The sequence below is a fragment of the Paraburkholderia sp. J67 genome (genome assembly GCF_905220265.1).
Classification (GTDB): Bacteria; Pseudomonadota; Gammaproteobacteria; order Burkholderiales; family Burkholderiaceae; genus Paraburkholderia.
On record NZ_CAJMZK010000033.1, the window covers coordinates 1 to 57,419 of the forward strand.

The 57,419-nt window shown below is 64.0% G+C and carries 49 protein-coding genes, 1 tRNA gene and 1 pseudogene (1 of these 51 running past the window's edge); 15 read left to right on the forward strand and 36 right to left on the reverse strand.

Annotated elements, in window-relative coordinates:
• From U5782_RS35565 to U5782_RS35575, 3 genes and pseudogenes are all read right to left on the reverse strand, one after another.
• A pseudogene (locus U5782_RS35565) lies at window positions 1-132 on the reverse strand (2-keto-4-pentenoate hydratase); the annotation flags it as partial.
• A gap of 22 nt (window positions 133-154) precedes the next feature.
• On the reverse strand, window positions 155-1,108 hold the full coding sequence (locus U5782_RS35570; protein WP_322048617.1) for a 3-carboxyethylcatechol 2,3-dioxygenase: 954 nt from the start codon (window positions 1,106-1,108) through the stop codon (window positions 155-157).
• A 26-nt stretch (window positions 1,109-1,134) separates the two neighbouring features.
• The gene (locus U5782_RS35575) at window positions 1,135-2,988 is read right to left on the reverse strand and encodes a bifunctional 3-(3-hydroxy-phenyl)propionate/3-hydroxycinnamic acid hydroxylase (protein WP_322048538.1); all 1,854 of its coding nucleotides are present in this window, start codon (window positions 2,986-2,988) and stop codon (window positions 1,135-1,137) included.
• Window positions 2,989-3,128: 140 nt separating this feature from the next.
• Here U5782_RS35575 and U5782_RS35580 point away from each other — a divergent pair, with 140 nt between their 5' ends.
• Window positions 3,129-3,941: a DNA-binding transcriptional regulator gene (locus U5782_RS35580; RefSeq protein WP_322048539.1), complete on the forward strand. Its 813-nt coding sequence runs from the start codon at window positions 3,129-3,131 to the stop codon at window positions 3,939-3,941.
• Window positions 3,942-4,031: 90 nt separating this feature from the next.
• A tRNA-Val gene (locus U5782_RS35585) sits at window positions 4,032-4,108 on the forward strand.
• A 127-nt stretch (window positions 4,109-4,235) separates the two neighbouring features.
• Here the strand turns inward: U5782_RS35585 and U5782_RS35590 are convergent.
• The 3 genes from U5782_RS35590 to U5782_RS35600 all read right to left on the reverse strand — a co-directional run bounded on the left by U5782_RS35590 (window position 4,236) and on the right by U5782_RS35600 (window position 8,146).
• Window positions 4,236-5,138 carry a glutamate/aspartate ABC transporter substrate-binding protein gene (locus U5782_RS35590; protein WP_322048540.1) on the reverse strand — a complete coding sequence of 301 codons (903 nt, stop codon included), beginning with the start codon at window positions 5,136-5,138 and terminating at the stop codon, window positions 4,236-4,238.
• A gap of 37 nt (window positions 5,139-5,175) precedes the next feature.
• Window positions 5,176-6,423 carry a D-amino acid dehydrogenase gene (locus U5782_RS35595; protein WP_322048541.1) on the reverse strand — a complete coding sequence of 416 codons (1,248 nt, stop codon included), beginning with the start codon at window positions 6,421-6,423 and terminating at the stop codon, window positions 5,176-5,178.
• A gap of 142 nt (window positions 6,424-6,565) precedes the next feature.
• Entirely contained in the window at window positions 6,566-8,146 is a 1,581-nt protein-coding gene (locus U5782_RS35600) for a methyl-accepting chemotaxis protein (protein WP_322048542.1), read from the reverse strand.
• Window positions 8,147-8,501: 355 nt separating this feature from the next.
• On the opposite strand from U5782_RS35600, the gene U5782_RS35605 reads away from it, so the two are divergent.
• Window positions 8,502-9,728: a YeeE/YedE family protein gene (locus tag U5782_RS35605; protein ID WP_322048543.1), complete on the forward strand. Its 1,227-nt coding sequence runs from the start codon at window positions 8,502-8,504 to the stop codon at window positions 9,726-9,728.
• 122 nt (window positions 9,729-9,850) lie between these two features.
• On the opposite strand, the gene U5782_RS35610 is transcribed toward U5782_RS35605, so the two are convergent.
• The 7 genes from U5782_RS35610 to U5782_RS35640 form a co-directional block, all read right to left on the reverse strand.
• Window positions 9,851-10,435, reverse strand: a complete 585-nt coding sequence (locus U5782_RS35610) for a YSC84-related protein (RefSeq protein ID WP_322048544.1) — start codon at window positions 10,433-10,435, stop codon at window positions 9,851-9,853.
• 260 nt (window positions 10,436-10,695) lie between these two features.
• Entirely contained in the window at window positions 10,696-11,655 is a 960-nt protein-coding gene (locus tag U5782_RS35615) for a DUF2950 domain-containing protein (protein WP_322048545.1), read from the reverse strand.
• Window positions 11,656-11,675: 20 nt separating this feature from the next.
• Window positions 11,676-13,073, reverse strand: coding sequence for a DUF3300 domain-containing protein (locus tag U5782_RS35620; RefSeq protein ID WP_415914464.1), 1,398 nt, complete (start codon window positions 13,071-13,073; stop codon window positions 11,676-11,678).
• Window positions 13,074-13,349: 276 nt separating this feature from the next.
• Window positions 13,350-14,708, reverse strand: a complete 1,359-nt coding sequence (locus U5782_RS35625) for a TAXI family TRAP transporter solute-binding subunit (protein WP_322048546.1) — start codon at window positions 14,706-14,708, stop codon at window positions 13,350-13,352.
• A 166-nt stretch (window positions 14,709-14,874) separates the two neighbouring features.
• Window positions 14,875-15,306 (reverse strand): MarR family winged helix-turn-helix transcriptional regulator, encoded by a 432-nt coding sequence (locus U5782_RS35630; protein WP_322048547.1) that lies wholly within the window; start codon window positions 15,304-15,306, stop codon window positions 14,875-14,877.
• 64 nt (window positions 15,307-15,370) lie between these two features.
• Window positions 15,371-16,558: a thiolase family protein gene (locus U5782_RS35635; protein ID WP_322048548.1), complete on the reverse strand. Its 1,188-nt coding sequence runs from the start codon at window positions 16,556-16,558 to the stop codon at window positions 15,371-15,373.
• Between the two features lie 182 nt (window positions 16,559-16,740).
• Window positions 16,741-17,277, reverse strand: coding sequence for a carboxymuconolactone decarboxylase family protein (locus tag U5782_RS35640; protein ID WP_322048549.1), 537 nt, complete (start codon window positions 17,275-17,277; stop codon window positions 16,741-16,743).
• A 145-nt stretch (window positions 17,278-17,422) separates the two neighbouring features.
• On the opposite strand from U5782_RS35640, the gene U5782_RS35645 reads away from it, so the two are divergent.
• The gene (locus tag U5782_RS35645) at window positions 17,423-18,376 is read left to right on the forward strand and encodes an AraC family transcriptional regulator (protein WP_322048550.1); all 954 of its coding nucleotides are present in this window, start codon (window positions 17,423-17,425) and stop codon (window positions 18,374-18,376) included.
• A 29-nt stretch (window positions 18,377-18,405) separates the two neighbouring features.
• Here U5782_RS35645 and U5782_RS35650 read toward each other — a convergent pair whose 3' ends face one another.
• From U5782_RS35650 to U5782_RS35680, 7 genes are all read right to left on the reverse strand, one after another.
• Entirely contained in the window at window positions 18,406-19,872 is a 1,467-nt protein-coding gene (locus U5782_RS35650; RefSeq protein WP_322048551.1) for an efflux transporter outer membrane subunit, read from the reverse strand.
• A gap of 16 nt (window positions 19,873-19,888) precedes the next feature.
• Entirely contained in the window at window positions 19,889-21,523 is a 1,635-nt protein-coding gene (locus U5782_RS35655) for a DHA2 family efflux MFS transporter permease subunit (RefSeq protein ID WP_322048552.1), read from the reverse strand.
• 17 nt (window positions 21,524-21,540) lie between these two features.
• Window positions 21,541-22,647, reverse strand: coding sequence for an HlyD family secretion protein (locus tag U5782_RS35660; protein WP_322048553.1), 1,107 nt, complete (start codon window positions 22,645-22,647; stop codon window positions 21,541-21,543).
• Window positions 22,648-22,754: 107 nt separating this feature from the next.
• Complete coding sequence (locus U5782_RS35665) at window positions 22,755-23,243, reverse strand: MarR family winged helix-turn-helix transcriptional regulator (protein WP_415914467.1); 489 nt, start codon at window positions 23,241-23,243, stop codon at window positions 22,755-22,757.
• A gap of 123 nt (window positions 23,244-23,366) precedes the next feature.
• Entirely contained in the window at window positions 23,367-24,266 is a 900-nt protein-coding gene (locus tag U5782_RS35670) for a LysR family transcriptional regulator (protein ID WP_322048555.1), read from the reverse strand.
• Window positions 24,267-24,333: 67 nt separating this feature from the next.
• Window positions 24,334-24,642, reverse strand: a complete 309-nt coding sequence (locus U5782_RS35675) for a helix-turn-helix domain-containing protein (RefSeq protein WP_322048556.1) — start codon at window positions 24,640-24,642, stop codon at window positions 24,334-24,336.
• Window positions 24,643-24,653: 11 nt separating this feature from the next.
• On the reverse strand, window positions 24,654-26,117 hold the full coding sequence (locus tag U5782_RS35680) for a PLP-dependent aminotransferase family protein (RefSeq protein ID WP_322048619.1): 1,464 nt from the start codon (window positions 26,115-26,117) through the stop codon (window positions 24,654-24,656).
• Window positions 26,118-26,316: 199 nt separating this feature from the next.
• Between U5782_RS35680 and U5782_RS35685 the strand changes: the two genes are divergently transcribed.
• Window positions 26,317-28,632: an FdhF/YdeP family oxidoreductase gene (locus tag U5782_RS35685; protein ID WP_322048557.1), complete on the forward strand. Its 2,316-nt coding sequence runs from the start codon at window positions 26,317-26,319 to the stop codon at window positions 28,630-28,632.
• 598 nt (window positions 28,633-29,230) lie between these two features.
• Here the strand turns inward: U5782_RS35685 and U5782_RS35690 are convergent.
• The 7 genes from U5782_RS35690 to U5782_RS35720 all read right to left on the reverse strand — a co-directional run bounded on the left by U5782_RS35690 (window position 29,231) and on the right by U5782_RS35720 (window position 36,967).
• Window positions 29,231-30,769: an amino acid permease gene (locus tag U5782_RS35690; RefSeq protein ID WP_322048558.1), complete on the reverse strand. Its 1,539-nt coding sequence runs from the start codon at window positions 30,767-30,769 to the stop codon at window positions 29,231-29,233.
• A gap of 402 nt (window positions 30,770-31,171) precedes the next feature.
• Entirely contained in the window at window positions 31,172-31,537 is a 366-nt protein-coding gene (locus tag U5782_RS35695; protein ID WP_322048559.1) for a response regulator, read from the reverse strand.
• A gap of 51 nt (window positions 31,538-31,588) precedes the next feature.
• A complete protein-coding gene (locus U5782_RS35700; RefSeq protein ID WP_322048560.1) occupies window positions 31,589-32,578 on the reverse strand; it encodes a chemotaxis protein CheX in 990 nt (329 codons plus the stop codon).
• A gap of 58 nt (window positions 32,579-32,636) precedes the next feature.
• Window positions 32,637-33,167 (reverse strand): hypothetical protein, encoded by a 531-nt coding sequence (locus tag U5782_RS35705; protein ID WP_322048561.1) that lies wholly within the window; start codon window positions 33,165-33,167, stop codon window positions 32,637-32,639.
• Window positions 33,164-33,910 (reverse strand): methyl-accepting chemotaxis protein, encoded by a 747-nt coding sequence (locus tag U5782_RS35710; RefSeq protein WP_415914468.1) that lies wholly within the window; start codon window positions 33,908-33,910, stop codon window positions 33,164-33,166. The genes U5782_RS35705 and U5782_RS35710 overlap by 4 nt, the downstream gene beginning before the upstream one ends.
• Before the next feature lie 18 nt (window positions 33,911-33,928).
• Window positions 33,929-36,280 (reverse strand): ATP-binding protein, encoded by a 2,352-nt coding sequence (locus U5782_RS35715; protein WP_322048563.1) that lies wholly within the window; start codon window positions 36,278-36,280, stop codon window positions 33,929-33,931.
• A 171-nt stretch (window positions 36,281-36,451) separates the two neighbouring features.
• Entirely contained in the window at window positions 36,452-36,967 is a 516-nt protein-coding gene (locus U5782_RS35720; protein ID WP_322048564.1) for a GNAT family N-acetyltransferase, read from the reverse strand.
• A 147-nt stretch (window positions 36,968-37,114) separates the two neighbouring features.
• On the opposite strand from U5782_RS35720, the gene U5782_RS35725 reads away from it, so the two are divergent.
• Window positions 37,115-37,942: an AraC family transcriptional regulator gene (locus tag U5782_RS35725; RefSeq protein ID WP_322048565.1), complete on the forward strand. Its 828-nt coding sequence runs from the start codon at window positions 37,115-37,117 to the stop codon at window positions 37,940-37,942.
• 28 nt (window positions 37,943-37,970) lie between these two features.
• Here the strand turns inward: U5782_RS35725 and U5782_RS35730 are convergent, their stop codons facing one another.
• Entirely contained in the window at window positions 37,971-38,558 is a 588-nt protein-coding gene (locus U5782_RS35730; protein ID WP_322048566.1) for a LysE family translocator, read from the reverse strand.
• Between the two features lie 175 nt (window positions 38,559-38,733).
• Between U5782_RS35730 and cobF the strand changes: the two genes are divergently transcribed.
• Complete coding sequence (gene cobF, locus U5782_RS35735; RefSeq protein WP_322048567.1) at window positions 38,734-39,504, forward strand: precorrin-6A synthase (deacetylating); 771 nt, start codon at window positions 38,734-38,736, stop codon at window positions 39,502-39,504.
• A gap of 13 nt (window positions 39,505-39,517) precedes the next feature.
• Here cobF and U5782_RS35740 read toward each other — a convergent pair whose 3' ends face one another.
• Window positions 39,518-40,441 carry a DMT family transporter gene (locus U5782_RS35740; protein WP_322048568.1) on the reverse strand — a complete coding sequence of 308 codons (924 nt, stop codon included), beginning with the start codon at window positions 40,439-40,441 and terminating at the stop codon, window positions 39,518-39,520.
• 120 nt (window positions 40,442-40,561) lie between these two features.
• On the opposite strand from U5782_RS35740, the gene U5782_RS35745 reads away from it, so the two are divergent.
• On the forward strand, window positions 40,562-41,491 hold the full coding sequence (locus U5782_RS35745; protein WP_322048569.1) for a LysR family transcriptional regulator: 930 nt from the start codon (window positions 40,562-40,564) through the stop codon (window positions 41,489-41,491).
• A 22-nt stretch (window positions 41,492-41,513) separates the two neighbouring features.
• On the opposite strand, the gene U5782_RS35750 is transcribed toward U5782_RS35745, so the two are convergent.
• The 5 genes from U5782_RS35750 to U5782_RS35770 form a co-directional block, all read right to left on the reverse strand.
• Entirely contained in the window at window positions 41,514-42,197 is a 684-nt protein-coding gene (locus U5782_RS35750; RefSeq protein ID WP_322048570.1) for a PepSY-associated TM helix domain-containing protein, read from the reverse strand.
• Window positions 42,194-42,877, reverse strand: coding sequence for a Fe2+-dependent dioxygenase (locus U5782_RS35755; protein ID WP_322048571.1), 684 nt, complete (start codon window positions 42,875-42,877; stop codon window positions 42,194-42,196). Before U5782_RS35755 ends, U5782_RS35750 begins: the two co-directional genes overlap by 4 nt.
• Before the next feature lie 137 nt (window positions 42,878-43,014).
• A complete protein-coding gene (locus U5782_RS35760; RefSeq protein WP_322048572.1) occupies window positions 43,015-45,231 on the reverse strand; it encodes a TonB-dependent siderophore receptor in 2,217 nt (738 codons plus the stop codon).
• A gap of 564 nt (window positions 45,232-45,795) precedes the next feature.
• On the reverse strand, window positions 45,796-46,443 hold the full coding sequence (locus U5782_RS35765) for a hypothetical protein (RefSeq protein WP_322048573.1): 648 nt from the start codon (window positions 46,441-46,443) through the stop codon (window positions 45,796-45,798).
• 1 nt (window position 46,444) lies between these two features.
• The gene (locus U5782_RS35770; protein ID WP_322048574.1) at window positions 46,445-47,659 is read right to left on the reverse strand and encodes a hypothetical protein; all 1,215 of its coding nucleotides are present in this window, start codon (window positions 47,657-47,659) and stop codon (window positions 46,445-46,447) included.
• Window positions 47,660-48,269: 610 nt separating this feature from the next.
• On the opposite strand from U5782_RS35770, the gene U5782_RS35775 reads away from it, so the two are divergent.
• From U5782_RS35775 to U5782_RS35795, 5 genes are all read left to right on the forward strand, one after another.
• Window positions 48,270-49,922, forward strand: coding sequence for a methyl-accepting chemotaxis protein (locus U5782_RS35775; RefSeq protein ID WP_322048575.1), 1,653 nt, complete (start codon window positions 48,270-48,272; stop codon window positions 49,920-49,922).
• A gap of 523 nt (window positions 49,923-50,445) precedes the next feature.
• A complete protein-coding gene (locus U5782_RS35780) occupies window positions 50,446-50,691 on the forward strand; it encodes a hypothetical protein (protein WP_322048576.1) in 246 nt (81 codons plus the stop codon).
• A 368-nt stretch (window positions 50,692-51,059) separates the two neighbouring features.
• Window positions 51,060-52,049, forward strand: a complete 990-nt coding sequence (locus U5782_RS35785; RefSeq protein WP_322048577.1) for a DedA family protein/thiosulfate sulfurtransferase GlpE — start codon at window positions 51,060-51,062, stop codon at window positions 52,047-52,049.
• 57 nt (window positions 52,050-52,106) lie between these two features.
• On the forward strand, window positions 52,107-53,876 hold the full coding sequence (locus U5782_RS35790; RefSeq protein ID WP_322048578.1) for an FAD-dependent oxidoreductase: 1,770 nt from the start codon (window positions 52,107-52,109) through the stop codon (window positions 53,874-53,876).
• A complete protein-coding gene (locus tag U5782_RS35795; RefSeq protein WP_415914465.1) occupies window positions 53,869-55,155 on the forward strand; it encodes a winged helix-turn-helix domain-containing protein in 1,287 nt (428 codons plus the stop codon). Before U5782_RS35790 ends, U5782_RS35795 begins: the two co-directional genes overlap by 8 nt.
• Before the next feature lie 28 nt (window positions 55,156-55,183).
• Here the strand turns inward: U5782_RS35795 and U5782_RS35800 are convergent, their stop codons facing one another.
• A complete protein-coding gene (locus U5782_RS35800; RefSeq protein ID WP_322048579.1) occupies window positions 55,184-55,459 on the reverse strand; it encodes a hypothetical protein in 276 nt (91 codons plus the stop codon).
• A gap of 612 nt (window positions 55,460-56,071) precedes the next feature.
• On the opposite strand from U5782_RS35800, the gene U5782_RS35805 reads away from it, so the two are divergent.
• Both U5782_RS35805 and U5782_RS35810 read left to right on the forward strand, forming a co-directional pair.
• Window positions 56,072-56,872, forward strand: coding sequence for a class I SAM-dependent methyltransferase (locus U5782_RS35805; protein WP_322048580.1), 801 nt, complete (start codon window positions 56,072-56,074; stop codon window positions 56,870-56,872).
• An 83-nt stretch (window positions 56,873-56,955) separates the two neighbouring features.
• A complete protein-coding gene (locus U5782_RS35810; protein WP_322048581.1) occupies window positions 56,956-57,267 on the forward strand; it encodes a thioredoxin family protein in 312 nt (103 codons plus the stop codon).
• A 69-nt stretch (window positions 57,268-57,336) separates the two neighbouring features.
• On the opposite strand, the gene hpaR is transcribed toward U5782_RS35810, so the two are convergent.
• Window positions 57,337-57,419: the end of a homoprotocatechuate degradation operon regulator HpaR gene (gene hpaR, locus U5782_RS35815; RefSeq protein ID WP_322048621.1), read on the reverse strand. It continues 313 nt past the right edge of the window; only the last 83 of its 396 coding nucleotides appear in the window; its start codon lies off the right edge, out of view; its stop codon occupies window positions 57,337-57,339.

Sequence of the window (57,419 nt, forward strand, 5' to 3'; positions counted from 1 at the left end):
CTGTTGCACGGCGTAGGCCGTCGCGATGTCGTCCATAGCGATAACGCCGCGCACCGGTTCGATCACGGCGCGCGAGGCTTCGGCTTCGCGCAGGCGGGCGGCCAGCGCCGCGACGTGTTGAGGATCGGTCATACCGTTCTCCTGGTTAAAGCGTTCAGACCGCCGCAGCGCGAGCGGGCGTGGCATGCATGGTGGCGAAGCCGGCGATCCATTCGGGAATCGCGCGGTAATAGTCGAGCGTTGCGCGATACGGGCCGTACGCCGCGAGCACGCCGAACGCGGCCACCCACGTGCGGATCTCGTGCGCCGACTTGCCCCCGTCGCGCGTGATAGCGGCATTGGTCATGCCGTCCACGGCGGTCAACTCGCCGGAGGCGAGGCGTTCGAGAAACGCGCGATCCCATTCGGGATTGAGCGGATGCAAATGGCTGTCGCCGTTCGCGAATGCTTTCGCGGCGGCCACGGTGCGCGCCTGACGCGCATCGCGCGATTCGGCCGAAGGGTTGCGGCCCGCGATCAGGCGTTCCGCCACTTCAGGCGTGGCGCCAAACAACTCGGGCACCGGCGGTTCGTGCGAGATGCCGCCCGAGCCCACCACCAGCACACGCTTGCCGGTACGCGCCATGAAGCGACCGATGGCCTCGCCAAGCAGGCGCGCACGGCGCAACGTCGCCATCGGCGGCGCCACGGAGTTGATGAAGACAGGGATCACCGGATAGCGATCGAGACCGCCCGTGAGCACTTCAAGCGCCTGCGCGCAACCGTGATCGACCTGCATGCGGTACGACAGCGCGACATCGATATCGGCGGCGAGTACGTCTTCGGCCAGCGCGTAAGCGAGGTCTTCAGGCACGGGCAGCGTGCCCGCCAGGCTCTTGAAATCGCCGATCGCCTGCGCCTTCGCGCCAATGCAGAACGGCGGCATCACATCGTAGAAGAAGCCATTGAAGTGATCGGGTGCGAACGCAACGATCAGATCGGGCTGGAACGCCTCGACGCGCTCGCGGGCCGCGCGGCCCACGCGCTCGACTTCGGCGACCACGTCCGGCATCGGATCGAAGTAGCCGTGCAGCGGCGTGTGCGAGAGACATTCAAGGTGGATCGGCATGCTGGGGTTCAAGGTGCGGCTCCTGTTCATGCTTGCGCGGTGCGGGCGACAGCAACGTTGCCGCGCGCCGGGCGCGATTGCGGGGTCGTGGCTGCGCTCGTCTCGCGCACCGCGCTATCGGTCGCGCCGAGCTTGCCCGCGAGTTCCACGATGGCGTCCGAGACCTGCTGCGGCGAGCACACACCCGCCACGAAGCGATCCGGGCGCAGCAACACGACCGATTCCGGCAGGCGGCTGAACCAGTCCTTCAGGCGACCTTGCACGTCGCCAAGCGCGAGCACGCCTTCGGGCACATCGTCGGCATAGTCGAGTTGAACGTCGGGCTTAACGAATACGAAACGCGCACCCAGACGCTCCCACAGCGCGCGCGCCTGGGGCGTGAGGCCGAACGTGGGGTCCGCGCCCCAGGCGAGCACCGCGAAGCCATTGCCGATCGCATCGTCCAGACGCACGACACGGCCATCGGTCAGACGCACGCGCGGCTGAATGAACATGCGGCCCACCGGCGACGCCGCGAGCGGATCGCGGCCATAGGCCAGCCGTCCGATCAACGAATCGCGCTTCTGGCTCATGAGACCCAGCAAGCGTCCCGGCGCCGAATTGCCCGAGCCTTCGAGCACGCGCGCGAGCCATCCGCCCGTTTGCTTCGGCGGCGGCAAGAGCACGAGGCCCGCTTCGTAGCGCGGCATCGGCTTGAAGCGCATCTCCACGAAGTAGCGCTTCACTGCAGGGAACACGTTCATCGACTTCACGAACACATCGCGAAAGCGCGCGCCGAAACGCGTGGCCGGCGCGAAGATATCGCCCGCGACTTCGGAGAGGTGAATCATCGAGCGAGCATGTGCGCGGCGCTCGACGGTATAGGTATCGAGCAGGCGGCCATCGGCCTGGCCCTTCGCGACCATCGCGAGCTTCCAGCCCAGATTGTTGGCGTCGCGAATGCCGCTGTTGTAGCCCTGGCCCTGCCACACCGGCATGATGTGCGCGGCGTCGCCCGCCAGCAGCACGCGGTCCACGCGGAAGGTTTCAGCCAGACGCGCGTTGTGCGTATAGACGCGCTTGCGGATGTAATCGACCTTGTCCGGGTCGGCGACTACCTTGCGGATCAGCGCGGCCATGTTTTCCGGCTTCGACAGTTCTTCCTCGGTCTCGCCGGGCATCACCATGAATTCGAAGCGGCGAATGCCGTGCGGCAGCGCCGCGGAAACATACGGGCGCTCGTGATCGCAGTGCATATAGATATGCGGCGAGCCGATCGGATCGTTGCGCACGTCCACCACGATCCACTGATTCGGCTTGGTACGGCCTTCGAAAGGCACGTTCAGCGCGCGGCGCACAAAGCTATTGCCGCCGTCCGCGCCCACCATATAGGCCGCGCGAATCGTGCGGCGCGAGCCATCCGCGCTGGTCACGTCGATCGACACGCCCTGCGTATCCTGCGCGAAGCCACTCACGCTGTGACCGAACAAGACCTCGACGTGCTCGAAGCGCGCGAGCCCTTCGTAGAGCACGCGATCCGCGAGCGGCTGAATAAAGGCGTTGCGGCGCGGCCAGCCGAATTCGTCGGTGCGCGGCTCGATGGACGCGAAGCAATGGCCGTCCTTCGTGACGAAGCGCATCCAGTGGTCGGGCGTGGTGTGCGGCAGCAGTGCATCGGCGAGACCGATCGACTGGAACACGCGCAATGCTTCGTCGTCCAAACCAATCGCGCGCGGATAGTCGATAATCTGTTCGAGCTTTTCGACGAGCGTGACGCGCACGCCTTGCAGACCGAGAATATTGGCGATCATCAGGCCAACGGGGCCTGCGCCGATGATGGCGACGTCGGTGACGTGCTGGCGCGGACGGGAATCGTCCGCCACTACGGGAGGGGTGTTCATGTTGTCTCCGAATCGGCCGCCCTTGTCAGGACGATCTCTTGCAACTCATGGAAGCGAGTCTAGAGTCGTCACGACACGCGCTCAACAATTTGAGAGAAATGTGCATAGAATGCACATGATTGATTTATAAGAGATTTTTTATGACGAAGTATGCAAACGTGCGGGGGCTCGCGCGCGGCCTGCAGGTACTGCGAGCGCTCAACGCGATGGAAAACGGGCGCGCGACCAGTCAGCAACTGAGCGAGGCCACGGGCCTGCATCGCACGACGGTGCGGCGTTTGCTGGAGACGCTGGTGGAGGAAAACCTCGTGCGGCGCAGCGCGTCGGACGATAGCTTTCGACTGACGATGGATGTGCGCGCCCTGAGCGAAGGTTTCACGGACGACGAACTGATCGCCACGATCGCGCCACCCATCATGGGCCAGATGATGCAGCGGGTCGTGTGGCCGTCCGACCTCACGACACCCGACGGCGACGCAATGATCATCCGCGAGACCACGCACCGCTTCAGCCCGTTGTCGTTTCACCGCTCGATGGTGGGCCGCCGCTTGCCCATGCTGATCACGGCGGCGGGCCGCGCCTACTTCGCGATGTGTCCGGAAGCCGTACGCGAAGATATCCTCGATCTCTTGCGCGCAGGCGCCGGCGGCGAGCAGCAGCAGAAGCTGGCCGCGGATGCGGCGTTCATCCGCAATCTCGTGCGACAGACGCATGCGGACGGCTTCGGCTCGAATCACGGCGACTGGGCCGACCAGCGCAAGATCGGCGCGCTGGCGGTAGCAATCAGCGCGCAGGGGCGCGTGATCGCGAGCCTCAACGTGATCTACCTGGAGCAGGCGATCAACCCGGCGGAAGCCGTGCGGCGCTTCGTGCCCGAATTGCAGCGCGCGGCGCAGGAGATGGAGACGGCATTGGAGGCCGCCGAGGACGGCACGAAGCGCCAGACTCCCTAGGCCAGAAAGCGCGTCCCAAAAGTTTTTTCAACAATTTGCGAAAAACGCTTGCAAGGCTGCGGGGGCCTCTCTATAATTCGCGCTCTCAACAGGCTCGTAGCTCAGTTGGTTAGAGCACCACCTTGACATGGTGGGGGTCGTTGGTTCGAATCCAATCGAGCCTACCAACGAATAAGCAGTACCGCGCGGCTCAGTTCGCTGCGCAATGACAATGCCGCACTCCTTCACAGGACTGCGGCATTTTCTTTTTGTCCGCGCCCTGGGCGAAGGCGCGTATCACACGTTTCGCGTGCCTCAATCGAGCGCCTTGTCGTTCGGATGCGCGAACAGATCCTTCATCTGCTGCGAAAGCGGATAGTCGAGATTCATGCCGGTCGGCGGAATCGGCTGCGTAAACCACTTCGTATAAAGCTTCGCCATCTCGCCCGAGGTTTGCATCTTCGCGACCGTTTCGTCCACGAGCGCCTTGAATTGCGGATCGTCGCGGCGGAGCATGCACGCGTAATTCTCTGAAACCGGCGGCGTGCCCGTCACGACGTAATCTTGCGGCGCCTTCGTCTTGGCGCGCTCGCCGTAGAGCAGCGGTTCGTCCATGACGAACGCCACGGCGCGTCCGGTCGTCACGTTGAGGAACGATTCGGCGTGGTCTTTCGCGCTGATGATCGTCATGTTCATGTGCTTCTCTTCGTTCATCTTGCGCAGCATGCGTTCATCCGACGTGCCCGCCGTTGTCGCCACGGTTTTACCCGCGAGATCGGGGAAGTCCTTCACGCCCGAATCCTTGCGCGTGATAAAGCGGATGCCATACAGAAAGATGCTGTTCGAAAAAGCAGCCTGATTCTGGCGCTCGAACGTATTGGTGGTCGAGCCGCATTCGAGGTCGATGGTGCCGTTCTGCATGAGCGGGATGCGGTTCTGCGAGGTGATCGGAATCGTCTTGACCTTGAGGTTCGGCGTGTTGGTCTTCTGCTTGATCTCATCGACGATCTTTAGCGCGATCTCCTGCGAGTAGCCGATCACGTTTTGATTCTGGTCGTAGTACGAAAATGGAATCGACGATTCGCGCGTGCCGAGCACAATCACGCCGCTGTCGTGCACTTTCTTGAGCGTGCCCGTGAGTTCGTCCGCGTGGGCCGCGCCCGTCAATGCGGCGAGCGTGAAGAGGCCCAGCGCCGCGATCGTTTTCCTTGTCTTCATCGTGCTCTTCTCCAGGTTTCGTGCCATGTGAAAGTGTTTAGCGGTTTGGCGCGAACGCCTCGCCGTTCAGCGGCAAGGTGCGCTGCGCCAGCAGGTCGGCCAGCAGTTGCGCGCTGCCGCAGGCAAGCGTGAAGCCTAGCGCGCCATGCCCAGTGTTCATCCAGAGATTGCGGAAGTGCGTCGCGCCGATCAGCGGCTTGCTGTCCGGCGTGGCAGGACGCATGCCGGTCCATGTCTGGATCGCGCCATAGTCGCCCGCGTCGGGAAAGGTCTCGCGCGCCTGACGCGTGAGCAGTGCGATACGCGCATGATCGGCCCGGGCATTCATGCCCGTGAGATCGACCATGCCCGCAATGCGCAAGCGCTCGCCGAGCGGCGCATAGACCACCTTGTGATGCGCGTCGGTGACCGAGACGCGCGGCGCGCCCTGCGCATGCGCGTTCGGCAACGTGAGGCTGTAGCCCTTGAGCGGATACACCGGCACGCTTACGCCCAGCGAACTCAGCAAAGGCTGGCTCTGAATGCCCAGACACACGACAAACGCATCCGCCTCGATCTCGCCCGCCGAGGTCACGACCGCCTCCACACGCTTACCTTTGGTTCGGAGTCCGGAAAATTCGGTAGCGAGCCGCAAATCGACGCCATCACGCTGCGCCGCGCGGGCGAGCCCGCGCGTGAAGCTGTCGCAATCGCCGGCTTCCTCGCCTGGCGTGTGAATCCCGCCCGCGATTTCACCGCCGATATGCGCGAGCGCCGGTTCGAGCGCGACGCACGCAGCGCCGTCGAGCGCATGCTGCTCGCAGCCCAGTTGCGCCTGATAGTCGGCCTGACGACGCGCGCCCTCGAAGCCGTCGCGGTCGCGAAACACCACGAGCTTGCCGTTGCGCACATAGTCGAAGGCGATCGATTCGCGCGCAACGATCTCGTGAACGAGGCGCTGGCTCAAGAAACCCAGACCGAGCAGTTCCGCCGTGGTCGCGCGGCTGCGGGCGCGCGTGCAGGCGCGCAGGAAAGCGGCGCACCAGTGCCATTGGCGCGGGTCCAGACGCGGCACGAAACGCAGCGCGGAGTCGCGCGAGAAGAGCCATTGCGGCAGTTTCGGCAACACCGAAGGGTCCGCGAGCGGCGCCACGTAGTTGTAGCTCAGCTGGCCGCCGTTGGCGTGGCTGGTCTCCCGCGCCACGTCCGCATGACGCTCGACGAGCGTTACCTGATGTCCATCGCGGGCGAGAAAATACGCAGTGGTGACACCGATCACCCCGCCGCCCAGCACGCAAATTCGCATATCCCGTCGTTCTCGCTAGTTCTCTTGTGTTCTCTGGCCGCCCCGGCGGACCAAGGCGTCAGTCTCGCCGGGCAAAAACAGGAACTCAATTGCGAATCAATCGGGGGATATAACCTCAGGTTAAGTTGAACCCAGGCAAAGCTCAGGCGAACGCCTCTGCATGTGCGGACGCGCCGCCGGCCAGGTGGAACACGGAAACAGCGTCGCGCAGCGCGTCGGCCTGCGACTCCAGCGACTGCGCTGAAGCCGCCGCCTCCTCCACGAGCGCCGCGTTGCGCTGCGTGACCTCGTCGATCTGCGCGACGGCGCGATTGACCTGCTCGATGCCGTCGCTCTGCTCGTGCGTCGCCGCCGTGATTTCGCCCATGATGTGGCTCACGCGCGCGACGGCGTCGCGCGCCTCGCCCATCGTGTGGCGCGCCTCCTCGACGAGCCGGGCGCCCGCGCCCACCGTCGCCACCGACGCGGCGATCAGTTCCTTGATCTCCTTGGCCGCCGTGCCCGAGCGCTGCGCGAGGCTGCGCACTTCCTGCGCCACCACGGCGAAACCCCGGCCCTCCTCGCCCGCACGCGCCGCTTCGACGGCCGCGTTGAGCGCAAGGATATTGGTCTGGAAGGCGATGCCTTCGATGATCCCGGTGATCTCCTCGACCCTGCGCGACGACGACGAGATGTCGCTCATCGTCTCGTTCACGCGCGCCACAACGTCGGCGCCGCGCGAGACCGTGCTGAGCGCGCCCTGTGCGAGACCGCTCGCCTCCTGTGCGCCCGCCGTGTTCTGCCGCACGGCCGCCGAAAGCTGTTCGAGACTCGCCGCCGTTTCCTGGAGGGCAGCCGCCTGCTGCGAGGTGCGGCTCGACAGATCGATATTGCCCGCTGCAATCTGGTTGGCGCCCAGCGTGATTTCCTGGGTGCTGCCGCGCACGCGCGCGACCGTGCCAATCAGCCCCTCGCGCATCTGCGCGAGCGCGCCCAGCAGTTGCCCCATCTCGTTGGTCGAGCGCACGCGCACATCCACAGTCAGATCGCCCGCGGCGATGCGCTGGAAGTGGCGGATCGCGGCATCGACGGGCTTGACCACGGCCGCCGTGAGCCCGCTCCGCGCGATCAGTCCGATCGCCACGCCCACCACGCCGATCACGCCGAACACCATGAGCGAAAGCCGGAAGCGCGCGGCGGCCGTATCGGCATCGCGCTGGACACGCGCGTCCTGCCAGTCTTCGAGCGCGTCGATGGCCTTCGCATAGGCACCGTAATAGCGGTCGGCCGTCTCGCCCTGGATCGTGCGGAAGGTGTTGAAGTCATTGTCGACGAGCGCCTTGTACTCGGGTTCGAGCGCCTGCTCGACGAGCGCCGTGCGCGCCTGCGCGACGGCCTGCGCGAGCCGCGCCTCGTCGTTATTCGCGAACGGACCCGCGCTGTAGCGCGCGAACTCCTTGTTCGAATCGGCGAGTACCTTGTGCGCCTGATCGAGCATGCCCTCGGTGGACTTGCCCACGCTGAAGAGCGTCTCGTAGCCGCCCAGCGCGAGCCGCACTTGCAGCAGACGCTCCGAACTGGTCTTGAGTTCGGCGAGCGACTGCGCGCTGTGCTGCGTGTCGAGCAGGCTCTCGTTGGTCAGCTTGAGCGCGCCGTAAGCCACGCCGATCACGGCCAGCAGGAAGGCAACGAAAATGCCGATGACGAGGGTAAGTCCTCCGCGAATGGTGATATTCCTGAGCATGTGGTCCGGTCTCCTGGCGTTTTTATCTGCGTTCTGTACGGCTTCTTCTTGCTTGTATGGCGTACTGGCGACTTACGTTTTCGTGCGCTTCGCCCCGTCCTATCGGCAGGCGCGCGGCTATCCCGCATAGGGGATATCCATGATGCCGATGCGGGTAGCGCGCCGGGCGCTCACGCGTTTCGTGCTATCGTTTTCCTTTCGTTTTGTTGACTTGCGCGGCTTTTCAGGCGCGGCTCGCCCAGCGTTTTACGCTGCGGCCCCGTGACCTCAGCCCTGGCGACTCGCTCCCTTTTGCCCTGAAACGGGCCGCGCCGGGTCCTCCCCGCTTCAATCCGCTTCGACGTTTCTCTCGACCATGTCCGACCTTTCCTCGCCGCTGGCGCGCGCGCCGCGCCGTCTCGACTCCATCAATCCCAAGCCGCTTGCCCTTGCACTGTTGCTCGTCGCGCTCGGCGCCATTTACCTGGCGCAAACGGTCAGTGCACGCCAGGCCGCGCTCTACGTCGTGGGCGCGCTGCTCGGCATGACGCTCTATCACGCGGCGTTCGGTTTCACCTCGGCGTGGCGCGTCTTTATCGCCGACGGTCGCGGCGCGGGCCTGCGCGCGCAGATGGTCATGCTCGCCATCGGCGTGTTGCTGTTCTTTCCCGCTCTTGCAGCGGGATCGCTGTTCGGGCATCCCGTGGTTGGACTCGTGTCGCCCGCGGGCACATCGGTGATCGTCGGCGCGTTTATCTTCGGCATCGGCATGCAGCTGGGCGGCGGTTGCGCCTCGGGCACGCTCTATACCGTGGGCGGCGGCAGCACGCGCATGGTCGTCACGCTGATCGCGTTCATCGTCGGCTCGGTGGTCGCCACTGCGCACATGCCGTTCTGGACTTCGATGCCGCAACTCAAGCCAGTCTCGCTCGTCAACACGTTGGGCGTCGCGCCCGCGATCGTGCTCAATCTCGCCGTGTTCGCGGCGATCGCCGCGCTCACCGTCGCGATCGAAAAGCGTCGTCACGGCCGCCTCGTCAATCAGCCGGAGCGCGCGCCGCACACCTCGCCGTGGCTGCATGGTCCGTGGCCGCTGCTGGCCGGCGCCGTTGCGCTCGCGGTGCTGAATTTCGCCACGCTCGCGCTTTCGGGCCGGCCGTGGGGCGTGACGTCGGCATTCGCGCTGTGGGGCGCCAAGGGTTTCGCCGCGCTCGGCATCGACGTGGCGAACTGGAAATACTGGATGGCCGGCCCGAATGCGGCAGCGCTCGCCGCGCCCGCCAGCCACGACGTCACCACGGTGATGGATATCGGCATCGTGCTGGGCGCGATGGCCGCAGCTTCGCTCGCGGGCCGCTACGCGCCCGTGTGGCGCATTCCGTTGCGCTCGCTCGCGGCGGCCGTGATCGGCGGGCTGCTGCTGGGTTATGGTGCCCGGCTCGCGTATGGCTGCAATATCGGCGCGTATTTCAGCGGGATCGTCTCGGGCAGCCTGCACGGCTGGCTGTGGCTCGTGTGCGCGTTCGCGGGGAATGTGGTCGGCACGCGGCTGCGCCCGATGTTTGGCTTAGAGGTGGAGCGGGTGAAGAATACGGGGTGCTAAGCAATATTTGCTGGCAGATTTCCTGTCAAAAATAAAGGGCAAGGCCTCACGCCTTGCCCTTTTTCATTGCACGACGCTCAACCACCGCGCCGCGCAATTCGACTCGCTTGTTGCGCGCGTCCTTAGATCTTCAAACGCGTAACCTTGGTGCCCGCGAGCGAGACGTCGGCCATCAGGCCCGCGTTGGTCATCACGAAGACTTCGACCGGGTGCGTCGCCGTGTTGGTATCGACTGCGCCATTCGCGCCGACCGTCACGAGCGCAACCGACGCATCGGCGCCCGCTGCCCAGCCATCCGTCGCGCGGAATTTCTCGAGCGAGTCCTGGGTCATGAAGCAGAAGATGATGGCCTTCGACTGCGCACCGGCTTGCAGGCCCACCGAGCCCGAAACCGTGCTGTAGTAGCCCGACGTTGCGCCGCCCACGCGCAGCGCGCCTTCGCCGTACTGTGCGCCGACGATAAAGCCGGCTTGCAGCACCGACGGGAACACGAGTACGCCGCGCGACTTCGCGACCAGCTCGCGCGAACCCTTGACCGTCGAGTACAGCTTCGTCATGGCGTCATCGACGTTGGCGTCGATCGACTGGCGCTTCGACATATCGGTCGCAGCGTTGGAGGAATTGCCCGTGGTGGTACAGCCTGCGAGCGCCAAACCGCCGGAGGCGAGCGCGGCGGCTGCCGAAAGCATGAAGTTGCGTCGTTGCATGTCGTTATCTCCACACGAATAAGAGTTTGCGAAGAGAGACAGCAAACGGCGTGCCCGACCCCAAACCGGCGTCACACCAGCGTTCCCTCTCCCGCGAGCGAAGGTGACGGCGCATCGCCAACCTCCACTTGCCGCCGATTGTGCCCGATTTACGAGATACGAGCGCTCAAGCGTCGCAAACCTGTGCCCAACAGAAGAAAGGCGCCCGAAGGCGCCTCGTGTGGAAAAGTTGCAAGCGCGCTACGCGCGCTATTCGACAATCACGGCGTAGTGGCTTGCCATGAAGGATCGGGATCGAAGCTCTTGAGCGCAGCGGCCGTTTTCGCACCGTTCGGCCCGAGGTTCTTCTGATAGAGCTTGCCGTCCTGATTGACGATAAAGCTCATCACCCCGGTTTTGCCGTACTGCGCCGGCCAGGCCACGAGTGCAAAGCCCTTGCTCAGTTCGCCGTTTTCCACGTAGCTTTGCGCGCCGCCGTCCGCGTGCGCGCCCTGCGCCGTGAGGATGCGGAAGTGGTAGCCGTGGTAGCCCTCCTGTTGCGCGACCTTCGCATTGCGCTGCATGACTTCGGCAAGCGGGCCGAGCGGACTTTCGGCCTCGCCCGGCGCAACCGGCCAGTAGAGGCCGTCATGCGTGCCGGGCGTGCTCACGATACGCTGCGCGTAGTGTTGTGTGAGCTTGCGATAGTCATTCTGCGCATCGACATAGGCCAGCGACGAGAGCATGGCCGCGCGCTCATTGCGGCCGATACGCCGGGTGAGCACTTCGGCCGCGCCTTCGCGCGGATCGAAGCGCCAGCCACTACCGTTTTGCACGATCGGAATGGGCAGCGTCCAGCCGCTGTCGCCGACGACCAGATGCGCACTGGCCTTGCCCGCAACAGGCGTGGCGTCCTGCTCGATCTGATGCCCCTTGGCCCAGGCGCCGAGGAAGTCGTCGATGTCTTCCCGACCGATGTTCTGCGTGGGGATGAAGTGCTGGAAGTTACTGCCGAGCACGTGCTTCATCGCTTCGTGGTCGTTGCTGGAGAGCGCGTTGGTGAAGGCTTGCGCCGCAGCGTCGGGCGTGGGATACACGGCTTGCGCCGCGGCCACGCCCGCACCGGGCACGGACAGCAACGCGGGTGCGGCGAACAGCGAGAACGCCAGCACCGCGGTGAGCCGGGCGAGCCCGGCAGGCCGCGTGCCTCGTGGCAGGCGGCGTGCGTGAGTACGGATCATCGCGAGACTCCTATAGAGATTCAACGGCGGCCAAAGTGGCGTTCGCCGCCACCGCCCGCGCCCATGCGGCCACCACCACCGCCGCCACCGCCACCAAACCCGCCTCCGCCACCACCAAACGAGCCACCACCACCACGGTTCTGGAACGACTGGCGGCTTTGCTGGCCGCGTTGGGCGTCGGCGCGCGCGTTATTGCCGTCACCGGCGCCGCGCAGCGCGTTGTCGCGATTGGCGTTCTGCGCGCGATTGTTGAGATCGTTCTGGCGGTTGGCGTTCTGCGTGCGGTTGTTGAGGTCGTTCTGCCGATTGCCGTTTTGCGTGCGGTTGTTCAACTCGTTGCCGCGATTGGCGTTCTGCGTGCCGTTCGCACCGGGACCGCCCGCACCTGGCCGGCTGCCCGTGCCGCCGTGCTGGATGTTCTGCAACCGCTGACTGGCATTGCCGTTCATGTTCTGGCCAGTGCGGTTCTGCAAGGTCTGCGCAGCTTGCTGGCGCGACTGGTCATAGCCGCGGAACTGGTTACGCTGACCGTTCAGGTTCGCGTGATTCTGGTTGAAGTTCTGGCGCCGCTCCACATTGGCGTTGCGGTTCCAGTTGGTCGTGCCGCCATTGGTGTTGATGCGGTTGTTGACGTTGATGTTGTTGTAGCGATTGACGTTGATGTTCACGTCATGCGAGCCCCAACCGAAGCCGCCCCACAAGGAGTTGGCCACCGCAATACCCGCGCCGAACGCGAGCCCGGTGGCGAAACCCGCAGCGATCGCGTAGCCCGGAGGCGGCGGCATGTACACCGGCGGATAGGCAGGATAAGGCCACGCGCCATACACCACGGTGGGGTTGTAAGTCGGCACGTAGACCACCTGCGGGTTGGCCGGCTCGATCACGATCGTCTGCGTGGTGGTGGTGTTCGCCGCCGGCTGCACCACGACCTTCTGCTGTTCGTTCGACTTGAGATGGCCGGCCTTCTGCGCCTGCGCGCGCAGGCGTTGCACCGAATCCATCACGTCGTTCGGCTGGGCGAGAAACGCGTCGCCGATCTGCGCCACCCAGTCGGGTTTGGAATCCATCGTGGCCAGCACCTGCGGAAACGCCACGAGCGATTGCACGCTGGGGTCCCAGGGCTGCGAGGCAACGGCCTTCACGGCGTCGTCGCCCTGCATCTTGGGATTGGCCTTGGACCATTGGGCCGCCGCCTGCACGTCCTGCGGGAAAGTTGCGGCCATCAGCACCTGCGCGAGCAGCGCGTCGGGATACAGCGCGATGGGCGCGGTGAGTGAATCGAGTTGCTGGCTGGAAAGATGCGCCGCGCTCTGCGCGAGCGCGGCCGTCGGCCCGGCGGGGCCGACGAACAGCGGTGCGGCCGCGAGCGCGGCGCACATGAGCCAGGCAGCATGCTGGCGTACACCGGACGATTTCACGAATCGGTCCTCCTCGTTGCGGTTGGGTCTTTTTCAGGACCTCGAATAACAAGGCCCCTGCTTGCGCGCGAACGTTTGCTTATGAGTCACGCGCTCAACTGCGATGCGACGTCGTGCAACGTACTAGCGGCAAAATATCGGGGTATGACTCGAAGTGTCAATCTTCGATTCGTTAAAATTTGTCCGTGTTCAAAAGCGCATCAATAACCGCCAACGTATCGGAATGCGAAACAATCTGTAGCGCATTCAAAGACACTTTCATTTTTACTTTCTTCATTAATGTGTGGCGCTTTCCGGCTGCTTTCGCGACGGGTTCAGATGCATGCGGACGAAGCCCACGTGTTCGCGCAGCACATAGAACGCGTCGGCATAGGCGAGCGGCATGCGCAGCGTGTTGAGCGAGCCTTCGATCTCGTCGAGTTCGGCAACGAGCGCCTGGCGCTCTTCCTCGCTCGTGTGCTTGAGCGCGTCGCGTTCGATGGCGATCAGCGCGCCGTAATAGCGATAGATGCGCGAGCGCACGCGCCAGCGATACATCGCCGGAATCGCGCGCAACGCGGGAAACACGAGCACGGCAAGCGGCAACAGCAGCACGAGCAGCCGGTCCGCGACGCTTGCGAGCCAGAATGGCAACGTGCGATAGAGAAAGCTCTTGCCCGACCGGTAGTAACGAGTGGCGTCCTCGCTGATGCGGAAATCGTGCGCTTCGGCACTCGGAAACTGACCCGCGCGTTGTAGCAGACCAGGTACGCCATTGACTTCGCTCGCGGCTTCGATGATGAGATCGGAGATCGCCGGGTGCAGCGTGTTACGCGCGACGATCTCCACGGTCGGCCCAACCAGATGCACGGTCTGAGGCGGCACGCGGCGGCGCAGATCGAGCACGCCAGGCGGCAGATCGATACCCTCGAGATAAGGAAAAATGCGCGTGTAGGCAGAGGCTTCCTCGAAGCTCATCACCGAGATGCCCGGTATGTTGAGCAGACGCAGCATGAGCGTGCGCGTGGTGGAGTCGCCGCTCAGCATGGCGGCATCGGCGCGATCGGAAACGAGCGCGGTTGCCGCGTCCATCCCGTCGAGCGGCAGGAAGGTCGCGTCGCCGCCGGGGTCCATGCCGTTCGCGTGCAGCAGTTTCAGCGACAGCTCGCGCGTGCCGCTGCCCACGCGGCCGATGGCGATGCGCTTGCCGTCAAGCTCGGAAAGCTGCGTGAGTCCCGAGCCGCGATAGAACACGATGATCGGCAGATAGGCCACGCTGCCGAGTGACATGAGCGTATGCGTGTCCATGCCTTCGGCCACGCCACCCTGCACGAAGGCGAGATCGACATGCGATTTGGGATTGAGCAGGCGTTGAAGATTTTCGACCGAGCCGTCCGATTCGAGAATCTTGAGCTTCACGCCGTTGCGCGCGAGGATCGTGCGATACGCCTGCGCCATCTGCATGAACGAGCTGTCGCGCGGGCCCGCGCTGATGGTGATCGAGCGCGGCGGCGCAGGATCGACGAGCCACACGACTAGCGCGATCACGGCAATGCAGAACAGCGCGACCGGCAACGTGGTGAGCGCGATATCGCGCCACGCAGGGTGCGAAGGGTCGCGCATGAAGTGAGGCAAGGGCGGACGATGTCGTTTCATGAGAACCCGGCGGCGCTGCGTCGAACTCTGGAAACTGCATCATGCCATTTTCGCGTCAGATCGGGACGCTGGTGTTTGCGCGGATGGCCCGGCGCCTATGCGCCAGCACTGAAAGCGATGTAAGCACGTCCGCGCCCTGGCTTGGCTTCGTTGATGCGATGCGCGCTCAGGCTGCCGCTTTGGTCAGCGCGAACAGTTCCGTGCGCAATGCCTTCGCGCGGTCGCGCTTCATGTACTGCTCGAATTCGGCCTGGGCGTCTTGCCAAAGCGCATGCGCCTTGTCGTAGCGCCGCAGCCCGCCCGCCGATAGCCGATACACCAGCGTGCGCGTATCGTGCTCGGCCGCCGCCGTGAGCACGAGGCCATCACGCTGCAAGGGCTTGAGCGCACGCACGAGCGTGGTGCGGTCCATCACGAGATCGTCGGAGAGTTCGGCGGCGGTGGCGTCGGGACGACCCGCGAGACGCGAGAGTATCGTGAACTGCGCGGCCGTCACGCCCGCCTGCGAAAGGTGACGCTCGTAAAGCTGCGTGACGAAGCGCGCGGCCTGCCGCAGCGCAAAACAGTTGCATTCCTCGCGCGTCACTCGCTTCGTCATCGCCATTCACCTTCTGTTGCTTCGGTCGTCGTCATGGGCGCGCCTTACCGCCCGCGCCCGGCCATCATACTTTCTCGAGCGCCAGCGCGATACCCTGGCCGCCGCCGATGCACAAGGTCACCACGCCGCGACGCACGCCGTCACGCTGCATCGACCAGGCAAGACGGGTCGTGAGGATCGCGCCCGTTGCGCCGATCGGGTGGCCGTGCGCGATCGCGCCGCCTTCGACGTTGACCACGTCGTCGGGGATGCCCAGTTGCTTCATCACCGCGAGCGGCACCGCCGCGAAGGCTTCGTTGATCTCGAAGCGCTCGACGTCGCCGAGTGACCAGCCCGCGCGCTGCAAGGCGAGTTGCACGGCCGGCACCGGGCCAAGGCCGAACATGCCCGGCTCCACGGCCGCCACGCCCCACGAGACGAGCCGCACCATCGGCGCGAGGCCGTGCGCTTCGGCGAAGCCGCGTTCGGCTACCAGCATCGCCGCCGCCGCGCTATTGAGGCCCGGTGCGTTGCCTGCGGTGATCGTGCCGTCCGCGCGGAACGCGGGCTTGAGCTTCGCGAGCGCTTCGAAGGTGGTGTCGGGACGCGGCGCCTCATCGGTATCGAAGCGCTCCACGCCCTTGCGGCCCTTCACTTCCACCGCAACGATCTCTTCCTTGAAGCGCCCCGCCGCCTGCGCGGCAGCAAAACGCTGCTGAGAACGCGCGGCCCAACGATCCTGCTCTTCGCGCGTGAGCTCCGCTTTGGTCACGAGGTCTTCGGTATGCCAGCCCGAATGCTGACCCGAGAACGCATCGACCAGCCCGTCGCGCAACATGCTGTCGTGCACCTCGGCGTTGCCCATGCGATAGCCCCAACGCCCGCCGTCGAGCAGATAAGGCGCGCGGTCCATGTTCTCCATGCCGCCTGCCAGCGCAACATCGGCGAGGCCGAGCAGGACTTCCTGCGCTGCGCTCGCCACTGCCTGCGCGCCCGAGCCGCACACCCGGTTCACCGTGAGCGCGGGCACGTTGACCGGCACGCCGCCGCCCAACTCCGCCTGGCGGGCGGGATTCATCTTGTTGCCGGCCTGTACCACATTGCCGAGCACCACCGAACCGAGCAGGGCCGGATCGAGCTTCGCGCGCGCGAGCGTTTCGCGTACTGCAACCGCGCCTAGCTCCGTCGCCGCCACGCCCTTGAGCGATCCATTAAATCCGCCGATGGCCGTGCGCACCGGCTGACACAAAACGATTTCCCGCGTTGAATTCATGCTGCCCATCGTGTTTTCTCCATGAGTTGGCAGAGAGTCTGCGTTCACTGCTTCAGTTTATGTATGCATATGCACACATTCAAAGAATTTCTTCGAGGCGGCATTCGTTACGCGTGGCATGGTTTATGTCGGCGCAGCGCGCGAGGAGCGCTCTTGCGTCCCTCGCACTTCACTTCAGACGCTCATGCGACAGCCGGAAAATCCAGCGTCGTATCGTTCACGCGATTCACGAGATTCGTGAACGTGATCGAGGCGATCGCCAGCGCCGTCTCCACGATCTGGCGCTCCGTGTAACCCGCTTCCTTGACAGCGTTCACGTCCGCTTGCGGCACCGTGCCGTGAGTGCGGACCAGCGTGCGCACGAAGCGCACCAGTTCGTCGCGCTTCGCGTCGCCGGTGGCGTCGCCCGCACGGATCGACTTCATCGCATCGGGCGACAGGCCAGCGAACTTGCCCGCCAGCGTATGCGCGGCCACACAGTAATCACAACCGGCCACCTCGCTCACCGCGAGCTTGATCGCCTCGATATCGGGCTTCGAGAGCGAACCGCCGGCCAGCACGGCTTCTACGGTCAGCATCGCGCCGAGCGCTTCGGGGCTATGCGTGCCGATGGTGGCGTAAGCATTCGGCACCTTGCCGACGGCCTTGCGGATCTTCGCGAAAATTTCGGCGGCTGCGCCGGTGGCTTCTTCGGGCTTGATGGCGGAAAGACGGGACATAATCGGCTCCTGATTTGCGCCCGGTCGCTTCGTGCGGCTGGCGCTTTGGACTGCGGTTGATCTGGTTTGGCACGCCATCGTCGATGGCATGCTGCCAGTCTAGGCGCGCAGCCCAGCGTTTTTAATGCCAGAATGGCGCGACTTCATGCTCATTCGTCTCACGCCCACGATCATGGATATCCTCAGCCGCCTACTGTCACTCATGCCCGTCGCGGGCCGCCTCGACGTGCGCTGCCACTTCGGCGCGCCGTGGCGCATCGACCAGCCCAGCGCCGAGCCGCGCGAGATGCGCTATCACGTGCTGCTGAGCGGCTCGGCCATCGTCGAAGATGCGCACGGCGCGCCCAGCGCGTTGCATGCGGGCGATATCGTCCTGTTTCCCTCCGGCGCCGCCCACCAGCTGCATGACGGCAGCGGCGCGCCGCCCACCGCCATCGAAAAGCGCGTCGAACATGGCCGCACCATCGAGACGAATCACGGCGAAGGCCATGTCGCCGACGTGCTCTGCGGCAGTTTCCTGCTGCCCGCCGTGCCACAGCGCTTGCTGCGCGAGAACCTGCCCGCGCGCCTCGTGGTGCGCAGCGCGCCCACCGGTGGGGACGCGCCCGAGCGTCTCGTGCGCCTGATCGCCCTGCTGCGCGACGAGGCGCACGAAGCCCAGCCCGGCAGCGAATCGCTCGTCAACCATCTGTCGGGCGCCCTCTTCGCGCTCACGCTGCGCTATGCGAGCCACACCGACGCGCCGCCGCGCGGCCTGCTCGCGCTCGCCCAGCGCCCGCGCCTGCAACCCGCCATCGACGCGATGTTCGACACGCCCGGCAAGCCCTGGACGCTGCCCGAGCTTGCCGAGCTTTGCCACATGTCGCGCGCGACGTTTGCGCGCCATTTCGACGAAGCGATCGGGCGTTCGGCCGCCGATGTGCTCACCGATATCCGCATGACCCTCGCGGGCCGCCTGCTTGCACAAGGCAGCCAGCCCGTCGCGGAGATCGGCGAATACGTCGGCTATCAATCCGATGCCGCCTTTCAGCGCGGCTTCAAGCGCCACGTAGGCATGACGCCCGCGCAATGGCGCGCGGCGGCACGCACCAGTGCGTAGATCCGGCAATTGATTCGGATGACAAAGCATCAACCGCCCCGGGCATTGCTCGAAGTCTGGGCGATCACGTCGCCGCTCTCGCTCCATCCGCCGCCGAGCGACCGATACAGCGCCACCGCCGCCTGCGCGCGTTCGCGTTGTGCGTCGTTGAGCAGATCGGCATCGACGAGCCAGGTTTGCTGCGCGCTCAACACATCGAGAAAATCGGCCGCGCCGCCCTTGTAGAGCTGATTCGCCAGCTTGAGCGCCTGTTCCGACGACGCCACGGCGTCATGCAACTGCTGCGTCTGCGTGGCCGTGCTCACGAGATCGGTGCGACTGTCCTCCACTTCGCGCAACGCCTGCAACATCGTCTGCTGAAGGTTCAGTTGCGATTCGCGCATGCGGCTTTCGCTCTGCTCGATATCGGCGGTGATGCGGCCTGCGTTGAAGATGGGGCTCGTCGCGCCTAACGCCGCGCTAAAGAGGTTATCGGTAAGCGTGGGCATGCCCAGATACGACGAGGCCAGCACGCCATCGGTAAGATTGAGCGAGAACTTCGGATAGCGCTCCGCGCGCGCCACGCCCACTTCCGCCGCGCGCTGCTGCACGGTCGCGTAGGCGGCCTGCACGTCGGGGCGGCGCAGCAGCGCTTCCGAAGGCAGCAATTGCGGCACGCTCGCAGGCGCGACGGGAATGGGCGCGGGCGCGGCCAGCGCCAGCTGCGCGACGGATTCGGGCGTGCGGCCCGTATAAACGGCGATCAGATTCAATTGATGTTCGACGCTGGCCTGTGCGCGCGGAATACGCGCCTGCAACTCGCTCAATTGCGTCTGGGCGCGCGCCACGTCGAGCTGGGTCGAAAGGCCGTATTGCAGCCGATCCTGCGTCAGCTTCAGCGTGTGCTGCCGTATCAATACGTTATCCTGAAGGATCTTCAATTCCGCCTGCGCCCAGCGCAGATCGACATAGGCCGACGCCGTATCGGCCGCCAGCGCGAGCCGCACCGCGTCGAGCGCGTGCTGCTGACCCACGAGATTTGCCTGCGCAGCAAGTAGATCAAGACGCTCACCGCCGAACACATCGGGCGACCAGCTCAGCGCCACGCCCGCGCCCGCCTGCTTCACGTAACCCAGCGGCGGCGGCGTGTTCTGCCGTGCATACGCGCCCTGCGCCGTGAAATCCAGTTGCGGCAGCAGCACGGCGTGCTTTTGCGTGGTGATCGACTTTGCCTGCTTCACGCGCTCCGCGGCGGCCTGCAAATCGAGGTTGCCGTCCAGCACGCTCGCGAGCAGCGTATTGAGCGTCGCGTCGTCGAATTGCGCCCACCAGGCGCGCGCGTCGATGGCGTCCTGCGGGGCGTCGATGCGCCAGGCGCCGGGCGCCGTCGATTGCACGGCGGCGGGCAGGTCGGGATGCTGAGCGGGCTGCACGGCGCAGGCGGCGAGCACGCCGGCGGCGAGTGCCGTCAGCGCGAGGCGCGCGGGCCGCAGAATAGTTCGGATGGACGTGGACATGGTGGACCTCTATGGCTCAATGGGCATCGGGCGGGGGCGCGCCATTCGTGATGGGCCGCGAGAACGCCACGGAGGCGATCGCCACGACGAAGCACAGCGAGAGCACAAAAAACGCATCGGAGAACGTCATCACAAGCGCTTCGCGCAGCACCAGCGCATGCAGTTGCGCGAGACCCGACTGCGCCGCATCGAGCGTGTTGCCCGCGACGGCCTGCCAGTGCGTCGTGCTGCCCGCAAGCAGCCCTTCGACTTGCGGCATGCCGTGCGTGACGCTTTCATTCAGGCGCAGATAGTGAAAATTGAGGCGGTCGTTGAGCATCGTCGCGCTCACGGCGATACCAATCGCGCCGCCCAGATTACGCATCAGATTGAAGAGGCCGCTGGCCGATTTCAGACGCGCGGGCGGCAGCGACCCCAGCGACATCGTGACGATAGGCGGCACCGCGAACTGCTGGCCGATGCCACGCAGCGCCTGCGGCAGCAGGAATTGCTGCCAGCCCCAATCGTGCGTGAGCGGCACGTACAGATAACAGCCAAGGCCGAAGCAGACCAGGCCGAACACCATCAGCGCACGCATGCTGAAAAAGCGCGTGGCGTACGCATAGACGCCGAGCGCGAGCAACTGGAATACGCCCACGGAAAGCAGCGAAAGGCCGATTTGCAGCGAACTGAAACCCCGCACTTCCGAGAGAAACAGCGGAGTGAGAAACACGGCCACGAAGATGCCGATGCCCGTCACGAACGACAGCACGCTGCCGATCCCGAAGTTGCGCACGGCCAGCGCACGCAGATCGACGACTGGATCTTTCGCAGTCAGTGCATGCACGACGAACAGAAAGCCGCTGATGCCGGCAATCCACGCGCAGGCCACGATGGCGTCGTCGCCGAACCAGTTCTTGCGCGGGCCTTCTTCGAGCACGTATTCGAGGCAACCGAGAAAACCGCACATCAGCAGGATGCCGATATAGTCGCCGCGCTTGATCAGCGAGAGATCGGGTTCGTCGATATGCACATACTTCGGCACCAGCGCGGCCACGGCGATGCCGGGCACGAGGTTCAGATAGAACAGCCAGTGCCAGGACCATTGATCGGTGATCCAGCCGCCGATCACGGGCCCGAGCGTGGGCGCGAGTGAAGCGAGCGCGCCAATCGTCGTCGACGCCACGATGCGCTGCTTGCCCGGAAACAGCACGAACGCGGTGGTGAACACGGTGGGAATCATCGCCGCGCCCAGCGCCCCTTGCAGGGCGCGAAAAAAGATCATCGACTGGATGTCCCAGGCGAGACCGCACAGCATGCTCGTGATCGTGAAGCCTACCGCCGACGCCACGAACAGCCAGCGCGTCGAGAACACCTTCGAGAGCCAGCCCGACATCGGAATCACCATGATTTCGGCGATCAGATAGGCGGTCTGCACCCAGGAAAGCTCGTCCTGGCTCGCGGACAGGCCGCCGCCGATATCGCGCAGCGACGACGCGACGATCTGGATATCGAGCGTGGCCATGAAAAAGCCGATGCACATCAGCGCGAAGGCGAAAGCACGCTGGCCGATGGGCTGGAGATGCGGCTCAAGCGACGCGGGGGCGGCCGGGACCACGGCTGTGTCCTGCGGATCGGGCCGTACTTCGACGGCGGAGGTCGGGGCGTTCATGTCGGCTCGCCTGGCGTTCAGTTCGAGGCGCCCGCGCCGGACTGGGCACCCTCGCCCTGTTCGCCCAGATGCACCTTCACCGTCGCCGAAAGGCCGGGGCGCATGACACCTTCCATGCCCTTCGGCACATTCACGTGAATACGCACCGGCACCCGTTGCACGATCTTCGTGAAGTTGCCCGTGGCGTTCTCGGCCGGCAGCACGCTGAAGGTCGCGCCGGTGGCGGGCGCGAGGCTTTCCACCGTGCCGTGCAGCGTGCCGCTCGCGGCGTCGAGTTCGATGTCGGCGCGGTCACCCGCGCGCATCTGCTTCAACTGGTCTTCCTTGAAGTTCGCGTCCACCCAGAGGTCGCTCGCGGGCACCACGGTCAACAGCGGCGAGCCGACGTTCGCGAGCATGCCCACGCGCGCCGTGCGATTGCCGATAAAACCGTCCACCGGCGAGCGGATCGTCGTGTATTCGACATTGAGCGCGGCGAGGCGGCGGCTCGCCTCGGCGGTGCCCACGCGGGCCTGCGCATCGGCGATCTTCGCGGCCAGCACGTCGAGCTGGCGCTGCGCCGCCACCACCGACGCCCCGCTCTGCGCAACCGAGGCCTGGGCCTTCGCGAAGTCGGCATCGGCGCGTTCGACCAGCTGGTTCGAGACGGCGTCGTCCTTCACGAGCGCACGGTAACGCGTCTGGTCCTGGGCGCTACGCGTGAGTTCGGCGTCCGATGAGCGCACCTCGGCCTGATGCTGGTTGATGACCGCCGTCTGCAAGGTGCGCTGCGCCTCGAGTTCCGTCACGGCGGCGCGAGCGCTCGCGAGTTCGGCGTCGGCTTGCGCGAGCTTCGCGTCGTAGTCGCGCGCATCGAGACGCATCAGCAACTGGCCGGCCTTCACGCGCTGGTTGTCCTGCACGTCGATCTCGGCGACGAAGCCGCTCACGCGCGGCGCCATCACCGTGACATTGCCGCCCACATAGGCGTCGTCGGTGGTCTGCACGAAGCGCAGCACGAGGACCCAGTAGCCGCCCGCTGCCGCAAGCGCGAGCGCCACCGCGCCAAGCGCAAGACGCATCCACGGCAGGCTGGTGCGTTCGCGCGGCGCCGCGCCCGTGGCTGGAGTGGAAGGACTCGACATGACGATCACCTGTGTATATGCACTGATTAAGTTAAAGAATTGCCACCTTGCGATTCGAGCGAACTAAAGCGGCCCGACTCGAAACCCACCATCCCACCTTCCTGCGCTCACACCCGCGTGATGCGCAACAACTCGCGCCGCAACCACGCCGCGCGTTGCGGCCCGAAGCGGCGCTCGAACTCGTCCTGCGCCGCGCGCCAGTGCACGTTCGCCTCGGTCAGCCGCGTGCGGCCCGCCTGCGTGAGCGCCAGGCGACGGCGGCTGTCGCTCGCCTGCGCCAGATCCTCGACCAGCCCGCCGCGCAGCAGCGGTTGAAGCGCACGCACCAGCGTCGTGCGCTCCATGACCATCGTGCGGGCGAGTTGCGCCATCGTCAGCGACGGTTCGCTTGCCGCGCCGAGCGAGCCCAGAATGCTGAACTGCGTAGGCGTGAGCCCCGCCGCGCTCAGGTGCCGCTCGTAAAGCTGCGAGAGATGGCGAGCGGCCTGGCGCACGGCAAAGCAGTCGTCATGCTCGGGAAACTGGGCGGGAGACTGCTCAGCATCGGCGGCCACCTCGACGTGCAGTTCGGCAAGAAGATCGGCGTAAGTGTGCATACGCACAGATTAGACGGCAGTACGGATCGCCACAACTGCCGCGCGCGGCATCACACTATAGCCGCGCGGAGAACAATCCCCGTTTATTGGCCGCTCTCGCTTTCAATCGACTTTCTTCGCCGACTACTTCACGCCGCCGAAAAACTCCGTCGCATGGTCGATGAACGCGCGCACCTTCGCGGGCAGCAGCGTGCGCGACGTGTAGGCCAGACGGATCTCGATGTGCATGTCGCTGATCGGAAAATCGTCGAGCAGCGTCACGAGGCGGCCCGAATTCAACTCCCCCTGCACCAGCGCCCGCGGCAGGATGCCGATGCCGAAACCCTCCAGCACCATCTCGCGATTGAACTCCGGATTGTTGGAAGCGATCTCGTACTTGAGCGGCACCGTCACGTCCTCCTCGCCCGCGCGAAACGTGAGCGAGGGCTTGCGCAGCGAAGGCGGCATCGGCACGAACACATGCGAGGCCAGCTCCGACGGATGCTGCGGCGTGGAGGTGGCCGCGAGGTAGGCGGGCGTGGTGACGAGCGCGAGCGGGATGCGCTCGAGCAGTTTGGTCACCGTGCTGTCGGTGTTGAGCATGAACGGCAGCACGAGGCCGAGATCGTAGCCGTCCGCGACCAGATCGACGGGGCGCTCGGTCAGCATCACGTCGAGCGTCACCTTGGGATGCGCGCGCTTGAAGCTGGAGATGAGCGGCACGAGCCGGTTCACCGTGGCCGTGGTGTGCGCGACGAGCCGCAGCACGCCGTTGGCTTCGCGCGTCTGCTCGGTGGCGCCCGCCTCCAGCGCGTCGAGGTCGTCGAGCACGCGGCAGCAGCCGTCGTAGAAGCGCTCCGCCGCCTCGGTCAGCGAGACCGCGCGCGTGGTCCGATGAAAGAGCCGGCTGCCCAGACGCTTTTCGAGCCGCGCGATCGCGCGCGAGACGACCGGCGTGGCGAGGCCGTGCATGTCCGCGGCGCGCGTGAAGCTACGCGCCTCGACCACGGAACGGAAAATCCGCAGGGTGTCGATATAGTCCATAGCGATGACGATAGAAACGATGGCGTAGCTTAAAGCCGCGCGCGCAAACGTGCTGGCGCACGCAAAATCACGGCGTCGCCTGGCCGAACACCTCGGCGCAGAACGCGCGGCCGTCTTCGGACAGGCTCGCGCGACCCGTGCCGTCCTCGGCGAGCGTGGTCACCACGAGGCCGCCATCGACGAGCGCGGTCAACTGGCGGCGCAGTCCGCTCATCGGCACGCCGGCCTGTTTGGAGAGCTTCGCGAGCGACCACTCGCGCTGCGGCGACTCGCGATAGGCGCGCCAGAGTTGTTCGAGAATCGCGACCAGCACCGGATCGATTTCGCCGTCGTCGCCATCGTCGTCGGGCCTGCCGTTGTCGTCATCGTCGTTCATCGTGCGTCTCCTTAGGCCATCTTCGCGGCCAGCTCGCCGAGCGTCTTCAAGGCCGCTTCGGTCTGCCCGGTCCACGGATAGCTATAGTTCAGGCGAATGTAGTGGTGAAAGTCGTTGCGCATCGAAAACATATAGCCCGGCCCGATCGTGATGCCCTGCGCGAGCGCGGCCTGGTAGAGCCGCATCGAATCGACGCGCGGCGGCAACTCGACCCACAGCACGTAGCCGCCCTGCGGGTCGGACGTGCGCGTGCCCGCCGGGAAAAAACGCTCGATCATCGCACGCATGAGCCGCGCCTGTTGGCGATAGAAGCGGCGCAGGCGGCGCAGATGGCGGTCGTAGCCATCGTGGCGCAGATAATCGGCGAGCGCGACCTGGGGCACCGAAGGCGTGGTCAGCGTGTTGAGGAACTTGAGCTTTTCCACCTGGGCGCGGTAGCGGCCCGGCAGCGCCCAACCGATGCGATACGACGCCGACAGACTCTTCGAAAACGACGCGCAATGCAGCACGAGCCCGCGCGTATCGAACTGCTTGAGCGACGAAGGCCGCGACTGTCCGAAATACAACTCCTGATAGACATCGTTCTCGATCACGGGCAGATCGTGCGCGGCCGCCAGCGCTACGAGCCGCGCCTTGTTTTCATCGGGCATGCGAAAGCCCAGCGGATTCTGGAAGTTCGGCATCACCATGCAGGCGGCGACTTTCTGGCGCGTGAGCACGCGCTCCAGCGCGTCCAGGTCGATGCCGGTGTCTGCGTGTGTGCTCACCTCGATCGCGCGCATGCCCAGACGCTCGATGGCGTGCAGCATCGCGTAATAGGTAGGCGACTCCACGGCCACCGTGTCGCCGGGTTTGGCCACCGCCTGCAGACTCAGGTTGATGGCCTCGGTCGCGCCCACGGTGATGACGATTTCGTCGGGGTCGATGGTCGCGCCGTTTTCGGCGTAGCGGCGCGCAATCTGGCGGATCAGTTCGGGATTGCCGGGCGGCAGATCGTCGATCAGGTTCCAGCTCGCGTGGCGCCGCGCGATGGCGTTCGCGTACTGGTTCACGCGCCGCCACGGATAGAGCGCGGGATCGGGATACGGCGAGCCGAGCGGCACGGCGTCCTGCGCGCCGATACTGCGCAGCGTCGAGAGCACGAGGCGGCTCACGTCCACGGGCGCTGCGGCGGATGCCGCGCTGGACGCCGGCGCGGGCACGGCAGGCACAGCCGCCCGGCGCGGCTTCGGCGCGGCTTGCCGGCTTTGCGCGCTGTGCACCTTGGGCCGCGCCTTCACGAAAAACCCCGACTGCGGCCGCGATTCGATCACCCCCCGGCTCTCCAGCAACGCATAGGCATGCAGCACGGTCTTGATGCTCACGCCATGCTGCTCGCTCGCGCGCCGCACCGAAGGAATACGCTCGCCGGGCCCGAACACGCCGCGCTGCACGCCTGCCTCGATATCGTCGGCTAGTTGTTCGTAGCGGGGCACGGGGGGCACAGTCTGCGTAGCGGTCATGGCGGCATCGGTCGCGGCGGCGGCCGGCAAAGGCGATCCCCAGAGTCTATGTCAAATCGCCGCAACTGTACCCCTCGCTTTTCCGATTTTCTGTGATCTCCGGGTGCACAGGAACACAGTAGTCTCAGCACATCGGGCGGTCCGCCCATACGAATCCGAAGCCCTGCGCATCATGAAGAAGCCTGAAGCCCGCATCGAGCCGTACCATCATCCCGCCGCCGGTTGGGGCGCCCTGAAACAGGTCGCGATCAACCTCATCAAGGAGAAGGTGACGGGCGGCAACTACCGCACGCTGCTCAAGCAGAACCAGCCCGACGGCTTCGACTGCCCCGGCTGCGCATGGCCCGACCGCGAACACGCCTCGACCTTCGAATTCTGCGAAAACGGCGTGAAAGCCGTGGCGGCGGAGGCCACCAGCAAGCGCGTGACGCCAGCGTTCTTCGAAGAGCACACGGTCAGCGACCTGATGGCGCAATCGGACTACGAACTGGAACAGCACGGCCGCCTGACCGACCCGATGGTCTACGACGCGCGCCGCGACCGCTACGTGCCGATCGAATGGGACGACGCCTTCAAGCTGATCGCGAAGCACCTCAAGGCGCTCGACGATCCGGACCGCGCTGCCTTCTACACGTCGGGGCGCGCCAGCAACGAAGCCGCGTTCCTGTACCAGTTGTTCGTGCGCATGTACGGCACCAACAACTTCCCCGACTGCTCGAACATGTGCCACGAAGCCACGAGCCGCGGCCTGCCGGGGACGGTGGGCATCGGCAAGGGCACGGTTACGCTCGACGACTTCGAGCACGCGGACACGCTCCTGATCTTCGGCCAGAACCCCGCGACCAATCACCCGCGCATGCTGGGCGAACTGCGCGACTGCGCGAAGCGCGGCGCGACTATCGTCTCGATCAACCCGCTCAAGGAGCGCGGCCTCGAACGCTTCGCGAGCCCGCAGCACACGCTCGACATGCTCTCGCCCAAGGGCGTGCAGATCAGCTCGGTGTTTATCCGCCCACGCATCGGCGGCGACTTCGCGCTGATCAAGGGCGTGGCCAAGCGCACCATCGAACTCGACGATCAGGCGCTTGCGCAAGGCACGCAACGCATTCTCGACGTCGATTTCATTGCCGAGCACACGGTGGGCTTCGACGCCTTCGCCGCCGATCTGCGCGCCGAATCGTGGGACACCATCGTCGCAGAAGCGGGCGTGCCGCTCGAAGAAGTGCTCAAGCTTGCCGACATCTACGTGAAGGGCCGTGCGGTCATCTCGACATGGGGCATGGGCCTCACACAGCATAAGAATTCGGTGGCGACGATCCAGTTGCTCTCGAACCTCATGATGATGCGCGGCAATATCGGCCGGCGCGGCGCGGGCCTGTGCCCGGTTCGCGGCCACTCGAACGTGCAGGGTGATCGCACCGTGGGTATCGAGGAAAAGCCGACCCAGGCGTTCCTCGACCGCCTCGGCAAGGCCTACGATTTCGAGCCGCCGCGCGAGCACGGCTATGACGTGGTCGAAACGATTCACGCGATGCTCGAAGGGCATGTGAAGGTGTTTATCGGCCTTGGCGGCAACTTTGCCATCGCCACGCCGGACACGCCGCGCACGTTCGATGCGATGCGCTCTTGCGCGCTGACTGTGCATGTGACCACGAAGTTGAACCGTAGCCATTTGGTGCATGGCGAAGACGCGCTGATTTTGCCTACGCTCGGGCGCACCGAAATCGATCTTCAGAATGGCGTGCCGCAAGGCGTGTCCGTCGAAGACTCCATGAGCATGGTGCATATCTCGTATGGCATGAACCGGCCTGCGTCGCAGAATCTGCTGTCGGAAATCGCCATCGTTGCGAAGATGGCGCATGCCACGCTGGGCAGTGAGAAAGTCGACTGGCTCGATCTTGCTGGCGATTACGCGAAGATTCGCGATGGGATCGAGCAGGTTTTCGACGGCTTCCAGAACTACAACGAGCGGCTCAAGCAACCCGGTGGCTTTCACCTTGGCGTCGCTTCGCGCGATCGTGTGTGGAAAACGCCTAGCGCCAAAGCGCAGTTTGTCGTGCATGCCATCGCGCTCGATACGCCGATTCATCGCGCGCGGGCCGAGCATGGCAAGCAGTTGATGACGCTTATGACTACGCGCTCGCACGATCAGTACAACACTACGATTTATGGGCTTGATGATCGGTATCGTGGTGTTTATGGCATGCGGCGCGTTTTGTTTGCTAATCGCGAAGATATGAGCATGCTTGGGTTTGAGCCTGGGCAGCATGTCGATATCACCAGCGTCTGGGACGACGGCGTCGAGCGGCATGTCGAAGACTTTCTGCTCGTGGAATATGATATTCCGCGCGGGTGTCTCGGTGCTTACTATCCCGAGACTAATCCACTCGTGCCGCTTTCTTCTATCGCCGATGGCGCTGGGACGCCTACTTCCAAGTCGATTCCGGTTTTGCTTTCGCCTTCCAAAGTTGTTGCTATCGCGGCTTGATGCTTTCTTCGCGGTTTAATTGCGGCTTTGGCCTTTCCTTGTTTTCTTATCGGTCTATTAGCGTCGCCCCTGTGCGGGGCGGCACCTACTTTTCTTTGCCGCGGCAAAGAAAAGTAGGCAAAAGAAAGCCGCTCACACCGCTAGTGTGACGAAGTCGGCAAACCGCCGTACACGGGGAAAGGTATAGGTGCATCCGTCATTTCGCACCGCAAAACAAAGTGACAAAGGACTCATTCATCCCGCTGCTCGCTACGCGCGCAGCGGACGGGTCTGCAAGGGAAACCAGCGGCATTTGACGCTTCTTCGCAGTCTCTGGCAAACCTTCGGTTTGCGCCGGTTATGCCCCACGGGGCGCGTAGCGTCCCCGGAGGTATGACGGCTTTGTCACTTCGTTTTGTGGTGCGAGGTGGCGGACGCCCCTGCACCACTCCGTCATAAGATATGACTCGGACTGCGAAGCATTAGCGGTTTGAGCGGCTTTCTTTTGCCTACTTTTCTTTGCCGCGGCAAAGAAAAGTAGGTGCCGCCCCGCACAGGGGCAACGCTAATAGACCGACAAAAAATCAAGGAAAGGCCAAAGGTTCAGCAACAGGCCGAACTAAGCCTCCTGTTTAACCTCAATCGCATCCCGCGCAGCAGAAACCCGCCCCGTAAGCGGGCTAATTTCCATCTCATCATAACGAATAAAGCGGCTACGCTTCACCACGCGATACCCAAGCCACATAACAGCAAACAGCGGAATGCCGATATAAGTGGCCATCACACTCGCCCAATCGATCTTGTTAGCGGTGAAAGCCTGATAGTCCTGCCCGAGCATAATCACGAGACAAACGACAAAGGCAAAAATCGGCCCGATAGGAAACCACTTCGACCGATAAGGCAGTTGCGCAAAAGAATGCCCCTGCGCAACAAAGCCCTTTCGGAACCGATAGTGGCTAATAGCGATACCGAGCCAGGCAATAAACCCGGTCATCCCCGACGTATTGAGCAGCCACATATAGACGGTCTTGTCGCCATACATCGACGACAGGAAGCACAGCGCGCCAACGGCGGTAGTCGCATAAAGCGCATTACGCGGCACGCCACCCGAAGAAAGCTTCGCAAAAACCTTAGGCGCACGCCCTTCAACGGCGAGGTTATAGAGCATCCGCGTGGACGCATACATGCCCGAATTTCCGGCCGACAGCACGGCGGTGAGAATCACGGCATTCATGACACCCGCCGACAGCGCAAGACCGGCACGCCGAAACACGAGCGTAAACGGACTCACGCCAATATCGGTCACATCGGACTTCAGCAGATTCGGATCGGTATGCGGAATCAGCAGACCAATAACGATAATCGCGAGCACATAAAACAGCAGAATGCGCCAGAACACCTGCCGCACCGCGCGCGGAATCGTCTTGCCGGGGTTTTCCGATTCGCCAGCGGCAACGCCGATCAACTCAGTGCCCTGAAACGAGAAGCCCGCGATCATGGTGACACCCAGCAGTGCGGGCAAACCACCCACGAACGGACCGCCATCCGAGCTGAAATTGCTCCAGACGTGATCCGCCCCGCCCTTCATGACGCCAACGATCATCAGCAAACCCACGCCAATGAACGCGACGACAGTCACGACCTTGATCAGCGAGAACCAGTATTCGGCCTCACCGAAGCCGCGCACAGAAAGCGCGTTGAGCAGGAACATCACGCCAAGGAACGCGGCGCTCCACCAGACGCCTGGCACATGAGGGAACCAGTAGCCCATCACCAGTTGCGACGCCACCAGCTCGACGGCGATCGTCACCGCCCAGTTGTACCAGTAGTTCCAGCCGAGGGCGAAACCAAAGCCCTCGTCGACGAATTTCGCGCCATAGGTCGCGAACGAGCCGGAAACCGGCATGAACGCGGCCATCTCGCCAAGGCTCGTCATCAGGAAATACACCATCAGGCCGATGACGAGGTACGCGGCCAGCGCGCCGCCCGGTCCGGCCTGCGAGATGGACGCCCCTGAAGCGACGAACAACCCTGTGCCGATCGAGCCGCCGATCGCAATCATGGTCAGGTGGCGCGCTTTTAGACTGCGCTGCAATGTGGGCTGCTCGTTCCCGGAGCGGGATGGGCTCCCCGAAACGCGATGCGAATCCGAATCCATATAACTCTGTTTCTTTCTAGCGAATGTGACTGAGGTTTCAGGCCTTGTCTCTCGAGGCCGCGGTCATTCCGCAGGCGGATGCCCTGACCATTCTTCAAGCGTGTCTGACAAAAACCGGTGGCGATGTCGCCGCATAGTGCAGGGATTCGACCCCGCAATTTGACGCAACGCCCCGACGGGCGTGCCAGTTGATCGACCGAATGGACTACTCGCCCTCGAAGGCGCAACCCATCATTTTATCGTAGTGAGGAGTTGGGGAGGCGGGAAGGTCTCGAGGAGCGCCGGTGCGCCAGGCTTCACCGCAATAGATCCCCAAATAAAAAAGGCCGACCCGATCAATATCGAATCAGCCTTTTGTTCCCGCGCGCTCAGTGGCAGCCAGTCAACGCCTGGCCAGAAGCCTCAACCCGCCAGCTTGCGAAACGTCTCCAGCACCGCGTCGCCCTTGAACGGCTTGACGATCCAGCCGCGCACGCCGGCCGCCTTGCCGCGCTCTTTCATCGCCGGGCTGCTTTCCGTCGTCAGCATGACGACGTTCACCGCCGTGTTCGCCAGTTCGCTGCGGATCTTCTCGACCATCGTGAGGCCGTCCATGTTCGGCATGTTCACGTCGCTCACCACGAGCTTCACGCCAGGGTTGGCGCGCAGTTTCGCGAGGCCGTCCTTGCCGTCCACCGCCGTGTCCACGTCCAGACCGTTCTTGCGCAGGAAGCCCGCCACTTCGTCGCGCACCGTGCTCGAATCGTCCACTACCAGAATCTTTGCCATGTTGTCTCTTTCCTTCGCGCCATGACCGGCGCGCTTCTCAAAATGGGTCCGTCAAAACAGTTCGAGTTCGCCGCTCGCCTGCTCCTCTTCGGCGGCGGCCGCGGCCTGTGCCGCCGTCTCGTCGAAACCTTCGCGCGACCAGCCCAGACTGAACACGAAGCGCTGGTCGATCACCACCTCGCGGCCCGTCGTCGGGCACGTGAGGCGGTATTTGATGCATAGCTGCGGATTGTCCGAGCCAAACGACAGGTAACGCCGCCGATGGTTGATGAGCAGCGGCACCTGCACCTGCGCGCGGCCCACGCCGCCCGTCCCGGCTTCGTCGGCGTTGTTCGCGTTGCCCAGATAGCGGTTGCGAAACGCGCCCCACACGAGGTTCGTCAGTTCGCCCAGCACGCCGTTCACGTCGCGGAAGTCGCTTGCTTCGTCGCGGCCCGCGCGCGGCGGCAGCAGTTCGATCAGCGGCATCTCCTCGGTCTGCATCAGCAGCCAGCCTCGGCACCACGCCGTCTCGATCGGAATCAGCGTAAGCACTTCGCCGAAGATGATGCGGTCGCGCACGACGCTCGGCGCGTCCCAGTTCACTTCGAGGTCCGGAAACAGCCCGCGCAGGCGTCCGAACGTCATATCGGTGATGCCATCCACGAGCGGGTCCGGATACTCGTGCGAGAACACGTGCGCGTCGAGCGCCGCATGCAGCGTGTGCGGCTCGTCCTCGTACCAGTTCGCGCGCGGCACGCGCAGCAGCGCTTCGGGCAGCGCCTCGTCGCGTGACGCGCGGCGCAGCACGATCGGCAGTTCGGGGCGCTCCGCCTCCAGCGCGATGGCCACTGCAGCCGCCGCTTCAAACGAACCGCCGAAGTCTTCGCCGAGCAGCACACCGCCCAGGTCATAGTGCGTTTGCAGCGCCGCGGCCAGCGCGTCGCGCCGCACCGGCACGCACACGAGATGATGCGCGGCGCCGAATGCTTCGATCGCGTCGGCACGGGCCGTATCGTTCTCCAGCAGCAGGATCTTGCTGACTGGCTTGTTCGTGTTCATGCGTTGGCTTTCCTGCGCTTGCGATTGCGTATGTATTGCTTGCTGCTTCAGATCGTGTTCAAAACAGTTCGAGTTCGCCAGCGCTCTCGTGCTCCGCCGCCAGTTCCACGGCGATGAAATCGAGCGGCGCATGCGTGCAGATGCACAGCGTTGCGCCCAGGCGCACGCGACCGTCGAGCGTTAATGCATACGACTTCACGCTGTCCGGCTTCAATTCGCGCAGATACGGCAGGCACTGGCCGCCAAGCGAATACGGCGTGGACATGCCGAGGTCGGGAAAATGCTCGACCAGTTGCTGGTTCATCGACCCGCAACACAGGTTGCCGAATTCCATGAACGTGTCCACCACCGTGCGGCCGTTCTCGCCCGCGTAGTACTCCCGTGTGACTTCGTCATCCTTCACATGCAGCAACAGCAGCAAGCGGAACTGCATCGACGAAATCGTCAGCACCACCACGTGCTCGCCCTGCGCCACGTCGTTCGAGGCAGGTGCGATCTCGCAGGCGTGCTGCGGATCGGTAACGAGACGCGTACGTGCCGCGCCGAAGAAAATCCGCTCGAAGCTGTCCTGCGCGTGCGTGCCGATCATGCGTGCGCCTCAGCGCGCGCGTGGTCGAGTTCCGCACGCAATTGCTGCGAGAGCGATTCCACGCTGGCGAGCGACGCCGCGATCATCTTGCCGCCCGCCTGAATGTCCTGGAAGGTCGCCGCCGTGATGAGGTCGTTGCGATGCAGGCTGTCGCGATAGCTCTTCGAGAGTTCCTGCGAGCGCGTCGCCAGCGTGCGCACTTCGCCCGCCACGATCGAAAAGCCGCGTCCGGCCGCGCCCGCGCGCGCCGCTTCGATCGACGCATTGAGCGAGACGATCAGCACATGGCTCACGATCGACGACAGCTCCTGATTCTTCTGGTGCATGTCGTGGTTCTGCGCCATCAGCGAGGTCATCTGCTCGTGCCAGCGCTCGAAGGTCAGGGACATCTGCTTCAGACGCGCGGCCTCGGCGGCGATGCGCTCGACCCGTTGCAGCGCGTCGGTGCCGCGCGCGCGCTCGGCTGCCAGCGCCGCTTCCATCGCGTCTGCCACCATGCGGCGTTGCGCGAGGTCCGCGCGCAGCGAATCAAGCTGTGTAGCCAGATCCTCATGCTCTTCGGCCGCGCTTTCCAGTGCGTCGCGCAGGCGCGTATCGGCCTGTGCGAGCGCCGCGTCGTGCGCCTCCTGAAGCGCCAGCACCGCCTCACTTGCCTGGCCACGCGCACGCAGTCGCAACACGAAGGCGCACAGCACCGCTACCGCGAGGCCCGCCACCGCGCCGATCAAATACGGAAACACCACTTGATCCCCCACTGCGCGCTATGCCAGCGCATCCTCTTGCACAGCCTTGCGTGCAGGCGCCGTGGCGACTGCGCAGGTGTGCGGCAGATAGACGATCGTTTCGAAGTGCCGATAATCGGCGCCTTCGCGGTGATCGGTGAAACGCAGCTCGATACGGCCGCCCTCGCGTTCGAGGAAGTCGCGCACCGCATCCATGCCCACGCCGCGCCCCGATACTTCGGTCACGCTTTGCGCCGTGGAGAAACCCGCGCGGAAGATGAAGGCCGCGACCGCGTCGTCGCTGATCGAATCGCCTTCGCACAGCCAGCCGCGCTCCGCTGCGATGCCGCGAATGCGGGCCAGTGCGAGACCCCGGCCATCGTCGGCGAGTGCGATGCGCAATGCACCCTCGGTCATGGTCAATTTGATGTCGATATGACCCGCCTCGTCCTTGCCCTGGGCGCGACGCTGTGCCGGCATTTCAATGCCGTGGTCGAGCGAATTGCGCAGCAGATGCGTGAAGACGTCGCTCACCGTGCCGGCCGCTTCACTACGCAGACGGTAGCCACCATCGTCGATACGCACGATGGGCGCGACCTTGTCGAGTTCCTGCGCCAGCGACGGCAGCGAATCGATCACACCCGCAAGCGCATCCGCCACGGTTTCGGTGCCGATACCGTTCAGCACACGGCGCAGTTCCTCGCGCATCGCGCGCAGCGAGCCGATATCGTCGTTGTTCGCATCGTCCAGCAGACGCAGGCTCGCGTCGATCTGTTCGCGCCCGATCGCCACGCGCTCGTCCTTGCTGCGCGTGCCGCGTCCGAGGCTGACTTCGTTGAGCGTCGCGTAGTGATCGACCGCCTCGCGCACGCGATGCAGGTCGTCGATCAGCGCCTGCTGGTCCCACGCATGGCTCGTGTCTTCCTGGCGCAGTGCGTCGTAACGCTGCTCGACTTCGTGCACGACGCCCGTGAGATGCTGAAGGCTGTAGGTGCGCGCGTTGCCCTTGATGGTGTGCATGTTGCGGAACAGTGCGGCAATCGCGCCTTTGTCCGCGCAGTCGTGCTGGCGAATGATGTGTTCGTTTTCGTGGATGAAACCCGTTGCGCTCTCAACGAACGAGTGGAACTTCTCTTCGCTGACCGCGAGAATTTCGCCGATCATCTGCAGGCGGCGCTTCTGCTCGCCCGCTTCCGCCGCGAGTTCGCGCAACTCGGTCACGTCGCGCACGCACAGCATCAGGCGCACGACCACATCGTTTTCATCGGTGATGGCCGACCAGCTCAGGTCGAGCACCTTCTTGCGGCCATCGGGCATCGTGCGCGTGACTTCGTTCACGAGCAGATGCTGGTTGAACGCGAAGTTCACATCGTCTTCGCCCAGGCACGCGAACACGGCGGCGTCGATCTGCGAGAGCGTGTCGGCGTCCAGTTCCGTGTGCGAGAACACCAGATCCATCAGCGAGCGGCCGGCAATCTCGTTCGTTTCGAAGATCGCCTCGAGGTAGGCCGAGTATTCGTTGTGGATGGTTGCGCCTTCCACAATCGTCAGAATGCCCTGCTGCATGTTCTGCAACATCGCCTGGATATCGGCCGTCTTGCGCTTGAGTTGCGCGGAGCTGTGCTGGATCTTCTCGATCATGCCGTTGAACGCGACGATCGAATGACCGATTTCGTCCATGCGACCCACCGGCACGCGGCGCGTGAAATCCTGCTTCGATGCGATCTCGCTCATCTCTTGCTGCATGTGCGAGAGCGGGCGCGTGATCTGGCGATACAGCAGCAGGCCGATGGCCGTGAGCAGCACCACAGCGATGCCTGTCACGCCAGCGATTGCGCTCGTGGTGGTGTCGAGCATGCCGCTGAGCGCGTTGATGGCGTCGTCTTTCTGGCGGTTCTTTTCCACGCGCATCGTCGTGACGATGCCTTCGAGTTCGTCGCGATACTGCGCGACGTTGGCGAACAGATAAGCCTGCGCCAGCTCGTTCTTGCCGGCAGCCTTCATCTTCGCGGTGTCGTCGATGGCGCTGAAATAGTTCGCGACGCTTTCCTGAGCCTGCGCGACGAGGCCGTCCTGCGCGTGGCTCGCGGCCGCCTGCTTCTGCACGTCGAGTGCGGCGCGCAGCGCGGTTTCCTTCTTCTTGAGATCGTCCTGCGCGAGTTGCGCGGTGGTCGCGTCGGGCGCGTAGACGAGCGTCATCGTCGCGAGCTGTACGTCTTTCACGAGCGAGACGAGATCGGAGGACGCCAGCGCGCTGGGCACGACGCCCTGCGTAACCTGGTGAACGTCGGTGGCGCTGCGGCGCGTCTGATAGACCGCGTAGCCGCCGATGGCGGACAGCGCGACGAACATCAGGACGATGAGTAGCGTGATGCGGTGACGAATGGTCATGTCGAAATCCCCCGGGCCTTCGTGGTGCCGGGCGCGCTATCGTTTGCACGCCTCGTGACACGAAGGCCAAATTATTCGGGTTGGATTATCGACGCAGCTGTATGACGATATGATGAATGTACTTAATTAGCGCGCTAACGCACAGACCATTCGTCTTACGCCGGCTTGCGCTCAGTCGAAGATCAGCACCATGAGTTCTTCGTCAAAGTACTCTCCATCAATACGCATACCGCGCGGCTCGCGGCCATAAACCACGAAGCCCAGCGACAAGTACAACGTTTGCGCGCGCGGATTTTGTGCGCCCACGGTCAATTGCACCAACTCTGCTCCGCTCGCTTTCGCGCGCTCGATCGCGCTTTCCATCAAGCGCCGTCCGATGCCGGTGCACCGGTAAGCCGGGTCGACGAACACGCCCCAGACGAGCGACTTGTGCGCGAACTTGACCCGCTGCTCGCGCCGCCAGCCCGTGATGCCGATCAGCGTCTCGCCGTCGAATGCGCCGAATACCGCTTGCTGATCCGTCTCGCGCACGCGCGCGATGTTCTCGTCGCGGGTCCAGCGCGCTTCTTCCTCGGGAGTGGGGACGATGGCGAATGGCGTATCAGCGGCCGCGTGCAGGCGCATGGCGTGGAAGGCATCGACGTCGTGTTCGGTAAGCGTGCGGATCGTGAGCGTAGGGGCGTTCATGGGCAGTGCTGTTAGGGACAGAAGTGGATCGAGTCACGAAGTTAACATGATTGCCGGGTGCGCTTGCTCGTAATCACACGGATGCCCTACGTTAAAATGAGGACTCTTGCCTGCGTCATGCGCGCGGCATTGCCTTCGAGGTTCGCCATGCCCCAACCGACCGCCGCCACCCCCAGCTTCTGGCGCGACGACGCCCTGCCCTTCATCGAAGTCCGCGCCATTACCGATGGCCGTAAGGTCCGTTATGGCCGTCATGCGCACAGCACGTTTTCGATCGGTGCGATTCTGGGCGGGCGTAGCACCTATCTGAATGGCGATTCGCTCGAGCACATTCATACCGGCGCGGTCGTCGTCATCAATCCGGATGTCGCGCATGCCTGCAATCCCGCCGCCGATGAAGCGTGGACCTATCGCATGTTCTATATCGACGTGGATTGGCTCGCACGCTTGCAGCATGCATTGGGTTTCGGTGCGCAAGAGGGCTTTCGCCACTTCGAGCAGACGCTCACGTGGGACGTTAAGTTATTCGCAGGACTCAATACGCTTTACGACCTGCTGGTCGATCCGCATGAAGACACGTTGCGCAAGGAAAGCGCTGCCACGCAATACTTCACGTTGCTTCAGCAGACGCTCAACCCCGCACCGGATCAAGAGGCGTCAGGCGCGACCGACCGGCGCCTCGCGCGCGCGGCTGAATTCATCGACAACAATTACACGCGTGCACTCAAGCTCGAAGAGATCTGCGCGGCGGCGGACCTTTCTCCCTCGCATCTGATCCGCGCGTTTCGCGAGCAATATGGCCTCACGCCGCACGCGTATGTCGTGAACCGGCGCATCGAATTCAGCCGTGCGCAATTGCGTCGCGGTCACGCCATCGCCGATGTCGCCGCCGAAGCCGGTTTCGCCGATCAAGCCCATTTGCAGCGCGCGTTTCGCCAGTTCGTGGCCGCCACGCCGGGGCAATATCGCGGATAAGCCGCGATTGATACGCGATTTGCGGGCACTAATCGAGCAGCAGCCATAGCGCACTCGCCGCCAGCAGCACGGCCATCGTCCGGTTCACGAAACGCACGCGCGCCGGTTCGCGCAGCGCCTGGCGCAGCGACGCGCCCGCCCACGCCCAGCACGCAATCGACGCGTAGCAGACCACGAAATAAATCGCCGCGAACTGCCATACGAGCGCCTTGTCGCCCGAAGCCGCGTACGCGCCCATGCCCGCCACCGAAGCCAGCCACGCCTTCGGATTGAGCCATTGCATCGCCGCGCCTGTGAGCAACGTGGGGCCGCGCGCGCTGCCCGTCGAATCGATACGGCCATCGTCGGTGGCGAGTTTCCACGCGACGTAAAGCAGAAACGCCACGCCCGCCCATTCGATCGCGCGCGTGAGCGACGGCCATCGCGCGAGTAGTTCATGCAGGCCCAGCCCGATCAGCAGCAACAGCAGCGCGAAGCCCACGGTCGCGCCCGTGACGTGGCGCAGACTCGCGCGCAAGCCATAGCGCGCGCCCGCGCCGAGCGCGACGATATTGACGGGACCTGGGGTGATGGATGTGGCCAGCGCGAAGGCGGCCATGGAAAGTGCGATGCTCACGGTTCTCCTCGATACGCCTAACGGCGATGATTCACCGTCGAGCGTACGCAAGGCGAAAGCGCGTGTATTGAAGAAAATTACTGTGAGGCACGCTATCATTCGTGCGCGACTTCCGCACTTCTGTGCTCGACGCCATCGAGCCACTCTCCGACGACACACTCACCTGAACTTCAACGTGAAAAAGATTCTGATCATCGGTATCGGCGCAGGCGATCCGAACTACCTGACCGTGCAGGCCATCGAGGCCCTGAATGCCGCCAACGTGTTCTTCGTCATGGACAAGGGCGCCGCGAAGGACAAACTCGTGGCGCTGCGCAAGGAGATCTGCGCGCGCTTCATCCGGAATCCTGATTATCGGATCGTGGAAGCAACAAGCCCTGAACGGCGTCGTGACGGCGTCGAGTACAAGGCTGCGGTGGACGAACTCAATCGCGACAAGCAGCGCGTATTCGAAGGGCTGATCGAGCATGAACTCGCCGATGGGCAATGCGGCGCGTTTCTGGTCTGGGGCGATCCCTCGCTCTACGACAGCACGATCCGCATTCTCGACGCGATTCTTGCCGAAGGACGCCTCGCGTTTGATTTCGAGGTGATTCCGGGCATCAGCAGCGTGCAGGCGCTCGCGGCGAAGCATCGCGTGCCGCTCAATTTCATCGGCAAGCCCGTGAGCATCACGACCGGGCGGCGGCTCGTGGAGAACGGCTTTCCCGACGACGCGGACAGCGCCGTGGTGATGCTCGACGCGCAGAATGCCTACGCGCAGATCGAGGGCGAAGACCTCGACATCTACTGGGGCGCGTACGTGGGAACGCCCGACGAAATCCTCGTGGCCGGGCGCCTGGACGACGTGAAGGACGAGATCGTGCGCGTGCGCGCCGAGGCGCGCGAGGCGAACGGCTGGATCATGGACACGTATCTGCTGCGCAAACGCGGCGTGCAGGACTGAAGCGGACGTGAATTCAGGCGTTCGCGGCTTCGGCCAGCGTCGCGGCGTCGGCGCGTTTGAATTGCACCGTGGCGAGCAGCGAGGCCGCAACGATCAGCGCGCCGCCGATCCAGGCGGCCGCGTCGAGCCGCTCGCCCAGCCACACGCAGGCGAATAGCGCGCCGAACGCCGGTTCGCTGCCCATCAGCAAGGCCACGCGCGTCGGACTGCTGCGCCGCACGGCGTAGTTCTGGACGAAGAAGGCGAAGAGCGTGGCGCCCAGGACCAGCCAGAGCACGCAGCCCCAGAACGAAAAATGCGCGGCCAGCGACGGCAGTGGTTGCCATTGGGCGGGCGCGAAAATCAGGGCGAGCACGGCGCTGCCGCTTGCGACGCAACCGGCTTGCACGGCGGTCACAGCCAGCGGATCGAGCGCGCCGTCATGCATCACGCGCTTGGTCACGCATACCGAGAAGCCGCGCAGCAGCGCGGCCAGCAGGATCAAGGCGTCGCCGCCGTTCAGCGCGTGGAGTCCGCCTGTCAGCAACCACGCGCCCGCCAGCGAGATCGCCACGGCGACCCATTCCACGCGCACCGGCTTGCGCCGCAACAGCGCCCATTCGACCATCGGCGTAAAAACCACGCACAGGCTCACGAGGAACGCGGCATTCGACGCACGCGTGAACGCCAGCCCGAAGGCCTCGCATAAAAAGATCGCGAGCAGCAGAGCACCCATCAGCAACGCGCCGCCCAGCGTCTTGCGCGATACCCCGCGCAAGGATCGAAGCGCAGGCGAAAGCAGGACAAACGCCAGCGCAAAGCGCAGCGCCAGCAAACCCAGCACTGGATAGAACGCCAGCGCGTGCTTGACCACGCCATAGCTCGTACCCCAGACGAAAGCGACGACCAGCAGCAGCCAGTCGGCGAGATGCATCAGGCGGTTGGGGCGGAAAGACATGGCGCGAACCTCGTGGATGGCGGGAGCGGCCATTGTCCTTCTTTGCGCTCATGGCGATAATCGGTCTGTCGCGCATAGCTTTTATGTCGCCAATGCACAGATCATGCCGAACTGCCGCCCATGAATCCCACCACGCTCTTCGCCCTGCTGCCCGACCTCGCGACCTTCGCGCGCGTGGTCGAAGCCGGTAATTTCTCAGTGGCCGCGCGCCAGTTGAGCAGCACGCCATCGACGGTCAGCCGGCAGATCAAGCGTCTGGAAGAGGCGCTGGGCGCGCGGCTGCTCGAACGCTCGACACGCCAGATTCGCGTGACCGAGTCGGGCGCGCAGGTGTATCGGCATTGCCGCGACATGGTCGGCGCGGCGGCAGGCGCCGTCGACGCCGCGGGTCAGCTTGCGGCCAGACCGCAGGGCCGCGTGAGCGTGGCCGCACCCACGGCTTATGCGAAAACCGTGATTCATCCGCTGATTCCGGGTTTTCTGCGCAGCTACGCGGAAGTAGACGTGCAGCTTGTCTTCACCGACCACGACGTCGATCCGCTGCGCGACGACCTCGATCTCGTGATCCGCCCGACGCACACGCCGCCGCCGGGACTCGCCGCGCGTCAGCTTGGCGCGGTGCGCTGGTTGCTGTGCGCGTCGCCCGCGTATCTGGCCGCGCGCGGCACGCCGCGCGAGCCGCGCGAACTCGCGCAACACGATTGCTTATGGCTGGGAGAAACCGCCGACGATCATCGCTGGCGCCTGCGCCAGGGCACGCAAACGCAGACCGTCGAGGTAAAAGGCCGCTATATCGCGAACCATGCGGGCGCACGCTTCGAAGCGGCGCTGGAGGATTGGGGCATCGCGTGCCTGCCCGAGTTCACGGCGGCCGAGGCGCTGCGCGAAGGCAAGCTCGTGCAGGTGTTGCCCGAGTGGAACTTCGAGGCGCGCGCCTATGTGGGACCGGTGTGGCTGCTCTATCCGCCTAACCGTTTTTTGCCGCCGAAGGTGCGCGCGTTCATCGACTATCTGGCGCAGCATTTAGGCGGTGTGGATCAGTCAGCCTGAACCGCGCCGCCAAGGCAAAAACTCAAGCCAGCCCGACGCAAACTGCCACGACGATCGAGCCGATCACCAACACGGCGCCCACCGTCTTGCGCTTGTTCAGCTCGGTCCACAGCAGCACGCCCGTGAGCGAAAGCAGAATCAACGCGCCCGCGAAGGTGTCGATAAACAGCACCCAGCCGATGCTCATCCCCACGCCCTTGTGCAGATTCGTGATGGTCGCGAGCAGTGAGTTATCGGAGCGCTTGAGCGTGACGTAGTCGTCGCCGACCCAGTATTCCGCGCTCACGGTCTCGTGCGGCGCGGTGAACATCATCTGCCAATGCTCGGGCTGCACCGTCGTGCGATCGCCCCAGGCCACCTTGTGCTCGGGCTCCTTCTGCACGCGGCCCATGCGCGGCGGCAGCTTCAGATCGGGCTGCGACTTGAGCCACTTCACCATATCGCGCGGCGTTTCAGGCGCGGGATCGGGCACGTCGAGTTGCATCGACGAGACTTGCGGCGCACCCGGCGAAATGCGCAGCGGCTCCCCGCGATGGTTGAGCACAAAACCCGTCACGCCGAACAGCAGACCGAGCGCAGCGCCCCATAAACCCACCCAGCCATGCACCTTGCGCAGCCACTTGATGAAGGTGGCGCGGCGCGAGCGCTTCGCGCGCTCGCTACGTTGCTGGTCGTCGATCAATACAGCGCTTTCGGTAGAACTCACGTCTCACTCCACATACGCAAAAGATTGTGATAACAGCCCACGAGGCTGCGGCGCGCCGGCGCGTCCGCGTCGCTCGCGTTCAGTCGTTGAATGGCGGTGTCCATGTCGAAGAGCAACGCGCGTTTGGTGTCGTCGCGCACGAGGCTCTGCACCCAGAAGAAGCTGCCCAGACGCGCGCCGCGCGTGACCGGCTTCACCTGATGCAGGCTCGTCGCCGGATAGACAATCATGTCGCCCGCCGGGAGCTTCACTTCCTGCACGCCGTAGGTGTCCTCGACAACCAGTTCGCCGCCGTCGTATTCGTCGGGCGCGGAAAGAAACAGCGTCGCCGAGACATCGGTGCGCAGCTTCAGGCCGTTGGGCAGCACGCGCACCGCACCATCGACGTGCGAGCCGAACGTCATGCCGCCTTCGTAGCGGTTGAAGAGCGGCGGATACACCTGATTGGGCAGCGCCGCGCTAATGAAGAGCGGATTGCGCTCGATGGCGGCCAGCACCACGTCGCCGAGTTCACGCGCGAGCGGCGTGTGTTCGGCAATCTGCTGATTGCGCTTCACAGGCGCGCCCTGCCAGCCGGCCGTGGCGCGACCGTCCACCCAGGCGTCGCCCGCGTTGTCGAGGCGCGCGCGCACGGCCCGCACCTGTTCGGGCGTCAAGACGTTCGGGATATGGATCAGCATCGTCGTTTCCTTCTCTTTTCGCGCTTTGAATTACGCGGCATTACAGGGGGTACGGACGCGCAAAAGCCCGCAATCATGCGGGCTTTGCGTGACAACGGCATGGACGCACCGTTGCAACCGGTTACGAACCGGACCGCTTAGAAGCGGTAATCGAACGTCGCAAGGAACGTGCGGCCGATACCCGGCACCGAACGTCCGCCGTCCGACGGGATGAGCGCGTCATAGTAGAACTTGTTGGTCAGGTTCAGCAAATTGAGGCGCACGTCCCACTTCTTCTGGTGATACTCGGCCATCGCGTCCCAGCGCGTGTAGCCGCCGACTTCCACGTAGTTCGTGTTCGCCGCATAACGCGACGACATGTAGGTCGGACCGCCGCCCACTTCCCAATGCGGCGCGACCTCGTAGGTGGTCCAGAACGTGAAGGTATTGCGCGGCGTGTTGGCCGGCGTATGGCCCGTGGTGCCGTCGGCCGCCTTGAGGACGTAACCATCCATATAGGTATAGCCCGCAAACACCTGCCACTTGCTGGTGATGTGGCCCGTCGCGCCGGCCTGGAAGCCACGTACACGAATATCGCCGTCGAGCGTGTATTCGCCGCTCGACGTCTGCGTGCGGGCGTTGTCCATTTCCTGCTGGAAGAACGCCGAGGTCACCGAGAGATTGCCGCCCAGCAGATCCCACTTGCCGCCCACCTCATATGACTTGGTGTGCTCGGGTGCGAGACCCTGCGTGGTGTTCGTAACGGTCAACGCTTCGAGCGACGGATCGAACGAGGTGCCGTACGAGAAGTAATACGACTGCCAGTCGGTCGGCTGATAGATCGCACCGGCACGCACGCTCGTGAACGTGTTGGTCTGCGACGCATAGTTCGGAGCACTGATCGAGTTCGTGATATGCGCCTGGAAGCGATCCCAGCGCACGCCGCCAATCAGCTTCCAGTGCTCGCCAAGCGACATCGTTTCGTTGAAGTACGCCGCCAGCGTGGTCGCGCCCGATTCCGCGTGATTGCCCACCGTCTGCGTGACGTTCGAGGGCGTCGGAATATAGACCGGGTCGAGCAGCGAGACGATCGGCAGGTTGTTACGCGTGTAGGCCTGATTCGTGTAGCTGTCGTGGCCCACTTCCACGCCCGCGATCATCTCGTGCTTCACGAAGCCCGTGTTGAACTTGTACTGCGCCATCGTATCGTTGTAGATCGAGTGATTCTCGATCACGCGATCGTGGCTCGCGAGCTTCACGTAGAGATCGTTGAGCGGCAGCGAGGTGTAGTTGCCGTTCTTGAGCGCCGTGCTGGTCGAGAGCGGGCCCGTGAGGACCGCGCCCGCCGCCGTCTCGCGCGCATCGGTGAGCGAGTGCGAGAACTGCGTCTGGTTGCTGATCTTGAACTGATCGTTGAATTTGTGATCGACGCGCGCGGAAACGTTCTGCACGTCCTGGATCGTGCGATCGTCGGTCAGGCCGTAATAGGTGCCCTTCGAAGGCGAGAACGGATGACCGTTGATCGACTGCACGCCGTAGTCGGGCTGATCGTAGTTGTGCTGGATCAGCGCGGAAATCGTGACTTCAGTGGGCGTGCCGATGCCAAAGCGCAGCTCGGGCGCGAAGCCGTAGTCCTTGTTCATCATCTCGTCGCGCGTGGAGCCGAGCGACTGGCCGAACGCGTTCAGGCGGAACGCAGCGTGGTCGCCAATCGGGCGATCGACGTCGAGCGTCGCGCGATAGCGGTCGTTGGTGCCGATGGTGGACGAGACTTCGGTGAGCGGGTTGAGCGTCGCCTGCTTGGACACCTGATTGATCACGCCGCCCGTCGAACCACGGCCGAACAGCATCGACGACGGGCCATAGAGCACTTCGATCGACTCGAGATCGAAGGTATCGCGATAGTACTGGTTGCGATCGCGGAAGCCGTCGAGATAGATGTCGTTCTGGGCCGTGAAGCCGCGCAGATTGATGTTGTTGCCGATCTGGCCGCCTTCTGCGCCGCCGATGGTGATGCCGGGCGCGTTGCGCAGCGCGTCCTGGAACGAGGTCGCGCCTTGCGACTGGATCAGGGCCTTGTTGATGACCGTAACCGTCTGCGGAATATCGCGCAGCGCCGTGGGCGTCTTCGCGCCAACAGTCGATTTTTCGGCCTGGAAGTCTTGCTGCGTAGCCTGCGCGGAAACGGCGACGGCGGGCAACGTGCCGTTGTCGTCTGCCTTGGCCTTTTGCGTTGCATTAGCCGAAGTTGCCGGCGAGGCGGCGGCGGAAGCCGATGCGGCAACGGCGGGCGCGCTCTGGGCGAGCGCGGAAGAAGCAAACGGCAAGGCAAAAGCTAGCGCGAGGGCACTCGCGAGCGGCGTCCTGTTCAACATGGGGTCCCTGTCCGACGAAAGAAAAATCCGGCCGGTGGAGCGCGCGAAGGAGGCGCGTTCGGCCTGGATGGCTTTGGCTGGCTGGGCCGCCCCAATGACGCTCAGGGATCGACGCTAGGCTGGCTATTGTTGATTTAAAAACCGTACGATCGTCCTGGGATCGTACGGCGAATGAGAATCGATATCATTCCAGAAGTTACCTTTTATTTCAATTGCAGTGATGCATTTCAGCTACATGTCGTGGGGTTTTCGGATTTTTGATCTTATTAATGTAAATGTAATTTATATGATTGTATTTTGTAATTATTGGCGATTATTTGTCTGAATAAATGGTGCGCCCACGCTTGGGTAGCTCGCCGCGCCGCTGAATTAAGCCATTTCCGCATCGGGCGATGGATGGCACTTAAAAAATCGCAATCCTTATCAATTAGAAAGGCCGTATCGGCATGGGGCACACCACGTCGTATTTGTTTCGCTTTTCGACTCCCATCACATTCGTTGCGCGGGTCCCCTGGGTCCCCGCTGGCCCGGGCCAAGGCAGAGCGATCCCGCGCAAAGGTTCATTCATCCGGATTTCTGACGGCGGGCCGCGTCGCGCTGCTGGAGTTCGTTTGGCAAGAGATAGAAGCGAGAGATTGTGACATCGCGCAAATCCACTGCATTGCGGAGGTTACTGAAGTCCATTTCCTTTTTCTGATCGATCCACTCGCCGAGGTAACCGAAGCCCGCCCTGATATCGTAAGGTGAATCCTCTGGCATTGGCAGACGCCAGCCGAAACTGACGTAATTTTTCGGGAGACCGCCTGAAAATTCGATGACACCGTCCGGCCTAAAGAAATCGCTCTTTTCTGTTCTCACACTGTCCATTCGCTCGCCGCGCACAATACGTTTCATGCCTAAGCTGTCGAAATGCTCATAAGGGATGCTGGTGTGCACGTCATCACTCATGCGAATATTGAACGTATCGATACCGGGCTTTCCGTCTACCAGATTTCCTCGATCGAAAATGAAACTGACGGTCATTATTTTTTCCGGGAACCATGAGTACTCAATCTTCCCAAGCTGATCCGAATGAAACTCTGGATCTCCGAATACTTTGACTACCTCGTCAAAAGCGATATCGCCCTTGATCCACTTCAACCCAATATCGACATAGTTGAGCAGCTTTGTCTGCTGCGCCGGGGTCATCTTCTTTTTCGTCAGAGTGCTCATTTCACTGACCTCCGCGTGAACTACCAGAAGATTGCTTTGCAGCGCTAGCGTACTTGCGCATACGATCAGCAAGCTCATATGCATTGCTGCACTGATCCGCTGGATACGTATTGAGAGCATTGTGCGGATCCATACCGGCCCACCAATAAGCAGCGGCCATCTCGCCACAGCAGAATGCGTCATTCTCCCAAGGACGGCTCGTATAGCCCCAATAACATTTCCCGGCGTCCTGCACCATTTCATCGACATCAATTGGCGTTCCTCCCAGACCCACATGCTGCAAGAGATCGATCGCTACACTTCGTGCACGCTGATATTCCGCTTCGAATTCGCCAGGTTCCGCAAGATAGATGGGGCGGTATGTCCCACTACGCCATTCATGCAAGTCCCAGAAATAGGCGCCGACTGCCATACGCTTGAGGCTAATGAGCGTAGCCGTATCGTCAGGAAGCGCCTGACTGGTCGTCAGGCTGAGAACCCTAGCCAGGTGAGCGAATCTTTGTAGGTTGCTGCTTGCTTCGGGCCATTTCGAAATATTCGGCATCGCCTCGAAATTGTCCGGATACTGATGCACCAGTGCGTACATCCAGAAGAATTGCTGGCAATGTCGTGATTCGTGGTAAAGCGTGTCTGCCATCTCCTGGAGCGGAAGAACCTGCGCTGAGCGCGACTTTCCACGAAATATCCTGGCGCTCTCGCCGGTCGGAGACATGGCCTTCAGGGATGCCATGTTAATTTGCATGGTCCAGGACGTTATGTTGAAAGCGCCCTTCTCGCCATCTAACTGAGGCGTATACGACAAAATCGGTGGCACGGCGTCAGCAGGAATACCAAATCCACCAGCAAGACCAGTCATGGCCGCCACCATTGCCGGCTGGACCAAGGCGAAAAACTGCCTCACCTGGGAATCATCAAACGGCCATTGAAGTTTCAGCGCAGGTGTCGAACCCGCAGGTCCGAAATACGTGTCACCCCACTGTATCTGCTCAAGCATGACCTTCTGCATTGCCTTCGCATAATCCCGCGCGATCGGATACATGAGATGCGCTCTACGCTCAGGATCCAGATCCGAATAGCGCATGCCCCAGCGGTCGGGCGAACAGAGCGCGTAAGTTGGCTCGATGCCTGCCGTGGTAAGACCAGGTTTTACTTTTCTCAGCAAGTACGGGCCAATTTTATGGAGTTCATCGTCAGTATTGTTTTCTTCATCTTGCATTGCTGACCGCTCCCTTGAGTCCCATCGCGATGACGTTGCGTCTTTCATCAGTCATACCTCCGTGAAAACGGGTTGTGATGTCGGGACACGCAGTCCCGCACCCATGCTCCCCGAATGCACGCATCACGCAATACAAGAATCGTCCGAAAATGACTGAACGCCGCCCAACTTCATTCATTAACAATCCTGATTAAATATCGTTGCGATAGTCAATCGCACACGATATGGATGCGTGTCCGCGCCACCAGCGGAAATACGCGGCAAGCTCACGCGAACCTTATTGCAAACATTTCCAGCCATTGACTTGTTCTGCCATGCAGCACCTGCTCGCGGACAGCCCTCGGCATCGCAAGCCACGAGGAGAGCAGGCACTCCTGGCGGCGGCTGGACAGCGAATGCTTACGGGCAATCGAGCACCCGGATGAACTGCTCGTCCGCGTCTATCCCCACGAACTCCTTGATCACGCAAGGGTCTCGCTCCCCGCCCGGCAAAACGATGCGCGATGACTTAATCATCGGCACCTGACAAAAACCCCTAAAGATCAAGGGGAATTTGCCGTTAATCCCGACATGTTGTCGGGCCGTAACCGGCCGATCTGCAAGGAATCCCATGCGCAACAACCAACCCGTCACCCAGCAGGAGTTCGACTACCCTGCTTCGCAGATGCTCGTCTCGGCCACCGATCTGAAGGGCCGTATTCAGTACTGCAATCCCGCGTTCGTCGCCGTTTCCGGTTTCACCAAGGAAGAGTTGATCGGCAAGGCGCACAACATCATCCGCCATCCCGACATGCCGGCCGAAGCCTTCGCCGACATGTGGGAGACGATCGGCTCCGGCCGCCCCTGGACCGCGCTCGTGAAGAATCGCCGCAAGTCCGGCGATCACTACTGGGTGCGTGCGAACGTCACGCCGGTGTCCGAGCAGGGCACCGTGGTCGGCTATCTGAGCGTGCGCGTGAAGCCGCAGCGCGAAGAAGTGCGCGAGGCCGAGCAGCTCTATGCGCAGATGCGCGAGGGCCGCCTGCGTGGCGTGCGTCTGCGTCATGGCGACCTGACGCGCACCGGCATCATCGGCGCAGCGAAGTCGCTCATGCGTTTGCCGATCGCCACGCGCATCGGCATCGGCTACGCGCTCGTGCCCGCCGCGCTCGCCGCCGCGGGCTTCGGCGCCTGGCAGGGTCTGCCGCCCACGCCGTTCTGGTGTGCGTTCGGCGCCGCCGCCGTGTGCAGCGTCGCGGCGTGGCGTTTGTCCACGCGCCATCTCGGCGGGCCGCTCGAGCAGATGTCGGTCGCGTCGACGCGCATGGCCGCGGGCGATCTCACGGCAACGCTTGCGATCGCCTCGAAGGACGATCTCGGCGATGTGCTACAGGCGCTCAACCAGCTTCAGGCGAACCTCACGGCGATCGTCTATGACGTGCGCGCGCAGATCGACGGCATGCTCGACGCGGCGCACGAGATTTCGACGGGCAATCTCGATCTCTCGCGCCGCACCGAGTTGCAGGCCGCCTCGCTCGAAGAGACGGCCGCGACGATGGATCAGCTCACCACCACCGTGCAGGCCAACGCCGAAGCCAGTACGCGCGCGCTCGATCTGGCGCGCGAGGCGCAGGACGCCGCCGCCCAGGGCGGCTCGCTCGCGGGCCGCATGGAGCGCACGATGGTGGGCATCACCGATGCCTCGAAGCGCATCGCGGACATCACCGGCGTGATCGACGGCATCGCCTTCCAGACCAACATCCTCGCGCTCAATGCGGCCGTCGAGGCGGCGCGCGCGGGCGAGGCCGGACGCTCGTTCGCCGTGGTCGCGGGCGAGGTGCGCATGCTCGCGCAACGTTGCGCGGCATCGGCCAAGGAGATCAAGCAGGTCGTCGATGCGAGCGTGCACGAGATCGCCCAGGGCACCGAGCTGGTCGGCCACACGTCGGCGCAGATGCGCGCCATCGACGAAGCGGTCAGCCGTGTTTCGTCGATCATCGTCGAAGTCGCCAACGCCAGCGGCGAGCAGGCCGAGGGCATCCGCCAGGTCAATCAGGCCGTCGCGCATCTGGACAGCGCCACGCAGCAGAACGCGGCGCTCGTCGAACAGGCGGCCGCCACGGCGCAACGTCTGGCCGACCAGGCCGACGTGCTCGACGAGGCCGTGCGGCTCTTCACCGTGGCGGGCGCGCAAGCGGGCGGGCAGACGGCCCCGGCGCGGCGGGTCGCGCAACGTCCGGTTTCGCGTGTGACGCACACCCACGGAGAAGCCGCGGAGGTATAAGCGGGCACGGCGGGCAGAACGCCTGTCCGCCGCCATGCCGCCGCGATCGGATCGCGTGCGGCAATTCAGCAGACAGATCGGCATTTGCCCCATCTCGACAGCGCACGCGCCAGACCGCACTATCGAACCCGTCAGACAGCCACATCGTGGGTGTCTGATCCGAGTAACAACGGCGTTTCGACGGCTCACCCGGCCTCTACCGGGTGAGCCGTTTTTTCTTGGTGTGGCCACCAGGTGAAAGGTGAGCCCTTACGGGATACCGGCAACGTCCTGGCCGGGCCTGGCAGCAGCACGAGCGCAACAGCTGCGCTTTGCGTCACGCCCATGACAATGCTCCAGTTCACGAAACAAGTTCCGTGCACCGTTGCAGGGCGCGCAAAAATGCTCGTTAAAACGGCGACTCGCGTTAAACTGACCAGCCGGGTCAGACGGCGGCGCGGTATGTGCGCCCGCGCTCACAGCACTGAGACGCCGCGCGGCCGACCCCGTACAATTGGCTCGACCACACACGAGGACAACATCAATGCGCACGACCGGGTCTTCCGGAAACATGACCCTGCTCACCGAGCATGACGAAGCGACCGGCCGCGAAACGCGTTCGCTGCGCCTCGAATCTTCGGCCGACGGCAAGAGCCTGTTGCTGGTCGAAGTCGACGAGCGCAAGCCGGGCATCCACCGCGAAGTGCGTTATGAAATTACGCCTGCGGAACTGATCGCGGCCATCCGCGCGCAGGGCGCCGAGCTTCCAGGGGAATCGCACAGCCGCTAGCCGTCAGGCGCGGCGGGTTGCCACGACTCGCGGCCACTCGGGGCCGCTTGCGCGAAGTCGTCACAACGGCGTCTTCGCGCATTCGCACGCTCGTGCTTCAGCAGGTCCCTTTTCCGTGGTTTCCGAGGTTCTACGCCTTGCGGCACGCCGTTTCACACGCGTGCCGCGCATTGCGTGCATGCTCCTCAGGCCTTGTTTGCGCGCCCGTGCTTAAGCGCATCGAATCCGCATTGCGCGTATGCTCCCCAACTCGCGTTCCAGGGCGCTCGCGGCCTCGCTTGCACGCCTTCGAAATGCGTCCATAATCGTTACGTTACTCTTCCAATTTGCGCTGCTTGCGCGGCGCCCCCGGCAAGGGAAGTAAGCCGATGCTACATGACCTTATCGCGCAGTACGGCCCTGCGCTCGTGTTCCTGAACGTACTCGCCGGCGCGCTCGGTCTACCCGTGCCCGCCATGCCGGCGCTCGTGCTGTTCGGTGCGATGGCCGCCATGCATCCCGGTTCGATCGGCCAGCAGGTCGCGCCGGTGCTCGGGTTGTCCGTCGTCGCCATGCTGATCGGCGACAGCGTGTGGTTCCTCGCCGGCCGGCTCTATGGCGGCAACACGCTCAAGACGCTGTGCAAGCTTTCGCTCTCGCGCGACACCTGCGTGAAAAAGACCGAGCGCTTCTTCGGCCGCTGGGGCGTGCGTGTGCTCGCGATCGCCAAGTTCGTGCCGGGGCTGTCGCTCGTCTCGGTACCGCTGGCCGGCGCGATGGGCACGCCGTACCGCCAGTTCGTGGGTTTCGACGGCATCGGCGCGGCGCTCTGGTCGGGCACCGGCTTGTTGATCGGCGTGATGTTCGCACCGCAGATCGACATGATGCTCGCGGGCGCAAGCCGCCTTGGCCGTTTTGCCGCCGTCGTGGTCGCCGCGCTCTTGCTGCTCTACGCGGCCTACCGCTGGCAGCGCCGCCGCCAACTCATCAAGAAGCTCGCCAACGCGCGTATCACCGTGGACGATCTCTACCGCGCGATGGCCAACAAGCCGCCGCCGGTGGTGTTCGACATCCGCTCCGAAGAGAAGCGCAAGCTCGATCCGTACATCATTCCGGGCGCGTTGTTCGCCGACGAGCGCAAGCTCGACGAGATCCTCTCAAAGTACTCGTTCGAGCAAAAACTCGTGATCTACTGCTCCTGCCCCAATGAAATTTCCGCGGCCTGGATGGCGAAGAAACTCGTCGAGGCCGGTTTCGTCGACGTGGTGCCGCTGCTCGGCGGCCTGGATGCCTGGCGCGATTCCGGCCGCTCGCTCGAATCGCTGCAACTGACGGCGCATCCCGAAGTGCCGGTCAACATCACGCCGAAAGCTGTCTGATTCCGCGCGGCCGCAGGGCCCAACTCCGGTTGCCGCGCGCATGAGGAGAAACGCCTGATGGGCTCCATCGCCACTGAGCCGCCTCGCTACGAGGCCTCGCAGTCCACTGCTTCCAGCTTTTCCGACACCCAGCCGCAACCCGCCGACGCGCCGTTTTCGACGCTTTCCACGCGGCGTCACCAGATGTTCCCCCAACTCACCGACGACGAAATCGCGCGGCTTTCGCGCTTCGGCGAGCGCCGTCATTGGGAGCCGGGCGAACTGCTATTTCATACCGGCGATACCGGACCGGGCATGTTCGTGCTGCTCGCGGGCTCCGTGAAGGTGTTCCAGCGCGACGGTCTGGGCCGCGAGCGTCTGATCGTCGAGCATGGGCGCGGCCATTTCCTCGCCGAAGTCGGCCAGCTCTCGGGGGGACCTGCGCTTGTCGATGGCGTGGCGCTCGAACCCGTCGACGCCGTGCTGATTCCGCCCGAACGGCTGCGCGCGGCCATCGTCGCCGAAGCGGAACTGGGCGAGCGCATCGTGCGTGCGCTGATCTTGCGACGCGTCTCGCTGATCGAAAAAGGTGCGGGCGGCCCGATCCTCGTCGGCAAACACAACGATCCCGCCTTGCTCTCGCTGCAAGGCTTCCTCACGCGCAACGGCCATCCGTATTCGGTGCTCGACGAGCGCGACGAAAGCAGCATGCTGTGCGTGATCGAGCGCTTCGCGGCGCGCTGCGAAGACTTGCCGCTCGTGATCTGCCCGGATGGCAGCGTGCTGCGCCACCCTTCCGCGCCCGAGCTGGCCACCTGCCTCGGTCTCCTGCCCGAACTCGACGGCCAGCGCGTCTATGACGTCGCCGTGGTGGGCGCGGGTCCAGCGGGTCTAGCCACGGCCGTTTATGCGGCCTCCGAAGGCCTGTCGGTCATCGTGCTCGATTCGCGCGCGCCGGGCGGCCAGGCGGGCGCGAGTTCACGCATCGAAAACTATCTGGGCTTCCCAACCGGGATCTCGGGCCAGGCGCTCGCAGGGCGCGCGTTCGTGCAGGCGCAGAAGTTCGGCGCGCATGTGGCGATCCCTGTCACCGTGAAAAAGCTTCATTGCAACGAGCATCCGCGCCGCCTCGAAACCTGTAGCGGCGACGTGCGCGCGCATACCGTCGTGATCGCGAGCGGCGCGATCTACCGCCGCCCGAGCATCGCCGGGCTCGACCGTTATACCGGGCGCGGCGTCTACTACTGGGCCTCGCCGGTCGAGGCGAAGCTCTGCAAGCACGAGAACGTCGTGCTGGTCGGCGGCGGCAATTCGGCGGGGCAAGCGATCGTCTATCTTTCGACCCAGGCGCGCCAGATTGACGTGCTGATCCGCAAGGCCGGTTTCGAATCGACGATGTCGCGCTATCTGATCGACCGCATCGCCTCGCTGCCGAACGTGAACGTGCATCCGCTCAGCGAGATCGGCGGTCTGGACGAGGACGAATCGGGACTCGCGGCGATCCGCGTAAAGGCGCCGTGTCCGGAAGGCATCGAGCGCTTCGACGCGCGCCATCTGTTCCTCTTCACGGGCGCGGACCCCAACACGGGCTGGCTGCGCGAATGCGGCGTGGCGCTCGACCCGAACGGCTTCGTGCTGACCGGCGTGGGCGACGCATCGTGCAGCCTCGCGACCTCGGTCGAAGGCGTCTATGCGATCGGCGATGCACGCGCGGGTTCGACCAAGCGCGTGGCGGCGGCCGTGGGCGAAGGCGCCGCCGTGGTCGCGCAAATCCATCAGTTGCTGGGCGCGACGCCCTCGCCACAGGCCGTGACGCCGGTGGCGGCGATGGCGGGCCTGCATGCGTGACGCCGCGGCGTTCGATGAGAACGCCGGGTCTTCCCCCGCGAGCGACGCAGCGCGCGTGACGCTGCCGCTCGCGGCGGCGCGCAGCCTGCATCTGGCCGCACAAGGCCTGCTGACTCCGCCGCGCCGCAAAGCCACCCAGGACGACGTGCTGGCCGCGATCCGCCGCATGGCGCAATTGCAGATCGACACGATCCATGTGGTCGCTCGCAGTCCTTATTTCGTGCTGTTCAGCCGTGTGGGTGCGTACGACACGCGCTGGCTCGACGCGCATCTCGCACAAGGGCGACTGTTCGAATACTGGTCGCACGAGGCCTGCTTCGTGCCGATCGAGGATTACGGTCTGCTACGCCATCGCATGCTGGACCCGTCCGGTATGGGCTGGAAATACGCGGCCGACTGGCATGCGAAGCATCGCCGCGAGATCGACGCGCTGCTCGAACGCATCCGCGCGAGTGGCCCGGTGCGCTCGGCCGACTTCGCACGCGCCGAAGGCGACAAGGGCAGCGGCTGGTGGGACTGGAAACCGGAGAAGCGCCACCTCGAAGTGCTGTTCGCGACCGGCGCGCTGATGGTGGCCGAGCGGCGCAATTTCCAGCGCGTCTACGACGTGGCCGAACGCGTGTTGCCCGACTGGAACGATGCGCGCGATCTGCCCTCGCGCGCCGATGCCGAGCGCGCCCTGCTGCTGCGCACTTGCCAGGCGCTGGGCGTGATCCGCGCCGACTGGGCGGCCGATTACTATCGCCTGCCGCGCCGGCCCTACACCGAAGCCCTGCATGCGCTCGCCGACGCCGGCGATCTCATCCCCGTGCGCGTGGAAGGCTGGAAGCCCGATGCTTTCGTGCATCGCGACCACGCGCCGCTCATCGACTCCGCCGCAAGCGGCGCGCTGGCCTCGACGGTCACCACCCTGCTCTCACCCTTCGACCCAGTCATCTGGGACCGCAAACGGGCGATGGCGCTATTCGGCTTCGACTACGCGATCGAATGCTACGTACCCGCGCACAAGCGCAAGTACGGTTACTTCGTACTGCCGATATTGAATCGCGGGAAATTGATCGGACGCGCCGATGCCAAAGCGCATCGAGCCCAACAGGTGTTTGAGGTGAAATCGCTCCATCTGGAGCCGGGTGTACGCGTAAGCGGCCGGCTGGTGAGCGATCTGCTGCGCGCGCTGCAACGTTGCGCCGATTGGCACAGCACGCCAGAACTGCGGATTGGCGACGCACCGGACAGACTGGCCGCCGCCCTGCTCGCCGAAGCGGCAGGCGATGCATGAGCCGCATCGCCCAGGCGCCTGCGCGCGATCAACGCTCCAGCTTCACGCGCAACTCGCGCGCCGCTTCGAGCAGACCTTCATAGCCCGAGCGGGCATGTTCCGGCAGATCCGGGTCGCCCACCAGCGCGCCCAGCGTTTCGATCAGGCTGAACACGAGCCCCTTGGCCGCGCCCGCCGCGATATTGCCGCTCTTCACGCCTTCATCGACATGCGAGAACGCGGCGTTCAGATTGTCCAGATCGTGCTGAGGCGTGTCGCCGCCCGGTGCTTGAGCGTCATCCTTTTGCGTATCGTCGCTCGACATGATGAACTGTTTCCCCTTGCTGATGCTTCGTAGAAAGAATCCCGCACTGCTGTTATATACCCAACGCAGGCAGCCGTCCAATGGCCCCCGGGCGGCCCCGGCGCGTCGCATCGACTCGCCGCAGGCCACTCCCGAATCTTCTCACCTTTGCGCGTGAAATGCCGACAGGCGCGCCACGACCGCTTGATTCCGTTCATGCCGATAGCGAATAAAAGTCCTGCAAACAGGCTGCTTTCGTAGATTTCCGCACATGACATCGGTGTGACGCGAGGGCAGCCGTCTACGCTTACGGCGGCATTTCCCGCACTCCCGCAAACGCTCACCTCAGGGCGCTGCAAGCCGATTCCCACCCGTGTCGCGCTGCCATTTGCGATTCTTCGCACTCGCGCAAAAGCACGCCTCGAATTCGATTTACCCCGTGTTTTACGGCATATTTCCGCTTATCGACCGCGAGCTCATGCACACCCGTCGATGCCATCGGTGCGCGCTCCCGGCCCGCCAGGCTCACTCCCGAAAAAGCTCACCTCAACCCGTCTTGACGCCACCGCCCCACGTCTCCAGACTGTGCGGGTCGCCGGTCCCCCACTCCTGCCCGAACTCACCGCACGCACCATGAGCCAGATCACGCCCTTCGTTGCCGACCGCTTTCACCAGGCCGCACCGCATTACCTGATCGGCCGCCCGGCCTATTCGCCCGCACTGATTCGCCGCGTCGCGCAACGCGTGGGCCTGAACGGCTCGCAACGCCTGCTCGATCTCGGCTGCGGTCCTGGCCAGCTATCGCTCGCGTTCGCGAGTTGGGTGGCCAGTGCCGTGGCCGTCGACCCCGAACCGGCCATGCTCGAAGTCGCCGCCCAACTCGGCGCGGGCATCGCGCCCAACATCGAGTATCGCCAGGGCAGCTCGTACGACCTCTCGCCCGAACTCGGCGCGATCCACCTCGCCGTGATCGGCCGTGCATTTCACTGGATGGACCGGGTGGATACGCTCGCGCGACTCGATACGATGCTCGCCGACCGCGGCGCCGTCGCGCTCTTCAACACGGCGCATCTCGACGATCCGCAGCGCCCTTGGGCCGCGCAATATCGCAACCTGCTCGACAGCTACGCCAACACCGATCCCACCCGCGCGCTGCGCCGTTCGGCGGAGTGGGAAAGCCATACCGACGTGCTCGCGCGCTCGGCGTTTAGCGCCATCGAACGTATTTCGGTGATCGAATACCGGCGCGTGAGCGCGGCGCAACTGAAGGCGCGTCCGCTGTCGATGTCGAGTCTTGCGCGCGAGCGGCTGGGCGAGCGGCTCGATACGCTGCTCGCGGAAATCGATGCGATCGTCGCCTCGCACGGCAGCGACGGCTGGCTGGTCGAGCGCATCGAATCGACTGTGACGCTCGCGATGCGCGAAGCCTCGTGAGGCGCGCGAGTCGCCTTCAGCACGCTCGCGCCGCCTGGGTTATCGTATGACGATGAACTGAAACCTACGCGAAAGGAGACACGATGAGCTACGCCACAAAAGCCCCGGATCGCCGCGAGATCGAGGCACTGCATGGGCAGGCCGTGCTGGAATTCGGCACCGACTGGTGCGGTTACTGCCAGGGCGCGCAAGCATTGATCGGCGACGCCTTCGCGAAGCATCCTGGCGTGCGCCGCATCAAGGTGGAAGACGGCCCGGGCCGTGCGCTCGGCCGCTCGTTTCGCGTGAAGCTCTGGCCCACGCTCGTATTTCTGCGCGACGGCGCAGAAGTCGCGCGCATCGTCCGGCCAACTTCGGCCAGTGAACTCGACAGCGCTTTCGATACGCTTGCCTGAACACGGGGGCGCACGCCCCCGTAAATCCTCACCTTTGGCGCTTTTAACGGCTTCCCACGCGCCGCGCGCTCATTCGAGCCCGGCCAGCAGATCGTCGATGGCGCGATAGACGCGCTCCACCACTTCCGGCCCCACCTCCTCTTCGAGCGCCT

What these genes read in the sequence shown, in the direction of transcription:
- U5782_RS35770 (WP_322048574.1), bottom strand. Translation starts at nt 47,659, where the DNA reads ATGCAAGATGAAGAAAACAATACTGACGATGAACTCCATAAAATTGGC.
- U5782_RS35775 (WP_322048575.1), top strand. Translation starts at nt 48,270, where the DNA reads ATGCGCAACAACCAACCCGTCACCCAGCAGGAGTTCGACTACCCTGCT.
- U5782_RS35570 (WP_322048617.1), bottom strand. Translation starts at nt 1,108, where the DNA reads ATGCCGATCCACCTTGAATGTCTCTCGCACACGCCGCTGCACGGCTAC.
- U5782_RS35610 (WP_322048544.1), bottom strand. Translation starts at nt 10,435, where the DNA reads ATGCAACGACGCAACTTCATGCTTTCGGCAGCCGCCGCGCTCGCCTCC.
- U5782_RS35690 (WP_322048558.1), bottom strand. Translation starts at nt 30,769, where the DNA reads ATGGATTCGGATTCGCATCGCGTTTCGGGGAGCCCATCCCGCTCCGGG.
- U5782_RS35785 (WP_322048577.1), top strand. Translation starts at nt 51,060, where the DNA reads ATGCTACATGACCTTATCGCGCAGTACGGCCCTGCGCTCGTGTTCCTG.
- U5782_RS35660 (WP_322048553.1), bottom strand. Translation starts at nt 22,647, where the DNA reads ATGTCGAGTCCTTCCACTCCAGCCACGGGCGCGGCGCCGCGCGAACGC.
- U5782_RS35615 (WP_322048545.1), bottom strand. Translation starts at nt 11,655, where the DNA reads ATGATCCGTACTCACGCACGCCGCCTGCCACGAGGCACGCGGCCTGCC.
- U5782_RS35740 (WP_322048568.1), bottom strand. Translation starts at nt 40,441, where the DNA reads ATGTCTTTCCGCCCCAACCGCCTGATGCATCTCGCCGACTGGCTGCTG.
- U5782_RS35715 (WP_322048563.1), bottom strand. Translation starts at nt 36,280, where the DNA reads ATGACCATTCGTCACCGCATCACGCTACTCATCGTCCTGATGTTCGTC.
- U5782_RS35810 (WP_322048581.1), top strand. Translation starts at nt 56,956, where the DNA reads ATGAGCTACGCCACAAAAGCCCCGGATCGCCGCGAGATCGAGGCACTG.
- U5782_RS35805 (WP_322048580.1), top strand. Translation starts at nt 56,072, where the DNA reads ATGAGCCAGATCACGCCCTTCGTTGCCGACCGCTTTCACCAGGCCGCA.
- U5782_RS35625 (WP_322048546.1), bottom strand. Translation starts at nt 14,708, where the DNA reads ATGAAACGACATCGTCCGCCCTTGCCTCACTTCATGCGCGACCCTTCG.
- U5782_RS35685 (WP_322048557.1), top strand. Translation starts at nt 26,317, where the DNA reads ATGAAGAAGCCTGAAGCCCGCATCGAGCCGTACCATCATCCCGCCGCC.
- U5782_RS35695 (WP_322048559.1), bottom strand. Translation starts at nt 31,537, where the DNA reads ATGGCAAAGATTCTGGTAGTGGACGATTCGAGCACGGTGCGCGACGAA.
- U5782_RS35760 (WP_322048572.1), bottom strand. Translation starts at nt 45,231, where the DNA reads ATGTTGAACAGGACGCCGCTCGCGAGTGCCCTCGCGCTAGCTTTTGCC.
- U5782_RS35595 (WP_322048541.1), bottom strand. Translation starts at nt 6,423, where the DNA reads ATGCGAATTTGCGTGCTGGGCGGCGGGGTGATCGGTGTCACCACTGCG.
- U5782_RS35780 (WP_322048576.1), top strand. Translation starts at nt 50,446, where the DNA reads ATGCGCACGACCGGGTCTTCCGGAAACATGACCCTGCTCACCGAGCAT.
- U5782_RS35665 (WP_415914467.1), bottom strand. Translation starts at nt 23,243, where the DNA reads ATGCACACTTACGCCGATCTTCTTGCCGAACTGCACGTCGAGGTGGCC.
- U5782_RS35765 (WP_322048573.1), bottom strand. Translation starts at nt 46,443, where the DNA reads ATGAGCACTCTGACGAAAAAGAAGATGACCCCGGCGCAGCAGACAAAG.
- U5782_RS35635 (WP_322048548.1), bottom strand. Translation starts at nt 16,558, where the DNA reads ATGAATTCAACGCGGGAAATCGTTTTGTGTCAGCCGGTGCGCACGGCC.
- U5782_RS35600 (WP_322048542.1), bottom strand. Translation starts at nt 8,146, where the DNA reads ATGCTCAGGAATATCACCATTCGCGGAGGACTTACCCTCGTCATCGGC.
- U5782_RS35655 (WP_322048552.1), bottom strand. Translation starts at nt 21,523, where the DNA reads ATGAACGCCCCGACCTCCGCCGTCGAAGTACGGCCCGATCCGCAGGAC.
- U5782_RS35630 (WP_322048547.1), bottom strand. Translation starts at nt 15,306, where the DNA reads ATGACGAAGCGAGTGACGCGCGAGGAATGCAACTGTTTTGCGCTGCGG.
- U5782_RS35700 (WP_322048560.1), bottom strand. Translation starts at nt 32,578, where the DNA reads ATGAACACGAACAAGCCAGTCAGCAAGATCCTGCTGCTGGAGAACGAT.
- U5782_RS35640 (WP_322048549.1), bottom strand. Translation starts at nt 17,277, where the DNA reads ATGTCCCGTCTTTCCGCCATCAAGCCCGAAGAAGCCACCGGCGCAGCC.
- U5782_RS35645 (WP_322048550.1), top strand. Translation starts at nt 17,423, where the DNA reads ATGCTCATTCGTCTCACGCCCACGATCATGGATATCCTCAGCCGCCTA.
- U5782_RS35795 (WP_415914465.1), top strand. Translation starts at nt 53,869, where the DNA reads ATGCGTGACGCCGCGGCGTTCGATGAGAACGCCGGGTCTTCCCCCGCG.
- U5782_RS35580 (WP_322048539.1), top strand. Translation starts at nt 3,129, where the DNA reads ATGACGAAGTATGCAAACGTGCGGGGGCTCGCGCGCGGCCTGCAGGTA.
- U5782_RS35675 (WP_322048556.1), bottom strand. Translation starts at nt 24,642, where the DNA reads ATGAACGACGATGACGACAACGGCAGGCCCGACGACGATGGCGACGAC.
- U5782_RS35755 (WP_322048571.1), bottom strand. Translation starts at nt 42,877, where the DNA reads ATGCTGATCCATATCCCGAACGTCTTGACGCCCGAACAGGTGCGGGCC.
- U5782_RS35670 (WP_322048555.1), bottom strand. Translation starts at nt 24,266, where the DNA reads ATGGACTATATCGACACCCTGCGGATTTTCCGTTCCGTGGTCGAGGCG.
- U5782_RS35720 (WP_322048564.1), bottom strand. Translation starts at nt 36,967, where the DNA reads ATGAACGCCCCTACGCTCACGATCCGCACGCTTACCGAACACGACGTC.
- U5782_RS35725 (WP_322048565.1), top strand. Translation starts at nt 37,115, where the DNA reads ATGCCCCAACCGACCGCCGCCACCCCCAGCTTCTGGCGCGACGACGCC.
- U5782_RS35590 (WP_322048540.1), bottom strand. Translation starts at nt 5,138, where the DNA reads ATGAAGACAAGGAAAACGATCGCGGCGCTGGGCCTCTTCACGCTCGCC.
- U5782_RS35800 (WP_322048579.1), bottom strand. Translation starts at nt 55,459, where the DNA reads ATGTCGAGCGACGATACGCAAAAGGATGACGCTCAAGCACCGGGCGGC.
- U5782_RS35790 (WP_322048578.1), top strand. Translation starts at nt 52,107, where the DNA reads ATGGGCTCCATCGCCACTGAGCCGCCTCGCTACGAGGCCTCGCAGTCC.
- U5782_RS35575 (WP_322048538.1), bottom strand. Translation starts at nt 2,988, where the DNA reads ATGAACACCCCTCCCGTAGTGGCGGACGATTCCCGTCCGCGCCAGCAC.
- U5782_RS35605 (WP_322048543.1), top strand. Translation starts at nt 8,502, where the DNA reads ATGTCCGACCTTTCCTCGCCGCTGGCGCGCGCGCCGCGCCGTCTCGAC.
- U5782_RS35745 (WP_322048569.1), top strand. Translation starts at nt 40,562, where the DNA reads ATGAATCCCACCACGCTCTTCGCCCTGCTGCCCGACCTCGCGACCTTC.
- U5782_RS35650 (WP_322048551.1), bottom strand. Translation starts at nt 19,872, where the DNA reads ATGTCCACGTCCATCCGAACTATTCTGCGGCCCGCGCGCCTCGCGCTG.
- U5782_RS35705 (WP_322048561.1), bottom strand. Translation starts at nt 33,167, where the DNA reads ATGATCGGCACGCACGCGCAGGACAGCTTCGAGCGGATTTTCTTCGGC.